54 protein-coding genes and 2 tRNA genes (1 of these 56 running past the window's edge) are annotated in these 48,768 nt (G+C 68.4%); 18 read left to right on the forward strand and 38 right to left on the reverse strand.

Going from position 1 to position 48,768, the window contains the following annotated elements:
* The 5 genes from IEV96_RS04935 to fabF all read left to right on the forward strand — a co-directional run.
* On the forward strand, window positions 1-717 hold the 3' portion of the coding sequence (locus IEV96_RS04935) for an alpha/beta fold hydrolase (RefSeq protein ID WP_188509559.1). Its footprint begins 138 nt before the window's first position; only the last 717 of its 855 coding nucleotides appear in the window; the start codon falls outside the window, past its left edge; the stop codon is at window positions 715-717.
* A gap of 196 nt (window positions 718-913) precedes the next feature.
* Window positions 914-1,837 carry an ACP S-malonyltransferase gene (locus IEV96_RS04940; protein WP_188509560.1) on the forward strand — a complete coding sequence of 308 codons (924 nt, stop codon included), beginning with the start codon at window positions 914-916 and terminating at the stop codon, window positions 1,835-1,837.
* Window positions 1,834-2,838 carry a beta-ketoacyl-ACP synthase III gene (locus IEV96_RS04945; protein WP_188509561.1) on the forward strand — a complete coding sequence of 335 codons (1,005 nt, stop codon included), beginning with the start codon at window positions 1,834-1,836 and terminating at the stop codon, window positions 2,836-2,838. The genes IEV96_RS04940 and IEV96_RS04945 overlap by 4 nt, the downstream gene beginning before the upstream one ends.
* Before the next feature lie 77 nt (window positions 2,839-2,915).
* Window positions 2,916-3,164, forward strand: coding sequence for an acyl carrier protein (locus IEV96_RS04950; RefSeq protein WP_184235880.1), 249 nt, complete (start codon window positions 2,916-2,918; stop codon window positions 3,162-3,164).
* A gap of 98 nt (window positions 3,165-3,262) precedes the next feature.
* On the forward strand, window positions 3,263-4,510 hold the full coding sequence (fabF, locus tag IEV96_RS04955; protein ID WP_188509562.1) for a beta-ketoacyl-ACP synthase II: 1,248 nt from the start codon (window positions 3,263-3,265) through the stop codon (window positions 4,508-4,510).
* A gap of 105 nt (window positions 4,511-4,615) precedes the next feature.
* Here the strand turns inward: fabF and IEV96_RS04960 are convergent, their stop codons facing one another.
* From IEV96_RS04960 to IEV96_RS04975, 4 genes are all read right to left on the reverse strand, one after another.
* Window positions 4,616-5,095, reverse strand: coding sequence for a DUF3145 domain-containing protein (locus IEV96_RS04960; RefSeq protein ID WP_373282436.1), 480 nt, complete (start codon window positions 5,093-5,095; stop codon window positions 4,616-4,618).
* Between the two features lie 169 nt (window positions 5,096-5,264).
* Window positions 5,265-6,935, reverse strand: a complete 1,671-nt coding sequence (locus IEV96_RS04965; protein WP_188509564.1) for a bifunctional 3'-5' exonuclease/DNA polymerase — start codon at window positions 6,933-6,935, stop codon at window positions 5,265-5,267.
* 50 nt (window positions 6,936-6,985) lie between these two features.
* The gene (locus IEV96_RS04970; RefSeq protein ID WP_188509565.1) at window positions 6,986-7,678 is read right to left on the reverse strand and encodes a hypothetical protein; all 693 of its coding nucleotides are present in this window, start codon (window positions 7,676-7,678) and stop codon (window positions 6,986-6,988) included.
* A gap of 120 nt (window positions 7,679-7,798) precedes the next feature.
* Window positions 7,799-8,632, reverse strand: coding sequence for a DUF1684 domain-containing protein (locus IEV96_RS04975; protein WP_188509566.1), 834 nt, complete (start codon window positions 8,630-8,632; stop codon window positions 7,799-7,801).
* Window positions 8,633-8,728: 96 nt separating this feature from the next.
* On the opposite strand from IEV96_RS04975, the gene IEV96_RS04980 reads away from it, so the two are divergent.
* On the forward strand, window positions 8,729-8,905 hold the full coding sequence (locus IEV96_RS04980; protein WP_188511280.1) for a hypothetical protein: 177 nt from the start codon (window positions 8,729-8,731) through the stop codon (window positions 8,903-8,905).
* A 16-nt stretch (window positions 8,906-8,921) separates the two neighbouring features.
* Here IEV96_RS04980 and IEV96_RS04985 read toward each other — a convergent pair whose 3' ends face one another.
* The gene (locus IEV96_RS04985) at window positions 8,922-9,611 is read right to left on the reverse strand and encodes a Pr6Pr family membrane protein (protein ID WP_229733055.1); all 690 of its coding nucleotides are present in this window, start codon (window positions 9,609-9,611) and stop codon (window positions 8,922-8,924) included.
* 173 nt (window positions 9,612-9,784) lie between these two features.
* On the opposite strand from IEV96_RS04985, the gene IEV96_RS04990 reads away from it, so the two are divergent.
* Genes IEV96_RS04990 through IEV96_RS05010 form a run of 5 tightly spaced genes read left to right on the forward strand, consistent with a single transcriptional unit; the run spans window position 9,785 to window position 15,257 of the window.
* Window positions 9,785-10,807 (forward strand): acyl-CoA dehydrogenase family protein, encoded by a 1,023-nt coding sequence (locus IEV96_RS04990; protein WP_229733057.1) that lies wholly within the window; start codon window positions 9,785-9,787, stop codon window positions 10,805-10,807.
* Window positions 10,801-12,156 (forward strand): bifunctional PIG-L family deacetylase/class I SAM-dependent methyltransferase, encoded by a 1,356-nt coding sequence (locus IEV96_RS04995; protein WP_188509568.1) that lies wholly within the window; start codon window positions 10,801-10,803, stop codon window positions 12,154-12,156. The genes IEV96_RS04990 and IEV96_RS04995 overlap by 7 nt, the downstream gene beginning before the upstream one ends.
* 5 nt (window positions 12,157-12,161) lie before the next feature.
* Window positions 12,162-12,875 carry a glycosyltransferase family 2 protein gene (locus IEV96_RS05000; RefSeq protein WP_188511130.1) on the forward strand — a complete coding sequence of 238 codons (714 nt, stop codon included), beginning with the start codon at window positions 12,162-12,164 and terminating at the stop codon, window positions 12,873-12,875.
* Between the two features lie 26 nt (window positions 12,876-12,901).
* Window positions 12,902-13,456 (forward strand): Dps family protein, encoded by a 555-nt coding sequence (locus IEV96_RS05005; RefSeq protein WP_188509569.1) that lies wholly within the window; start codon window positions 12,902-12,904, stop codon window positions 13,454-13,456.
* A 4-nt stretch (window positions 13,457-13,460) separates the two neighbouring features.
* Window positions 13,461-15,257 carry a glycoside hydrolase family 15 protein gene (locus IEV96_RS05010; RefSeq protein WP_188509570.1) on the forward strand — a complete coding sequence of 599 codons (1,797 nt, stop codon included), beginning with the start codon at window positions 13,461-13,463 and terminating at the stop codon, window positions 15,255-15,257.
* Here IEV96_RS05010 and IEV96_RS05015 read toward each other — a convergent pair.
* Complete coding sequence (locus IEV96_RS05015; protein WP_188509571.1) at window positions 15,247-16,128, reverse strand: SMP-30/gluconolactonase/LRE family protein; 882 nt, start codon at window positions 16,126-16,128, stop codon at window positions 15,247-15,249. The two genes, IEV96_RS05010 and IEV96_RS05015, sit on opposite strands and share 11 nt — an antisense overlap.
* 85 nt (window positions 16,129-16,213) lie before the next feature.
* Here IEV96_RS05015 and IEV96_RS05020 point away from each other — a divergent pair, with 85 nt between their 5' ends.
* Complete coding sequence (locus IEV96_RS05020; RefSeq protein ID WP_188509572.1) at window positions 16,214-17,014, forward strand: SDR family NAD(P)-dependent oxidoreductase; 801 nt, start codon at window positions 16,214-16,216, stop codon at window positions 17,012-17,014.
* 53 nt (window positions 17,015-17,067) lie between these two features.
* Here the strand turns inward: IEV96_RS05020 and IEV96_RS05025 are convergent, their stop codons facing one another.
* The 5 genes from IEV96_RS05025 to IEV96_RS05045 form a co-directional block, all read right to left on the reverse strand.
* Window positions 17,068-17,961: an SDR family oxidoreductase gene (locus tag IEV96_RS05025; RefSeq protein ID WP_188509573.1), complete on the reverse strand. Its 894-nt coding sequence runs from the start codon at window positions 17,959-17,961 to the stop codon at window positions 17,068-17,070.
* Window positions 17,962-18,029: 68 nt separating this feature from the next.
* Window positions 18,030-18,764 (reverse strand): response regulator transcription factor, encoded by a 735-nt coding sequence (locus tag IEV96_RS05030; protein WP_229733059.1) that lies wholly within the window; start codon window positions 18,762-18,764, stop codon window positions 18,030-18,032.
* A gap of 181 nt (window positions 18,765-18,945) precedes the next feature.
* Window positions 18,946-19,647, reverse strand: coding sequence for a nicotinamide riboside transporter PnuC (pnuC, locus tag IEV96_RS05035; RefSeq protein ID WP_188509575.1), 702 nt, complete (start codon window positions 19,645-19,647; stop codon window positions 18,946-18,948).
* Between the two features lie 93 nt (window positions 19,648-19,740).
* Window positions 19,741-20,181 (reverse strand): SRPBCC family protein, encoded by a 441-nt coding sequence (locus tag IEV96_RS05040; protein WP_188509576.1) that lies wholly within the window; start codon window positions 20,179-20,181, stop codon window positions 19,741-19,743.
* 12 nt (window positions 20,182-20,193) lie between these two features.
* Complete coding sequence (locus tag IEV96_RS05045; RefSeq protein ID WP_229733061.1) at window positions 20,194-21,621, reverse strand: DUF2252 domain-containing protein; 1,428 nt, start codon at window positions 21,619-21,621, stop codon at window positions 20,194-20,196.
* Between the two features lie 123 nt (window positions 21,622-21,744).
* On the opposite strand from IEV96_RS05045, the gene IEV96_RS05050 reads away from it, so the two are divergent.
* On the forward strand, window positions 21,745-23,358 hold the full coding sequence (locus IEV96_RS05050) for an MFS transporter (protein ID WP_188509577.1): 1,614 nt from the start codon (window positions 21,745-21,747) through the stop codon (window positions 23,356-23,358).
* A 30-nt stretch (window positions 23,359-23,388) separates the two neighbouring features.
* Here the strand turns inward: IEV96_RS05050 and IEV96_RS05055 are convergent, their stop codons facing one another.
* Complete coding sequence (locus IEV96_RS05055) at window positions 23,389-23,634, reverse strand: hypothetical protein (protein ID WP_188509578.1); 246 nt, start codon at window positions 23,632-23,634, stop codon at window positions 23,389-23,391.
* A gap of 242 nt (window positions 23,635-23,876) precedes the next feature.
* Here IEV96_RS05055 and IEV96_RS05060 point away from each other — a divergent pair, with 242 nt between their 5' ends.
* Window positions 23,877-24,587 (forward strand): alpha/beta fold hydrolase, encoded by a 711-nt coding sequence (locus IEV96_RS05060; RefSeq protein ID WP_188509579.1) that lies wholly within the window; start codon window positions 23,877-23,879, stop codon window positions 24,585-24,587.
* A gap of 12 nt (window positions 24,588-24,599) precedes the next feature.
* Here IEV96_RS05060 and IEV96_RS05065 read toward each other — a convergent pair whose 3' ends face one another.
* Window positions 24,600-25,118, reverse strand: a complete 519-nt coding sequence (locus IEV96_RS05065) for a hypothetical protein (RefSeq protein WP_188509580.1) — start codon at window positions 25,116-25,118, stop codon at window positions 24,600-24,602.
* Window positions 25,102-26,025 carry an NAD(P)/FAD-dependent oxidoreductase gene (locus IEV96_RS05070; protein ID WP_188509581.1) on the reverse strand — a complete coding sequence of 308 codons (924 nt, stop codon included), beginning with the start codon at window positions 26,023-26,025 and terminating at the stop codon, window positions 25,102-25,104. Before IEV96_RS05070 ends, IEV96_RS05065 begins: the two co-directional genes overlap by 17 nt.
* Before the next feature lie 114 nt (window positions 26,026-26,139).
* Between IEV96_RS05070 and IEV96_RS05075 the strand changes: the two genes are divergently transcribed.
* Window positions 26,140-26,703, forward strand: coding sequence for a GrpB family protein (locus IEV96_RS05075; protein ID WP_229733062.1), 564 nt, complete (start codon window positions 26,140-26,142; stop codon window positions 26,701-26,703).
* 4 nt (window positions 26,704-26,707) lie between these two features.
* On the opposite strand, the gene IEV96_RS05080 is transcribed toward IEV96_RS05075, so the two are convergent.
* The 5 genes from IEV96_RS05080 to IEV96_RS05100 form a co-directional block, all read right to left on the reverse strand.
* Window positions 26,708-27,085, reverse strand: a complete 378-nt coding sequence (locus tag IEV96_RS05080; RefSeq protein ID WP_229733064.1) for a hypothetical protein — start codon at window positions 27,083-27,085, stop codon at window positions 26,708-26,710.
* A 169-nt stretch (window positions 27,086-27,254) separates the two neighbouring features.
* Entirely contained in the window at window positions 27,255-28,454 is a 1,200-nt protein-coding gene (locus tag IEV96_RS05085) for an MFS transporter (protein WP_229733066.1), read from the reverse strand.
* Window positions 28,455-28,856, reverse strand: coding sequence for a cupin domain-containing protein (locus IEV96_RS05090; RefSeq protein WP_188509583.1), 402 nt, complete (start codon window positions 28,854-28,856; stop codon window positions 28,455-28,457).
* Complete coding sequence (locus IEV96_RS05095) at window positions 28,853-29,197, reverse strand: carboxymuconolactone decarboxylase family protein (protein ID WP_188509584.1); 345 nt, start codon at window positions 29,195-29,197, stop codon at window positions 28,853-28,855. Before IEV96_RS05095 ends, IEV96_RS05090 begins: the two co-directional genes overlap by 4 nt.
* A 15-nt stretch (window positions 29,198-29,212) precedes the next feature.
* Window positions 29,213-30,238, reverse strand: a complete 1,026-nt coding sequence (locus tag IEV96_RS05100; protein WP_188509585.1) for a zinc-dependent alcohol dehydrogenase family protein — start codon at window positions 30,236-30,238, stop codon at window positions 29,213-29,215.
* Window positions 30,239-30,368: 130 nt separating this feature from the next.
* Here IEV96_RS05100 and IEV96_RS05105 point away from each other — a divergent pair, with 130 nt between their 5' ends.
* Window positions 30,369-31,259 (forward strand): helix-turn-helix transcriptional regulator, encoded by an 891-nt coding sequence (locus IEV96_RS05105; protein ID WP_188509586.1) that lies wholly within the window; start codon window positions 30,369-30,371, stop codon window positions 31,257-31,259.
* Here the strand turns inward: IEV96_RS05105 and IEV96_RS05110 are convergent.
* The 5 genes from IEV96_RS05110 to IEV96_RS05130 all read right to left on the reverse strand — a co-directional run bounded on the left by IEV96_RS05110 (window position 31,238) and on the right by IEV96_RS05130 (window position 34,240).
* Window positions 31,238-32,515, reverse strand: a complete 1,278-nt coding sequence (locus IEV96_RS05110) for a vanadium-dependent haloperoxidase (protein WP_188509587.1) — start codon at window positions 32,513-32,515, stop codon at window positions 31,238-31,240. The genes IEV96_RS05105 and IEV96_RS05110 overlap by 22 nt on opposite strands.
* Before the next feature lie 180 nt (window positions 32,516-32,695).
* Window positions 32,696-32,977, reverse strand: coding sequence for a winged helix-turn-helix transcriptional regulator (locus IEV96_RS05115; RefSeq protein ID WP_188509588.1), 282 nt, complete (start codon window positions 32,975-32,977; stop codon window positions 32,696-32,698).
* Complete coding sequence (locus tag IEV96_RS05120) at window positions 32,974-33,378, reverse strand: VOC family protein (protein ID WP_188509589.1); 405 nt, start codon at window positions 33,376-33,378, stop codon at window positions 32,974-32,976. Before IEV96_RS05120 ends, IEV96_RS05115 begins: the two co-directional genes overlap by 4 nt.
* Before the next feature lie 78 nt (window positions 33,379-33,456).
* Window positions 33,457-33,813, reverse strand: coding sequence for a hypothetical protein (locus IEV96_RS05125; RefSeq protein WP_188509590.1), 357 nt, complete (start codon window positions 33,811-33,813; stop codon window positions 33,457-33,459).
* 353 nt (window positions 33,814-34,166) lie between these two features.
* Window positions 34,167-34,240: transfer RNA gene (locus IEV96_RS05130), tRNA-Ile, on the reverse strand.
* A gap of 158 nt (window positions 34,241-34,398) precedes the next feature.
* Between IEV96_RS05130 and IEV96_RS05135 the strand changes: the two genes are divergently transcribed.
* Window positions 34,399-35,193 carry a LysM peptidoglycan-binding domain-containing protein gene (locus tag IEV96_RS05135; protein WP_188509591.1) on the forward strand — a complete coding sequence of 265 codons (795 nt, stop codon included), beginning with the start codon at window positions 34,399-34,401 and terminating at the stop codon, window positions 35,191-35,193.
* 87 nt (window positions 35,194-35,280) lie between these two features.
* Here IEV96_RS05135 and IEV96_RS05140 read toward each other — a convergent pair whose 3' ends face one another.
* Both IEV96_RS05140 and IEV96_RS05145 read right to left on the reverse strand, forming a co-directional pair.
* On the reverse strand, window positions 35,281-36,513 hold the full coding sequence (locus IEV96_RS05140; protein WP_229733068.1) for a glycosyltransferase: 1,233 nt from the start codon (window positions 36,511-36,513) through the stop codon (window positions 35,281-35,283).
* The gene (locus IEV96_RS05145; protein WP_188509592.1) at window positions 36,506-37,462 is read right to left on the reverse strand and encodes a DMT family transporter; all 957 of its coding nucleotides are present in this window, start codon (window positions 37,460-37,462) and stop codon (window positions 36,506-36,508) included. Before IEV96_RS05145 ends, IEV96_RS05140 begins: the two co-directional genes overlap by 8 nt.
* Window positions 37,463-37,502: 40 nt before the next feature.
* Between IEV96_RS05145 and def the strand changes: the two genes are divergently transcribed.
* On the forward strand, window positions 37,503-38,069 hold the full coding sequence (gene def / locus IEV96_RS05150; RefSeq protein ID WP_188509593.1) for a peptide deformylase: 567 nt from the start codon (window positions 37,503-37,505) through the stop codon (window positions 38,067-38,069).
* Window positions 38,070-38,082: 13 nt separating this feature from the next.
* Here def and IEV96_RS05155 read toward each other — a convergent pair whose 3' ends face one another.
* From IEV96_RS05155 to IEV96_RS05210, 12 genes are all read right to left on the reverse strand, one after another.
* The gene (locus IEV96_RS05155; RefSeq protein WP_188509594.1) at window positions 38,083-38,469 is read right to left on the reverse strand and encodes a response regulator; all 387 of its coding nucleotides are present in this window, start codon (window positions 38,467-38,469) and stop codon (window positions 38,083-38,085) included.
* Window positions 38,466-39,380: a sensor histidine kinase gene (locus IEV96_RS05160; RefSeq protein WP_229733070.1), complete on the reverse strand. Its 915-nt coding sequence runs from the start codon at window positions 39,378-39,380 to the stop codon at window positions 38,466-38,468. Before IEV96_RS05160 ends, IEV96_RS05155 begins: the two co-directional genes overlap by 4 nt.
* A gap of 52 nt (window positions 39,381-39,432) precedes the next feature.
* Window positions 39,433-39,771, reverse strand: coding sequence for an SHOCT domain-containing protein (locus IEV96_RS05165; RefSeq protein WP_188509595.1), 339 nt, complete (start codon window positions 39,769-39,771; stop codon window positions 39,433-39,435).
* 129 nt (window positions 39,772-39,900) lie between these two features.
* Window positions 39,901-40,563, reverse strand: a complete 663-nt coding sequence (locus IEV96_RS05170) for a response regulator transcription factor (RefSeq protein WP_188509596.1) — start codon at window positions 40,561-40,563, stop codon at window positions 39,901-39,903.
* Complete coding sequence (locus tag IEV96_RS05175) at window positions 40,560-41,840, reverse strand: sensor histidine kinase (protein WP_188509597.1); 1,281 nt, start codon at window positions 41,838-41,840, stop codon at window positions 40,560-40,562. Before IEV96_RS05175 ends, IEV96_RS05170 begins: the two co-directional genes overlap by 4 nt.
* A gap of 131 nt (window positions 41,841-41,971) precedes the next feature.
* Window positions 41,972-42,044: transfer RNA gene (locus IEV96_RS05180), tRNA-Asn, on the reverse strand.
* A 67-nt stretch (window positions 42,045-42,111) separates the two neighbouring features.
* Entirely contained in the window at window positions 42,112-43,086 is a 975-nt protein-coding gene (locus IEV96_RS05185; RefSeq protein ID WP_188509598.1) for a lactonase family protein, read from the reverse strand.
* Window positions 43,086-44,078, reverse strand: coding sequence for a D-isomer specific 2-hydroxyacid dehydrogenase family protein (locus IEV96_RS05190; RefSeq protein ID WP_188509599.1), 993 nt, complete (start codon window positions 44,076-44,078; stop codon window positions 43,086-43,088). The genes IEV96_RS05185 and IEV96_RS05190 overlap by 1 nt, the downstream gene beginning before the upstream one ends.
* A complete protein-coding gene (locus tag IEV96_RS05195) occupies window positions 44,075-44,923 on the reverse strand; it encodes an ATP-binding cassette domain-containing protein (RefSeq protein WP_308419466.1) in 849 nt (282 codons plus the stop codon). The genes IEV96_RS05190 and IEV96_RS05195 overlap by 4 nt, the downstream gene beginning before the upstream one ends.
* A 3-nt stretch (window positions 44,924-44,926) precedes the next feature.
* A complete protein-coding gene (locus tag IEV96_RS05200) occupies window positions 44,927-46,600 on the reverse strand; it encodes an ABC transporter ATP-binding protein (RefSeq protein ID WP_188509600.1) in 1,674 nt (557 codons plus the stop codon).
* Window positions 46,597-47,625 carry an ABC transporter permease gene (locus tag IEV96_RS05205; RefSeq protein WP_188509601.1) on the reverse strand — a complete coding sequence of 343 codons (1,029 nt, stop codon included), beginning with the start codon at window positions 47,623-47,625 and terminating at the stop codon, window positions 46,597-46,599. Before IEV96_RS05205 ends, IEV96_RS05200 begins: the two co-directional genes overlap by 4 nt.
* A complete protein-coding gene (locus IEV96_RS05210) occupies window positions 47,625-48,698 on the reverse strand; it encodes an ABC transporter permease (RefSeq protein WP_229733361.1) in 1,074 nt (357 codons plus the stop codon). The genes IEV96_RS05205 and IEV96_RS05210 overlap by 1 nt, the downstream gene beginning before the upstream one ends.
* Window positions 48,699-48,768: the final 70 nt, after the last annotated feature.

The following is a 48,768-nucleotide window of genomic DNA, read 5'->3' on the forward strand; positions in this document are numbered from 1 at the left end:
CTGCTCGCGCGCTGGGCCGAGCTCGGGTACCGGGTCTACGGGCTCGAGCTGCGCGGCATGCCGCAGAGTTCCACCGCCGACGTGCGCGCCAACGACTTCGGCTACCACCACGCCCTCGCGCTCGACATCCCGGCCGCGGTCGCGGCGGCGGGCCTCGACACGCCGTTCGTGCTCGCGGGCCACAGCCTCGGCGGGCAGCTCGCGCTGCTCTACGCAGCCGCGCATCCCCGGGACGTGCGCGCGGTGGTCACCCTCGCCAGCGGGTCGAGCCACCACGGCGCCTTCGCCGCAGTGGCGCCGCGCCTGAAACGCCGCGCCCAGATCGCGACGGTGCGCACGATCTCCCGCACGCTCGGCTGGTTTCCCGGCCACCGGCTCGGCTTCGGCGGACGCCAGCCGCGCACCATGATGGCCGACTGGGGTTTCGAGGGACGCCACGGCCGGTTCGTGCTCGCCGGCAGCGACGCCGACCACGAAGCAGAACTGCGCGCGCTCGCGCTGCCCGTGCTGATGCTCTCGCTCGACGGCGACCCGATCGTGCCGCGCGTCTCGAGCGACCACCTCGGCGCGCGCGTGCCGGCGGCCGATATCACGGCGACGCACGTGGCCCGCGCCGAGAACGAGGGCCAGCCGTTCGACCACTTCCGCTGGGCGCGGCGCACCCCCGACGCGGTGCTCGGCCCGGTCACGCGTTGGCTGGGCGAAACCCTCCGCTAGAGCCGTTCGACAGGACGAAACCACCACGCGAGGCGTTCAACAGGATGAGACGGGTGACACGAGCCGCGCCATCCTGTTTTCCGTCTCCTGAATTTCCGAATGGCCGCGCGGATTGTGGACACTCGCCAAGGGTCGGCGCGAATGTCAGGAGGGTCGGTACAGCGGGCCGGGGCCGGCTGCTGGCAGACTAGAGCGCGTGATTGTTGTCGTTGCGCCCGGACAGGGCTCCCAAACTCCCGGCTTCCTCGACCCCTGGCTCGCTGAGCCGCGCTTCCGCGACCAGCTCGCCGGCCTCTCCGACGCGGCGGGCATCGACCTCGCCGCGCACGGCACCACGAGCGACGCCGACACGATCCGCGACACCGCGGTCGCCCAGCCGCTCATCGTCGCCGCGGGCCTGCTCACGCTGAGCGCCCTCTTCGCCGACGGACGCCGCGCCAAGGTCGCCGGAGTCGCCGGACACTCGGTCGGAGAGGTGACGGCCGCGGCTGCCGCCGGCATCCTGAGCGAGACGGATGCCCTAGCTTTCGTTCGCGAGCGCGGTACGGCCATGGCCGCCGCGGCTTCGCAGACCCCGACCGGCATGTCTGCCGTATTGGGCGGCGACGAAACCGAACTGCTCGCCCGGCTCGACCAGCTCGGACTCGAGCCCGCCAACTTCAACGGCGGCGGACAGATCGTCGTGGCCGGGGCGCTCGACGCACTCGACGCCCTCAAGGACAACCCCGTCGCCGGCAGCCGCGTCATCGCGCTGCAGGTCGCCGGTGCCTTCCACACCCGCTACATGCAGCCCGCCGTTGCGCACCTCGCCGAGTTCGCCGCCACTCTCGCGCCGCGCGACCCCACCCTGCCGATCTGGTCGAACCAGAGCGGCCAGACCGTGGCATCCGGTGCCGAGTTCCTGAGCCTCCTCGTCGGCCAGGTGTCCTCGCCCGTGCGCTGGGACAAGACGATGGCCGCCTTCGCCGAGGCCGGCGTCACGGGCATCATCGAGCTCGCGCCGGCCGGCGCGCTCACGGGACTCGCCAAGCGCGGGCTCAAGGGCGTTCCGAGCGTGGCGGTCAAGACCCCCGACGACCTCACAGCAGCATTCGACCTGATTGACGGTAACGCAGCATGAGCACCCCCACCCTGAAGCAGTCCACCGGCGCGCAGTTCACGCGCATCTACAGCTACGGCGCCGCGCGCGGCGACCTCATCGTTCCGAACGAGGAACTCATCGGCCCGATCGACTCGAGCGACGAGTGGATCCAGCAGCGCACCGGAATCGTGACCCGCACCCGCGCCTCCCACGACCTCAGCGCCACCGACCTCGCCACGACGGCCGCCCTCGAGGCCATCGAGAAGTCGGGCGTCGCGCCCGAGCTCATCGACCTCGTGATCATCGCCACGATCAGCAACGTGCGCCAGACCCCGTCCATGGCCGCGGTCGTCGCCGACCGCGTGGGCGCCAACCCGGCCGCCGCCTACGACACCAACGCCGCGTGCGCGGGCTTCAGCTACGCCGTGACGCAGGCGGACGCCCTCATCCGTTCGGGCGCCGGACACTACGCCCTCGTCGTCGGCGCCGAGAAGCTCTCCGACGTCGTCGACCCCACCGACCGGTCGATCTCGTTCCTGCTCGGCGACGGCGCGGGCGCCGTGGTCATCGGCCCGAGCGACACCCCTGGAATCGCGGCTCCCGTCTGGGGATCCGACGGCTCGAAGGCCGACGCCGTGGGCATGAACTCGACGCTCACCCAGTTCCGCGACGGCGAGTCCGAGTGGCCGACGCTGCGCCAGGAGGGCCAGACGGTCTTCCGCTGGGCGGTGTGGGACATGGCCAAGGTCGCCAAGCAAGCCCTCGAGGCCGCGGGCATCACCTCCGCCGACCTCGCCGCCTTCATCCCGCACCAGGCCAACATGCGCATCATCGACGAGTTCGCGAAGCAGCTCGGCCTGCCCGAGCACGTCGTCATCGGCCGCGACATCGCGACCACCGGAAACACCTCGGCCGCCTCGATTCCGCTGGCGACCCACCGGCTGTTGGCGGAGCATCCGGAGCTTTCCGGCGGCCTCGCGCTGCAGATCGGATTCGGCGCCGGCCTCGTATTCGGCGCCCAAGTCATCGTGCTCCCCTAGTGCGGCGCGCCTTCAGCCACGAAACCCTGCTCTAAACTGACTCTCGGTCAAACGACACACCCTTTAGGAGAAAAACCATGGCATTGTCCACCGAAGAAGTTCTCGCCGGCCTCGCCGAGCTCGTCAACGACGAAACCGGTATCGCTACCGACTCGGTCGAACTGGACAAGTCGTTTACCGACGACCTGGACATCGACTCGATTTCGATGATGACGATCGTCGTCAACGCCGAAGAGAAGTTCGACGTCAAGATCCCCGACGAAGAGGTCAAGAACCTCAAGACCGTCGGCGACGCCGTCAGCTTCATCACCGCAGCACAGGGCTAACCGCCTCCCATCCGCGGCTGGCCGGCCGCACCGCGTCCGGCCACGCCCGCGAATGAGCTCGTGAACCCTGGGCTCGTGAACAACATAAGGATGTCGTTGTGACCAAAAAAATCGTCGTCACCGGAATCGGTGCCACCTCCCCCCTCGGCGGAACAGCCCCCGAGTCGTGGGCCGCCCTGCTCGCCGGTGAATCCGGCATCAGCACGATCGAGCACGAGTGGGTCGCCAAGCACGAACTGCCCGTGACCTTCGCCGGCCAGGCCAAGGTCCGCCCCGAAGAAGTTCTCGAGCGCCAGGAAGTCAAGCGCCTCGACCCCTCCAGCCAGTTCGCCCTCATTTCCGCGCGTGAGGCGTGGAAAGACGCGGGGTTGGATGACGCGGACATCGACCCCGACCGCGTGGGAGTCGACTACTCCACCGGTATCGGCGGACTGTGGACACTCCTCGACGCGTGGGACACGCTCAAGGAGAAGGGCCCGCGCCGGGTTCTGCCGATGACCATCCCGATGCTCATGCCGAACGCCGCCTCGGCCGCGATCAGCATGAACCTCGCGGCCCGCGCCTACGCCCGCACCGACGTGTCGGCCTGCGCCTCGAGCACCGAGGCCATCGCCAACGCCTACGACCACCTGCAGAAGGGCTACGCAGACGTGGTGATCGCCGGCGGCACCGAGGCCGTCGTGCACCCGCTGCCGATCGCCGCGTTCGCCGCGATGCAGGCGCTCTCGAAGCGCAACGACGACCCGGCCACGGCTTCCCGCCCCTACGACACCAACCGCGACGGTTTCGTGCTCGGCGAGGGTGCCGGCAGCATCATCCTCGAGACCGAGGAGCACGCTCTCGCCCGCGGCGCCCGCATCTACGCGGAACTCGCCGGCGGCGGCGTGACGAGCGACTCGTACCACATCACCGCTCCCGACCCCGAGGGTGCCGGTGCGGCCCGTGCCGTCTACGCCGCCCTCGAGCAGGCCGGTGCCGGCGTCGACGACGTCATGCACATCAACGCGCACGCCACGTCCACGCCGGTCGGCGACATCGCCGAATACAAGGCGCTGCTGGCCGTGTTCGGCGAGCGGGTGCACGACATCCCCGTCTCGGCGACCAAGGCGGCCACGGGCCACCTGCTCGGCGGCACCGGTGCGCTCGAGGCGATCTTCACCATCCTCGCGCTGCACAACCGCCTCGCTCCCCCGACGATCAACCTCACCGAGCAGGATCCCGCCATCCTGCTCGATGTCGTCACAAGCCCCCGGAAGCTGCCTGCCGGCCCGCTGCTCGCGATCAGCAACTCGTTCGGCTTCGGCGGCCACAACTCGGTCGTCGCGTTCCGCAGCTACGACAACTGACCCGACCGCAGGTCGGGTAGGGTCGCCCCGCGACCGTATCGGAACCCCCGCAACGGGGTTTCGGTACGGGCCGCAGGCGGCCCTGCTCACCCGGCGGTTCGTTAGTTAACCGACCTTGTGCAGCCAGACGACCTGGCTGTCGGAACTCGCGTGCCGGAAGGCCTCCAACTCGTCGTCCCAGGCCTGGCCGAGGGCGAGCCGCAGCTCGCGGTGCAGTTCGAGCGCGTTGGAGCCCGCGATCTCCATCGCGTAGCGCAGGCGGTCCTCGGGGATCACGACGTTGCCCACCGTGTCGGTCTGGGCGAAGAAGATCCCGAGATCGGGGGTGTGCATCCAGCGTCCGCCGTCGCCGCCCGCCGAGGCATCCTCGGTCACTTCGAAGCGCAGGTGCTCCCAGCCGCGCAGGGCGGAGGCGATCTTGGCGCCGGTACCGACCGGGCCCTCCCAGTAGAACTCGGTGCGCTGTGCACCCTTCAGAACAGGCTGGTCGGCCCAGGAGAAGTTGACGGCGCGTTCGAGCGCGCGCCCCGCTGCCCACTCGATGTGAGGGCAGAGAGCACGAGGAGCGGAATGCACAAATAGCACTCCGCGAGCGTGTGGTGCAGTCACGATCTTCTCCGTTCTGTTAGGTGCGACTTCCCCATCGACCTGACTTACGGATGCGCGTGACCACGCGTGTGAAATTGTGGAGGTACTCGTGCATTATGACCTACCAACCTGCCAAACAACAAGCGTGTAACTATTCGCCCTGGCGCTACTTGGCCTGCCCGTAGTTGTCGACGACCGCGGTGGTGATCGGGAAGTCGACCGGGAGGCCTCCGAAGATCAGACGCCCCGCTTCGGATGCCGCGGCGCGCAGTTCGTCGACGACACTGTCTGCCAGCTCGGCGGGGGTGTGCACGATCACTTCGTCGTGCAGGAAGAACACGAGGTGCGGGCGGTCGGCGAACTGCCCGGTGCCGAGCGACCACAGCCGGCCGCGGAGACCCGCCATCCAGCACAGCGCCCACTCGGCGGCCGTGCCCTGCACGATGAAGTTGCGGGTGAACCGGCCCCAGCTGCGCGACTGCGTGCGGGCCGCGCGCTGCAGTGCGTCGGAGGCTCCCTGCACGGACGCCCCCTCCTGGAGTTCTCGCCACGCCTCGCCGGGCGGGGGTGAGCTGCGTCCGAGTCGCGTCGTCACTGTTCCTCCGCGCTCCCCGGTTCGCGCCGCGCCCTCGACCATGGCGATGGCCTGGGGGAAGGCCCGGGTGAGCGCGGGCATCAGGCGACCTCCGTCGCCCGCGGTGGCGCCGTACATCGCGCCCAGCATCGCGACTTTCGCCTCGGCGCGCGTCTTGACCGCCCCGCTCGCGACGATGCCCTCGTAGAGGTCGCCGCGGCCCGCCTCTGCCATCGCGCGGTCGGCACTCAGGGCGGAGAGCACCCGTGGCTCGAGCTGTGCCGCGTCGGCGACGACGAGTTTCCAGCCGGGGTCGGCCACGACCGCGCCGCGCACCTGTTTGGGTAGCTGCAGCGCTCCCCCGCCGCTCGCGCCCCAGCGGCCCGTCGCGGTGCCGCCCGGCACGTAGTCGGGACGGAACCGACCGTCGGCGACCCAGGTATCGAGCCAGTTCCAGCCGTTCGCCGTCTGAAGCCGGGAGAGCTTCTTATACTCCAGAAGCGGGGCGACGACGGGGTGGTTCACCTCTTTGAGCTCCCATGAGCGGGTCGAGGCTACCTGCAGCCCGCCTCGCCTCAGCGCCTTGAGCAGTTCGGCGGGCGAATCGGGGTTGACGTCGTGCGTGCCGAGTATGGCCCGCATCCGTTCGAGAAGTTCTTCGAGTCGCGCGGGCCGCTCCGATCCGCGCGGCCGGTCGCCGAGCAGTTCGGCGAGCAGGCCCTCGTGCACGTCGGCCCGCACGGGCAGGCCCGCCGCTTTGATCTCGCAGGCGATGAGCGCGCCGGCGCTCTCCGCGGCGAGCAGAAGCCCGATGCGGCCGGGCTCTGCCGCACCCGCGACGGCCTCGCGCTGTAGTGCGAATTCGGCGACCGGGTCGGTCGGCGCGTCGGTGGCGGGCTCGACGTCGAAGTCGAAAAGCGCGCCGCTCGCCGGGGCCTTCTCGGCGAGCGGCGTCGCGTTGTCCCACGGGCCGAGCGGCGCGTTGGCGAGCGCCGACGCCGCGGTGAGCGTCGATGCCCGGAGGATCTGGTGCGACAGCCTCAGGTCGACGCAACGCTCGACCCGGACTCCGGCGGCGAGCAGCGCGGGATACCAGCGGGTGGAATCGTCCCAGACCCAACGAGGGCGTTCGCGCTCCACCCGGCCGACCCACGCGGGCAGTTCGGTCTCGGCTACGCCCTCGGGCTCTCCCAGCACGCTACCGGCATCGTCGAGTCGCAGAGCCGTGACGCCACGGTTGGAGCGGGTGAGGACGACGTACACCCGTCAATTCTGCCGGGTGCGGCCGACACCGGCAGACCCAGCAGACCTCGTCAGCACTGGTTCTGCAGGAGCACGGGTGCGTCGAGCCGGTCGATCATGCCGTCGATCGATCGTGCCGAGGCGCCCCAGAAGTCGTACGATCCGAATTCCGGGTGGTCCCACGGCACATAGGTTCCCGATCCGATTTCGTAGGCCACCGACTGGATGAGTCCGAGATCGGTGGTAACCGGCTCCCCCACCTGCTCGGCAGGCAGCCCCGCGGCCACGTCGCCGACCGGGTCACCGACACTGGCTCCGCCGGGCGTCTCGACGGACAGGCCGGCCACCGTCGCGGCCGTGCTCTCGACCTCGAACAATTGACCTCGGGGCACCGAGTTCACGGGTATGCCATAGCGCAGTGCGAAGCCGTCCCACGAGACGACGTTCGCCTCGGGAACACAGTTGAGGTCTGACGGACGCACGGAGAGTTCGGGCTCCGATCCGAATGCGTCAGTCAGAATCGCGATTGCAGCCTGCGGGTCGGAGGAATAGAGCGCTGTGGCCACGGTCTCGTCGGACTCGTCGACGACGGTGAAACCCGTTGCGCTGATGTACACGGCTGCCGCCGCCGGTTCGGCGGACGCGGAGGGTGTCGGTGAGGCAGACGGTTCCGGGTCGGGAACGTCGACGGGTGCGCATCCCACGAGTGCGAATCCGGCGACAGCCACGAGGAGGACCGCCCGGATTCTCTGATTAATCGTCATGCCATCAGTGTAGGGGACCAGTCGTGCTAGCGGGCGAGAGACCTCCCGCAGCAGTTGTCGCGGACCGCGTGCGTCCGTGTCTGCTTCCGGCTGGGCGGCCACCACTGCCACCCGGAGCGGCTAAACGGCGTGCAGCAGCGAACCGTCTTTCTGCAGCACGTTCTTCTCGCCGGCCTCGATCGGCACGGCGAAACGGTTCTGCTTCGGCGGCATGGGGCAATTGAAGTTGTAGCTGAAGGCGCAGGGCGGCAGCACGGCGAGGTTGAAGTCGAGGGTGATCGTCCCGTCGGGGCGGGGTGCCACGAAGAGGAATCGTCCGACGCTGTAGGTGCTGTCGCCGTTCGTGGCGTCGGCGAACACGAGCTGCAGCGCCCGGCCCGACTTGAAGGCGGCCAGGTCGTAGTCGACGCCGTCCTTGGTGAAGGTGATCTCGCCCGGAACGACCTCGTCACGGGTGTTGCCGTCGTCCTTGAGGTGCTCGAAGCCGACGGTCTTGCCGCCGGGGATCTCGGTGAATTTCGCCGTCACGACCCACTCGGGGTTGTAGGGGAACGCGTCGATCGAACCGAACTTCTGAATGTCTTCGGAGTTCGCATCCCAGACGCGCAGGGCGTAGTTGCCCGCCTCACTGGCGATCACGAAGCCGGTCTTGCCCGCTCCGAAGTCGATGTCGCTTGGGGCATCCGAGTCTTTGCCGCGCACGACGGCCTCACCCTCGACGAGAACGCCGTCGACCGTGATGTTGTCGGTGGCGACCGCCGTGACCAGCAGGCCCGACTCGCCGGCGGGCAGCGGCGCCCAGGTCCCGGGAACGCCGTAGATGGTCTGCTCCGAATCGACCCACTGGGTGTTGACGAGGGCGAGGCTACCCTTGGGCTGCACCACACTCAGTTCACGACGCTTGTGGTAAGTCGCGAGCAGGGATTCCGGTGTGGGCGTAGTCGTGTCGGTCATTGGTCCATCCTTGTCGAGGTCTCAGACATAACCCAAAACGACACGACTTTATTGCAAGCCCCGGGACGCGCCGACGGGTCGTGTTAGCGTCGCCCCATGACCGACATGACTGACGACGAAAAACGTCGCGACCAGCTGCTGCGCCTCTCCGGATCGACCGAGGAAGACGCGGCCCCCCGCATCACCGTCGAGGAGACCGAAGACGGCGTGAAACGCATCGACATCGCCGAGACCGCCGCCGTGCGCCCGGGCGATCCCGAGAACAAGGAGTAGCTCTGGCGACGGCCGGTCAGCGCAGGAGGCGCGATCCGTCGGTGGCACCGCGGCGCGAGACCCAGAGCACGCCGGCGGCGATGAGCGCTATCGCGGCCGCGATCGCCACGACGTAGATCGCGACGGAGAGGTAGCCCCCGTCGGACGTCACCGGGTTGAGGAAGGGATACGGGTACCAGTACTCGTTCCCGTAGATCACGTCGGTGACGAACGGCCCGCGCACGAGCGTGTAGACGACCCAGACGATCGGGTAGACGAGCACGAGCCAGATCTTCCGGGCGGCCAGCCGCGAGCGGCCAGGGGCGAGGATCCAGTCGATCAGCAGGTACAGCGGGGCGGCCACGTGCAGAATCTCGTTCGACCAGCCCACCGTCGAGCCCTGCGGCAGCTCGATGCCGCGCAGCAGCAGGTTGTACACGATTCCCGTGACGATCATGTAGCTCGTGACGCAGGCCCGGGCGAGCGTGAAGCCCTGACCGTCGGGTCCCTGCCGGACTATCAGCAGCACCGCTCCGATCGCCAGCACGACCGCCGAGGCGACGTTCGACTCGATGGTGAAGAAACTGAAGAAGTTGACGACCTGCGTGGTGGGGTCGGTGACACCGCTCTCGCGCCAGAAGCCGAGGCTGGCGCTCAACTGCGCGACGATGGCGACGGTGATCGCGACCACCACGGCGATCCTCAGGATGACGAACAGCGTTCTCACGGGCAGCCTCCCATTCGGCGTAGCGATATGGGCATCATCCTGACACGTCCCGACCGGGACGTCCCGGTCGGGTAATCGGGATAGCACGTCGTGTCGCGCTGGTCGAGGCCTTGGTGCCGCCCACCGCCGAACGTAGCCTGATCACTGTCATGCCGCACCTCCTTGTGAACCACGTGTCTTTCGGGCGTTCCCCCCGATCCGCCGGGCCGCTGACGACTCTCGCGGCGCAACTCTCGCCCTCGACGGTGGACGAGGCTCTGGATGCGGCCCCCCGCCTCGGCGCGCGGGCGCACTCCTCGGGAGCGGGCTCGACGACCGACCTCTGGGAGGCTTTCGCCACCCTGGCGGCACACGACCTCGGCGCGGCACGCGCCATCGAACCGCACCTCGACGCTCTCGCCATCCTCGAGCAGGCCGACGGAGTCGGGACCGCGGATGACACGGCGGCGGCACCCCGCACGTGGGGCGTCTTCGCCGCGGAGGGCGGCGACGATCCGCTCGTCGCGACGCGCGGCGACGACGGCTGGCGGCTGAGCGGCACGAAGCCGTGGTGCTCCCTCGCCGACCGGCTCGACCAAGCGCTGGTGAGCGCCCACGTCGACGGCGGCGCCCGCCGACTCTTCGCCGTAGATCTGGGCTCCCCCGGTGTGAACGTACTCGAGGACGCCTGGCACGCGCGCGGTCTCACCGAGATCCCGAGCGGTCCCGTGCGCTTCGACGCCGTCGCCGGCATCCCCGTGGGCGACGCCGGCTGGTACCTCTCCCGGCCGGGTTTCGCCTGGGGCGGCATCGGGGTCGCCGCCTGCTGGTTCGGCGGCGCGGTCGGCATCGCCCGCACCGTCTTCGCCGCGGCCCGCGACGACAAACCGTTCGCGGTCATGCACCTGGGGGCGATCGACGAGCTGCTCGAAGGCGCCCGGCGCGCGCTCGCCGAGGCCGCCGAACTCGTCGACGGACACGAGGAGACGGTCGACCCCGGCCTGCTCGCCGCCCGCGTGCGCTCCACGGTCGCCCGCGCCTGTGACGAAATCGTCGAACGCGCCGGTCGCGCGCTCGGGCCCGCACCGCTCGCCCTCGACGCCGAGCACGCCAAACGCGTCGCCGACCTGCAGCTCTACGTGCGCCAGCACCACGCGGAACGCGACCAGCACGCGCTCGGTAGCGCCCTGCTGCGACTGGAGGTCGCGCCGTGGTGACCTTCGACTCCTCCGTGCCGGGGACACCCGCCGCACTCTGGCTGGGTGACAACCGGGTAGCGGGCCTGCCGCCCTTCGACTTCGACACGGTCGAGCACGTCGTCGTGGTGGCGGCGCATCCCGACGACGAGACCCTCGGCGCCGGTGGCCTGATCGCCGAGTGCGGCCTGCGCGGCATCCCGGTTGCCGTCGTCGTCGTCACCGACGGGGCCGCATCGCACCCCGACTCCCCGACCATCACGCCGGACGAGCTGCGTCGACTGCGCGCCGCCGAGACCCGACTTGCCGTGCACCGGCTCTCCCCCGAGGCCACTGTGCACCTGCTCGGCTTCCCCGACGGCGCGGTCGATACCCATCGCGACGCCATCGCGACCGCGATCGGCGACCTGCTGCCGGGCACGCCGACGCTCGTGGTAGCCCCCTGGCGCGGGGACGAACACATCGACCACCGGGTCGTCGGCGAGATCTGCGCCGGTCTCGCCACAGCGGGTTCACGGTCACTGCTCGAATACCCCGTCTGGCTCTGGCACTGGGCGGCGCCCGACGACGCCGAGGTGCCGTGGGACCGGTTCGTCGCGCTCGCCCCGCGCGCCGAGGCGCTCGCGCACAAGAAGAACGCGATTTCCGCCTACGCCTCTCAGGCCGAGCCGCTCAGCGACCAGCCCGGCGACGAGGCAATGCTGCTCGAGTCGTTCCTCGACAACTTCCGCGGGAAGCACGAGCTCTTCGTGCGCGACGAACCCTCCCCGCTCGGCGCCGCCTACTTCGACGCGCTCTACGAGCGACACGAGGACCCTTGGGGCTTCACCGACCGCTGGTACGAGCAGCGCAAGCGCGCGGTGACCCTCGCCAGCCTGCCCGAGCAGCACTACGGCTCGGCGCTCGAGGTGGGCTGCTCGATCGGTGTGCTCACGAGCGAGCTCGCCGGGCGCTGCACCGAGCTCCTCGCGGTCGACGTCTCCCGGGCCGCCGTCGAGAGCGCCCGCGCGCGGGTCGCCGACGAGCCGGGCGTCCGGGTCGAACTCGCAGACGTCGCATCCGCCTTCCCTGCCGGCCCCTTCGACCTCGTGCTGATCAGCGAGGTCGGCTACTACTTCCCGGCCGACGTGCTCGAGCGCGTACTCGCCGACGCCGCCGCGCAACTCACCGACGGCGGCACGATCGCGCTCTGCCACTGGCGGCACGCCGTCGAGGATTACGCGCTCGGCGGAGACGAGGTGCACGCGATCGCGGCGCGGGTATTCTCGGGCACTATGACACGACTCGCCCGCCACGAGGAAGCCGACTTCGTGCTCGACGTGTACTCCACCGACGCCCGCTCCGTCGCCGCCCGCACGGGTCTGCTGTGACCGCGATGATCACGCGCATCGAGGCGATCACCGTCGTCATCCCGGCGCGTGACGAGAGCGAGCTGATCGGCCGCTGCCTCGAGTCGGTGCTCACCGCGAAGACGGCGGCCGAGTCGCGATGGCATGCGCCCCGCCTTTCGATTGTCGTGGTCGCCGACAGGTGCACGGATGACACAGCGAACGTCGCCCGCGGGTTCGACGGTGTCTCCGTCATCGAGATCGACGCGGCCAACGTGGGCCTGGCCAGGGCCACCGGCGTGATGCTCGCGCTCGAATCATCCGGCCTCCTCCCCCAGCACGTCTGGATCGCGAGCACCGACGCCGACTCCGCCGTGCCGCGTGACTGGCTCACCGAGCAGACGCGCCTCGCGCGCTCCGGCGCCGACGTCGTGCTCGGAACCGTACGCCCCGACCTCGACGACCTCAGCGACGCGCAGGCGCTCGCCTGGGCGACGGCCCACGGCCGCGGCGCCTCGGTCGGCGAGGTGCACGGCGCCAACCTCGGCGTGCGCGCCGACGTCTACCTCGCGGCCGGCGGCTTCGCCGGACTCGCCGAACACGAGGACGTCGACTTCGTCGAGCGGTGTGCCGCGCTCGACGCCGACATCGTCGCCACGGGCGCGTGCGAAGTGACCACGTCCGGCCGTCAGGTCGGGCGTACACCCGGCGGGTTCGCCCGCTACCTGCGTGACGACCTGTTGACCAACCCCGCGCTGTAGCGCACCGAAGAGAAAAGGAAGACACCATGACCACCATCGAACGCAACGTCCAGGCCCCCGCAGACGGCGGCGCCAAGCCCACCCGTCGCCAGAACGCCGAGAAGGGCTTCACCGCCTCGAAGGAACTCATCGAGAACCTGCAGGCGGTGCACGTCGACCTGATCGAGCTGCACCTGCAGGGCAAGCAGGCGCACTGGAACGTCGTCGGCAAGAACTTCCGCGACCTCCACCTGCAGCTCGACGAGATCGTCGAAGAGGTGCGCGAGTTCAGCGACACCGTCGCCGAGCGTCTGCGCGCGCTGCATGCGGTGCCGGACGGCCGCAGCGACACGGTCGCCGCCACCACCACCCTGCCCGAGTACCCGAACGGCGAGATCGACACCGCGACGACGGTCGACCTGATCACCCAGCGCCTCGAGGCGACGGTCGGCACGATGCGCGAGCGCCACGATGACATCGACGACGCCGACCCCACGAGCGCCGACATCCTGCACGCCATCATGGAACGCCTCGAGCAGTTCGCCTGGATGGTCTCGGCCGAGAACCGCAAGCCCGCCACCACCCCCTCGAAGAAGGCCTGACCACTTGGCCCGCCGCACGACCGTCCCGCCCGCGAGCAGGTCTGACGGATACGTAGACCTGCGTTCGTACGGGGCGATCGGCGACGGGCGAACCGTCGCGCTGATCGCCGAGGACGGATCCGTCGACTGGTTGCCCATCCCCAACCTCGACTCCGTCCCGGTGTTCGCGCGACTGCTCGACGCCGACGGGGGCGGCGCGATCGCGCTGTCCCCCGTCGACGAGTTCACGGTGACCAGGCGTTACGTCCCGACCACCAACGTGCTCGAGACCACCTTCACCACCGGGAACGGCGTCGCCCGCGTCACCGACGCGCTCGTTACCGGCGTTGCCGGCCGTCTGCCCTGGGTGGAACTCGCCCGTCGCATCGAGGGAGTCTCCGGCGAGGTGAAGTTCCGCTGGAAGGTGGCGCCCGGCTCGATGCTGGGGTCGGCGTCGCCCTGGATCGACAAGACCACGCACGGCGCAGTCATACGCATCGACGGCGTGACGATCGCGGTGCGCGGCATCGACAACGGCGCCCGCCGCAGCGGAAACCAGGCGATCGCCGGGATGTTCACCACGAGCGCGGGGTCGCTGCACCAGGTCACCGTGGTCGGCACCTCGAACGAGCCCCTGCACCTGCCCGACCCGAACAACGTCGACCGCGGCATCGACCGCACGATCGACAACTGGCTGGCCTGGTCGAAGGAGTTCAGCTACGACGGGCCGTGGGCGGAGGCCGTGCAGCGCAGCGCGCTTGCCCTCAAGCTGCTCATCTTCAGCCCGACCGGCGCGATCGCTGCCGCCGCGACGACCTCGCTCCCCGAGTCACTGTCGGGCGGCAAGAACTGGGACTACCGGTACGCCTGGGTGCGCGACCTCGCCTACACGGTGACCGCCCTCACGCGTTTCGGCCTGCGCGAGGAGACCCACGGCTCCGTGTCGTGGCTGCTGCGCACCATCCGCGACAACGGCCCCGATCTCCACGTCTTCTACGACCTCGACGGCGGACTGCCCGGCCCCGTCGAGTCACACGACGTCGCGGGATGGCGCGGCAGCCAACCCGTCGTGAGCGGCAACCCCGCGGGCGGCCAGCTGCAACTGGGTGTCTACGGCGACCTGTTCGACGTGATGCGGCGCTACGTCGAGGCGGGCAACGTCCTCGACGCCGAGACCGGGCGGCTCCTGGCCGGCGTCGCGGACAAGACCTGCGACTTCTGGCACCGCCAAGACCACGGCATGTGGGAGCTGCCCGACAAGCAGCACTACACGTCGTCGAAGATGGGCTGCTGGAGCGCCCTCGACAACGCGGTCCGGCTGTGCGAACTCGGGCAGATCCCGGGAAGCGGGGCACGCTGGGCCGCCGAACGCGACGCCATCAAGGAGTGGGTCGAGGAGAACTGCTGGTCGGAGGAGCGCCAGGCGTACGTCTTCTTCGCCGGCAGCGACGACCTCGACGCCTCGGTGCTGCTGCACGCCCCGAGCGGCTTCGAACGTGGTCCGCGCATGGAGTCGACCATCGACGCCCTGCGCGAAGAACTCGGCCGCGGCGCCCTGATGTACCGGTACAGCGGCGTGCAGTCGGAGGAAGCGACCTTCGTCTCCTGCGCCTTCTGGACGGCGTCGGCGCTGGCCTGCGTCGGCCGGCACGACGAGGCCATCGCGCTCATGGACGAGCTGGTCGGGCTCGCGAACGACGTGGGCCTCTACTCCGAGATGATCGACCCCGACTCGCTCGACTTCCTCGGCAACTTCCCGCAGGGACTCAGCCATCTCGCACTCGTCAACACCGCGATCACCATCGAGGAACTCACCCGGTAACGAACACCCTCCCCGGCCGGCCCGTCGTGCCGGTCTCGAGGGCGAAGACCGCGCCGGAGAGCGGCTGCTCGCGCAGCTGCTCTTCGGTGAGGTTCTCGCGGGCGCTCGCCACGTAGAGCGACGAGCCGGCGAAGGCCACCGAGGTGAGGTTCGGCGCGTCGAAACCGTGGCGTTCGCGCTCGACTCCCTGCGGGTCGTACCGCACGACGACCCCGTCTCCGTAGATCGAGCTCCAGAGCCAGCCGTCGGCGTCGATGGCGAGCCCGTCGTTCATGTCGCCGTGGTGGAACACCTCCACGTCGGCGATCTCGCCGTCTGCCGTATAGCCGCCGGTATAGATCGTGCCGACGGCCGTGTCGGTGAAATAGACCCGGCTGCCGTCGAGCGACCATTCGAGCCCGTTCGACGTGCCGAGGCCGCCCGCGATCACCCGCACGTCGCCCGCAGGGCTGATCGAGTAGAACGCGCCGTCGGGCTCGCCGCGGGTCATGTCCATCGAGCCGGTGACCCAGTTGCCGAACGGGTCGACCTTTCCCTCGTTGAGTCGAAGACCCGGATGCGCGTGGTCGATGCGCGCGAGTTCGCGCACGATCGCGCCGCGGTCGTCGGCGAGCACGACCCGGTCGCCGAGCGACGCGACGTAGCCCGGCGCGCCCCCGACCTCGGCCCGATGGAACGAGGCGAGCGGCGCGGGAAGGGCGAGCACGGTGTCGTCGGCGCCACCCGGATCGCCCGCGAGCACACTGCGGTGCAGCAGACCCGCGCTGATGTCACACCAGAGCATCGCCGGTGCGGGCGCCGTGTCATCCAGAACCAGGCTTTCACCAAGGATCGCGCGGGCATCACGGAAGACGGTCGGTGTGGAATCCATCGCCCCAGACCATCACGCGGGTGGCGAAGGGGCAAGGCCTTGTCAAGGCCCGCCGCCGAGCCGGACGCGTACCTACGGTGGAACGATGGATCTCAAAATCGCAGGTAAAAAGGCACTCGTCTCCGGCGCGGACTCCGGCATCGGCTGGGAGACCGCGCGCATCCTCCTCGACGAGGGGGTGACCGTCGTCATCACCGACAAGGAACAGGGCAAGCTCGACGAGGCGGCCGCCAAGTTCGGCGCCGCCGAAGGCACGCTGTTCGCGTTCGCGGCCGACATCACGAGCGTCGAGTCGATCGCGGCCCTCGAGGCCAAGGTGAGCGACGCGGTCGGCGACATCGACATCCTCGTGCAGTCCGCGGGCATCACCGGCGCGCAGGGACTGTTCCACGAGATCGACGACGAGGGCTGGACCTCGACCATCGAGGTCGACCTGATGGGCCCGGTGCGGCTGGTCAGCGCGTTCCTGCCCGCGCTGCGCAAGGGCGGCTGGGGCCGGCTCGTGTTCGTCGCCAGCGAGGACGCCGTTCAGCCCTACGACGACGAGCTGCCCTACTGCGCGGCGAAGGCGGGCATCCTGGCGCTCGCCAAGGGACTGTCGCGCAGCTACGCGCTCGAGGGACTCCTGGTCAACGCGGTCTCCCCCGCGTTCATCCACACGCCGATGACCGACGCGATGATGGAGAAGCGGGCCGACGAGAAGAACACGACCGTGGATGACGCGATCGAGACGTTCCTCGACGAGGAGCGCCCCTACATGGAGCTGAAACGCCGCGGCGAGCCGGAAGAGGTCGCGAACGTCATCGCGTTCCTGTGCAGCGACCTCGCGAGCTTCGTCAACGGCTCGAACTACCGCGTCGACTCGGGGTCGGTCGCGACCATCTAACGACAACGGTCCCTGAGCCGACAGGCTCAGGGACCGTTGTGTGCGTTCAGCCGTTAGTGCAGCGGCTCTCCGCCGCTCACCACGATGGTCTCGCCACTCGTGTAGCTGGCCTCCTGCGAGGCGAGGTACACGTAGGTGGACGCGATCTCGGCGGGCTGGCCGGGGCGGCCGTACGGGGTCTCCTCGCCGAAGACCTCGATCTTCTCGTTCGGCACCGAGCTGGGCTGCAGCGGTGTCCAGAACGGGCCGGGTGCGACGCCGTTGACACGGATGCCGTGCTCGGCGAGCTGCTGCGCCATGCCGCGCACGAAGTTGGCGATGCCCGCCTTGGTCACGGCGTATTCGACGAGCTCGGGCGAGGGGTGGAAGCCCTGTACCGACGAGGTCGTGATGATCGACGCACCGGGCGCGAAGTGCTTCTTGGCCGCCTTGGTCATCCAGAACATGTTGTGCAGGTTGAGGCGCACGAGGTGGTCGAACGTCTCGGTGTCGAAATCGTCGATGCTGTCGACGGTGGGCATCTCGCCCGCGACCATCACGAGGATGTCGAGTCCGCCGAGTTCCTCGGCCGCCTTGTTGACGACGTCGATGCTGGTCTGCTCCTCGGACAGGTCGCCGGGCAGCTGCACGGCCTTCTGGCCGGCCTTCTCCACCCACGACGCGGTGCTATCACCCTCGGGCTCCTCGACGGGAAGGTAGCTCAGCGCCACGTCGGCACCCTCGCGGGCGAAGGCGATGGCGACCGCGCGGCCGATGCCGCTGTCGGCACCCGTGACGAGCGCCTTACGGCCGGCGAGACGGCCGTGGCCGATGTAGCTCTCCTCGCCGTGGTCGGGCTTCGGGTCCATGGCGGGAGCCGTGCCGGGGTTGGCCTGCTGCTGCTTGGGGAACGGCGGACCCGGGTAGAGATCGATGGGATTCTTCGGAGTGTAGATGTCCTTAGTCATGGTTCCGGTTTACCAGCCGGGGTCGCTTGCCGTTCGGGGTGGCTTTTCGCTCAGACCTGGGCTAGCGGCTACGCGTCGGCGAGCGGCGCGGCAATCCACGCCGCCCCGTCGGAGAGGTGGACGAGTGGGGCGGCATCCGAATTGATCGTCACTCGCAGGCTCTCGACGGCGCGCGTCGCGGCCGAATCGATGACCGTGTGCCCCGACAGTCCGAGCATTCGGATGATTCCGGTGCCGTCGATCGGATCGCCCGCGCGCTCGATGAGCGCCTTGAGGATGCGCACCTCGAGCGAGGAGAGCAACACCGGCTCGCCGGCACGCCAGACCTGGCCGCTCGCGTCGTCGACGACCAGGTCGGCGAACACGATGCTCGTGTCGGCGAGACCGGCGCGACGGAAGACGGCACGCAGCCGCGTGCTGACCTCCTCGAGGCCGAACGGCTTGGTCATGTAGTCGTCGCCGCCCGCTCCGAACGCGGCGAGCCTGTCCTCGAGCGAGGTTCGGCCGGTGAGGAAGATCACCGGAGTGGTGATGCCGCTCTCGCGCAGCCGGGTGACGACGGCGACGCCGCTGACGTCGGGCAGCATCATGTCGAGCAGGATCGCGTCGGGGCGGAAGCGAGTGGCCACCGCGACCGCCTCGTTACCGTTGGCGAGGGTCTCCACCTCCCAGCCCTCGAAGGTGAGTGAGAGCGTGAGCAGGTCGGTGAGCGGAGCCTCCTCGTCGATGACGAGCACCCGGTTCTTGCGCCGGGCGGGCCGCGCCGGTCGGTCGATGACGCCCGTGTCCGAACCGACGGTCACCAGGTCACGCTCACGCTGGTCGTCGGGGGAAGATCCACGGCGTCCGGCGAGATCGGTGTTGTGGCAACGGGAGTGACGTCGACAGCAGTGTTCACGGTGAACCTCTTTTTCGGGGAGTGGGCGTGGCTCTAGCCTCGCCCTCCTGCCCCCGGAAGTCATCGTCCGTCCAGGGGATATGCGGCTACATCGAACGATGTACAAAGCCGAGAGTTTGCTGGCCGTCCGGCGAGGCGGCCACGAGCGCCGCACGCTTGCGGGCGCGGGCCCAGACGAAAAATCCGGCCAGGGTGAAAGCGCCGTAGAAGACGTACATGAGCGCCGAGGCGTAGTACCCGGCGCTGATCAGCAGCGGCACGCCCACGATGTCCACGGCCACCCAGATCAGCCAGAATTCCACCCAGCCCTTGGCCATCCCGTAGGTGGCGAGCAGCGACCCGGTGAAAATCCAGGCGTCGGCCCAGACCGGTTCGAACGATCCGAGAGCCGTGAAGACCGGCGTGAGAATGGCGGTACCTGCGACGAGCCCGATCACGAGCAGCAGACGCGACCGCCCGCCTGCCCAGCGCGGTTCGACGGCCGCACCGCCGGCATCCGCACTGTGCTTCCAGCGGTACCAGCCGTAGACCGACACGACGATGAACATCACCTGGCGGGCGGCCTGGCCGAGCAGGTTCACGGGGTTAGGGGTGTCGAAGACGGCGCCTAGGAACACGGTGAACAGCAGGGCGTTGCCGACGATGCCGACCGGCCAGGCCCAGATCTTGCGGCGCATGCCGCCGAGCGCGCTGAGCAGGCCGAAGAGGTTGCCGACGATCTCGCGCCAGAGCACGGTCTGGTCGCCGATCACGAGCTGGGCGTCGAACAGCCAGGTTATGACCGGCATGGGGGTGTCTCCTCGGTGGTGCTGTCGTTCGCACCTCCCAGCACAACGCTGTTGCGGCCGGTGCCATTCCTCACGGAATCGGTCGAAACGAGCCTAGGCGCTCTCCGCGACCTCTTTGAGCCTCCCGAGGGCTTTCGGCCACGCGTCCATCATCATGGGCGCCCAGTCGTCGGGCACCTCGAGCTCGACTGTCACCGTTGTCGGGCCGCCGGTGCCGCTGAACGCGTAGCTCTCTCGCATGCCGACCACGGGGCTTTCTCGATTCTCGCCGCCCGCGTCCACCTCGGCGACGTATCGCATGGCGACCAGCTCCCCCGGACGGCTGGTCTCGACGATGGCTGCGAGGCCTCCGGTCGTGCCGTCGTCGTTCGGGCCGAGGAAGCGGATCTCGTCGCCCTCGTTCCACCCGCCCTCGTAGGTCGAGCCGTCGTGGAACGCGGACGCCCACTCCCGATAGGTGTCGAGGTCGAGCATGACGTTCCAGACGTGCTGCACGGGCGCGTCGATATCGGCGTCGAAGATCAGTTTTCGCATGTCGCATCTTCCTCAGTGATCGGTGTCCGCGTGGATACGTCCGGATGCCACGGCCTCGCGGAACGCGTCGAAGTCGAGGTCGTTCTGATCCGCGTAGCGTTCCGAGAACCGCGCGATCGCCCGATCGAACGTATCGGACCCGCCCAGATAGCCCGCGATCGCCATCCGGTCGCCGGACCGCGCGTGGGCCCGGGCTAGCGTCTCGCCGCACAGACGCGCGTACAGGAGGGCGACCGGGTACTGCATCACGTCGACGTCGACGGACCCCTTCCAGTCGGTGAGCTGGCGAATGTAGAAGTCCCTGGAGACACCGTCAAAGCCCTCGACCCGTTCCCAGCCGAGAAAGATGTCGCTCGCCGACTGCATGATGCGTTGACCGCGCACCACGCGTTCGCCGTGATGCTCGTATTCGCTCGGGGGGAGATACTTCTCGAGAACCGAGTGTTCGGCCTGCTTGGCCTGCAGCAACAACGGGTCGAGGTTGTCGCGCCCGCGAAGGAGGACCACCCACGACCGGGTGCCGACACTGCCCACGCCGACGACCTTGCGCGCCATGTCGACGAACTCGAAGTCGCGCAGCGGATGATTCGGCTGCAGCACAGTGGAACGGTACCCGAGCAGGATCTCGCGCACGGTTTCTTCGTCGTCTGACCGTGTGCGACCGGCCGGGCCGAGATCGGCGAGCGGCACGATAAGCGGGGGCTGCGGCCGGATGCGAAGTTCGCCATCGACGACGTACACGAGCTTGCGGAAGGCGCGGGCGCTGTCCCGGAGACGCGCTTTCGCGACGCCGACCCCCAAACGGTCAACCTGGTCTTTCTTCAACCGGTTCTCGGTGTGCGCCCGGCGCAGCAGCTCGAAGAGCTGATCGGCGTCCACCCGGTCGTACCACGCGGCCAGCACGCGCGACGTGGCGCTTCCGCGCATGCGCTCACGGTAGCCACGGGCGACGGTCTGCGCGAGTTGCCGGCGCTCCGGACGAGAGAATCCGCGATGGCGTCCCGCGACGTCGAAGCTTGCGGCGAGGCGCTTGACGTCCCACTCCCACGGACCGGGAAGTGTCTCGTCGAAGTCGTTGATGTCGAAAATATGGGCGCGCTCCGGACTGGCGAACAGCCCGAAGTTGGACAAGTGGGCATCACCGCAGAGCTGCACCGTCAACCCGGAGTCTGGTGTCCCGTCGAGGTCCCCCGCCATGATCGCAGCGGCACCGCGATAGAACGCGAACGGGGATGCGAGCATTCGGCCGTGCCGGATCGGGACCAGCTCGGGTACACGCGTTGTCGCCTGGTCTTCGAGAATGGCGACGGGGTCGAGGCGGTCCGCCGCGGGCGCCCAGTGCGCGTGCTCCGCGCGAGGCGCGCTCTTGCGCGCGGTGCGGCCGAGGGCCGCCCGCTCCGCCATCGGGGCCCGAAGGTCCGCTTTGCCGTGGCTGCTCACGACACCGAATCTAGTTACCCGTCCACGGCCCTGACCCCACCTGATCCAGATGAGGCGCTGCGGCTCACAGGGGGCGGAAACTTCGGGTCTGGCAGGTACTCAGGGGTCGAGGTTGGTGGTCTCGTGAAAAAAAGGTCCGTCGTGATAGTTCTGGGTGCCGCCCAGTTCGTTATGGTGCTCGACGGTACCGTCATGAACGTGTCGATAGCCACGGTGGTCGACGATCTCGATACGACAGTGGCGGCGATGCAGGCCGCGATCACGTTCTACACACTCACCATGGCGGCGCTGATGCTGTTAGGCGCCAAGCTCGGCGATATCCTCGGCCGGCGCCGCGCTTTCGTCATCGGTTCGTGCGTCTACGCGCTCGGATCGTTGATCACCGCGGTCAGCCCGAACGTGGCCTTCCTCTTCCTCGGCTGGTCGGTGATCGAGGGACTGGGCGCGGTTCTCGTCATTCCGGCCATCGCCGCGCTGGTCGCCGACAACTACGCGGGCAGCGACCGGATCACCGCCTTCGCCGTGATCGGAGCCGTGTCGGGGGCTGCCGTCGCCGCGGGCCCCCTCATCGGCGGCTTCGTCACGACCTACTTCAGCTGGCGATACGTCTTCGTGGCGGAGGTGGTGATCATGGCAGCCGTCGTAGTCGCCGCGCGATTGGTCGATGACAGGACTCCGAGGCAGACCGTGCGTATCGATGTGGTCGGAGTTCTCCTCTCGTCCGTCGGCCTGGTTCTCGTGGTGTTCGGCATGCTGCAGAGCAAGACCTGGGGATGGGTCTCGCCCGCCGCTTCGCCTGAGATCGCCGGTGTCGAGATCGCGCCACTCGGTGTCTCACTTACCTCGTGGTTCATGGTCGTGGGCGGGGCGCTCATCTACGCCTTCTTCCGGCGGCAGGCGTGGCTCGTAGCGCAGCGGCGTTCCCCGCTCGTGCACGTGGAGATGTTCTCGATCACCCAACTACGCAGCGGCCTGGGCGTACTGGGCGCCCAGTATGCCGTCACCGCTGGTCTCTTCTTCATGGTGCCGGTCTACTTGCAGATGACACTCGGATTGGACCCGCTGCAAACCGGGATCAGGATCTTCCCGCTGTCCATTTCGCTCATCCTGTTTTCTGTCGTCGGCACCAGACTCTCGCGCAGCTGGTCGCCGCGACGCATCGTGCGCGCGGGGCAGCTGGTGCTCGTCTTCAGCGCGATACTTCTTCTCGGGTCTGTGACGCCGGACCTCCGGGGAGGGCTCTTCGCCGTCGGCATGTTCCTGGCCGGCGCTGCGCTGGGCCTGCTCGCGTCGCAGATCGGAAACGTGAACATGTCTGCGGTGACGGAAAAGGAGACGAGCGAGGTGGGAGGGCTGCAGGGCGTATTCCAGAACCTCGGCTCGTCGCTCGGCACGGCGTTGATCGGGTCGATACTGGTCGGATCGTTGACAAGTACGTTCGCCGCGGGCATCGCGAGCAGCGAGCTGCCGACTGCGGCCCAAGGGTTAATCACGGAGGCGACCGCCAACGGGGTCGACATCGTGCCCGCCGACACTGTCGACGCGATCGGGCAGGACGCGGGGCTGTCCGCCGACGAGGCATCCGAACTGTCGTCTATCTACCGCGAATCGCAACTCTCGTCGCTTCGGGTCGCATTCTTCGGGCTCATTCTGATCTCCGCGCTCTCGTTGGCGCTCTCGCGAGGCATCCCGACGAAAGTCGCCACCGCATCCGGGCGCCAGACGGAAAATCCGTGACTGCGGCCATCCGTCCAGCGCGTCTACCAGCTACAGCAGATTGACGAACGCGTCGGGTGCCGCAGCCAAGTCGTCGCAGTACGACACCGCGAAGGGACGCGTGATCGAAGTCACCGCGTAGAGCCCACCGACCACGCGGACGAAGCCCAGCAGGGCCGTCGCGTCGCCCTGCGGGACACGGGCGTCGACAACGCGCCAGCGGTTGTCGCCGACGTCGACGAGCACGATGTCGTCGAGGGCGGGAGAGGTGGAGGCGGCGGAGAGTGAAATCGTCATGGTGGCTCCAGTCGTCGTGAATAGGGTCACCGGGGACTGGGGCGATAACGCGAATCTACCTCGACAGCCGCTCGTGGTCAACGGTGACTCTGTCCGCCGACGGTGTGCGTTACATCGGCCGTCCAGGACGTGGAGCATCACGTGGCACCGGGGGTTGATCGGCGGCGCAATGTGCAATATATTGCACATTGCTGACCGGAACCGTCCGGTCAATCCGGCATGGAGACGCAGAGGAAGGCATCATGAGCATTACCGAACAGGACATCAGGAACGTGGTACTCGTACACGGGGCGTTTGCCGACGGTTCGGGGTGGCGGGGTGTGCACGACACCCTCACGAGCCGCGGATACCGCGTGACGATCGTGCAAAACCCGCTCACCTCGCTCGAAGCCGATGTCGCGGCCACGACGAGGGTCCTGGACATGCAGGACGGGCCCACGATCCTCGTCGGTCATTCCTGGGGCGGCACGGTCATCACCGAGGCGGGAACCCACGACAATGTCGCGGGACTCGTCTATGTCGCGGCGCTCGCGCCGGACGAGGGCGAGACCACCGCCCAGCAGTACGAAGGGTTCGCTCCGACGCCCGAGTTCGTCATCGACGTCGGAGACGACGGCTTCGGCTTTCTCAACCACGACAGGTTCGCGGGCGGGTTCGCAGCCGACGCGACGGACGCGGACGCGGCCTTCCTGCGCGACTCCCAGGTCCCGATCGACATGTCGGTGTTCGGCACGGCCGTCACCCGTGCGGCGTGGCGCACCAAGCCGAGCTGGGCGGTCATCGGGACGGAGGACAAGGCGTTCGACCAGGCGATGCTGCGACACATGGCGGAGCGTATGGGCGCCAGAATCACGAGCGTCTCCGCCAGTCACGCCCTGTACCTGACCCAGGCGGGAGCGGTGGCCGACGTTATCGTCGAGGCCGCGGAGAACGCGCTCGTGGCCACGCGCTGAGCGACCTCGGGGTCAGACCGGACCGGCTCGCCGCTGTGCGTCGCGCCGGTCCGGCAGGGTCGGCGCCGGACGCGTCGCGACGTGTGCGGTCACAATCGCCGCGAGGAGACTTCCGAGCGACGGCGCGGCCACGGCGACGAGGAACAGCCAGAACGTGCCGAGACTTTCGGCTTCGGTGAGCCCGCGTGCGGCGGCCCAGAGTCCGGAACCGAGCAGGGCAAGGAAGACGGAGAACAGCACTCCGACGACGGATACGCCGACCAGCACGGCGGCGAAAACGGAGTTCTGCGGATGGCGCAGGACGCGTCGGACCGCCGCCACGTAGAGCACCGTCAGCAGAGCGACACCTCCGGCATACCGGAACGCGTCACCAGACGCGATAGGACCGGCGCCCCAGGCGAGTACCGCGACGAGAGCCTGCTCGCCGGCGAAGCCGGTGACCACGATCGCGGCCGCGATCCCGATCACGATCACCGCGCTGCCGAGGGGCCCGGTCCTGCTTACCGCTGCTCGATCACGCGGCGGAAGCACGCGCGATCTCCTCTTCGAGGAGCGAGATGTTGACCTGCGTCGCGGCGAGCGTGCCGGCGCCCAGGGCGATGGGTACCAGCGCTTTCGCGTCAGCGACATTTCCAATGGCCCACACGCCCGCGACACTCGTCTGCCCGCTCGGATCTGTGCCGACGAACGGTCCCGCCGGGGTGTCGGTGGTGGAGCAGCCGAGCTCGCGGAGCAGCGCGTCCGACGGCCGTGGCCGCGCCCCCACGAATACGCGCGCCACCCGATGCCGCCCGGACGCGGTGCTGACCCGCACGTCGCCGAGAGTGCCGCTCACCTCGAGCGCGGGCGGCGCCAGGGCGATACCCCGTGCCGCGAGGCCCTCGAGCTCGACCTCGGGGATCCCCGCCTCCCGGGCGCCGAACACCGTCAGGTCGGAGCTCCACTGGCGCAACAGGTGCGCCTGGTTCCGGCTCATCGGAGAGGTGGCGATCACCCCGAGCGGTTCGTCCCGCACCTCCCAGCCGTCGCAATAGGGGCAGACGACGGCGGCGGTGCCCCACAGCTGTTCGACGCCGGGGATGTCTGGCAGAACGTCGACCAGACCGGTGGCCACTATGACCCTGCGCGCGCGCAGGTCTTGCGGGCCGCGGACGATGAAGCCCTCGTCGGCGGGTTCGATGACCGTGGCCGCACCCGCGACGAAAGTGACGCCGTACTTGAGCGCTTCGGCCCGACCCGTTTCGATCAACGCGAGCGGCGACATCCCGTCTCTACTGAGCAGGCCGTGCATGTGTGGGGCGAATCTGTTGCGCGGATGCGCCTCGTCGATCACCACCACCGATCGGCGCGCGCGACCGAGCATAACCGCCGCGCTGAGACCGGCCGCCCCTCCCCCGATGATGACGACGTCGTGCTGCGTGTTCGGGTTCGCTGTCATGAAATCTCCTTTTCATCGCGTTTGCAATATGCAGTATATTGCCCGTGCCTCGAAATGGCAGGGGCCTGCAGGAGCTCGAACCGTCCCGGCATCGGACGCCGGGATAATGGTCGCGTGGACACATCACCGATACCTCGACGACCGGACGTCGAACAGGTCGACCTCGTCGGCGGAGTCGAGGTTCGCCACCTCGAAGTGGTCGACTACGACCACCGGTGGCCGGCTGTCTTCGCCGAGCACGAGGCGCGTCTTCTCCAGGCTCTCCGAGCGGAGGACGTGGACATCGAGCACATCGGGTCGACGTCGGTGCCAGGGCTCGACGCGAAGCCGATCGTCGACATCGTTGTCGCGGTCGACGACATCACCGCGGAGGAGGACTATCTCGTGCCGCTTCTGGCCGCGGGATATGTGCTGCGCGTCCGCGAACCGGGTCATCGCCTGGTGCGCACACCGGCCCGCGACGTGCACGTGCACATCTACGCGAAGGGCGACGAAGCTGTGATGAAGTACGTGCTCTTCCGCGACCGACTGCGCACTGACGCCGACGATCGGGCGTTGTACGCGGACACCAAGCGCGCATTGATCAGGCAGGGGTTCGACGATATGAACGCGTACGCCGACGCCAAGACCGAGGTGATCGCCGCGATCATGGCGCGGGCGCGGGCCGCACGGTCGTAGCGATTCAGCCGGCGGCCTTTGTCACGAGCGCGCCGAGCATGTCAGCGTCGGCGGCGGTCATGCCGTTGTGCACGGCGAACGCCGTTGCCCAGACTTCTCCGTCGTCCAACGTCGCCGCGGTGTCGAACTCAAAGGTCGAGTACCGCACCTTGAACTTCGACTTCGGCTTGAAGAAACAGACGACCTTGCCGTCGCGCGCCCACGCAGGGAATCCGTAGTAGGTCTTCGGGTCCAGGTGCGGCGCCGCGGCGACGACGATCGCACGGATTCGCTCGGCGAGCTCGCGCTCGTCGTCGGGAAGCTTGGCGATAGCCTGCTCGTTGGCCGCCGCGTCATTCTCCCTGCCGGTGGCCGCCTTCAGTTCCTTCGCCCTCTCGCGCATCGCTCGCTTCTCTTCAGGGCTGAATGTGTCTGGACTCTTCGTATCTACCATTCGCCCATCGTAGGGACGATCGACCGTGGGCGGCTTCTTCGATCCTGCTCGAGGGTTCGTACCAGCCGATCTGCAGCGGTTGTGCGTCACTGCGCCGCGGTACGCCCGTCGGGTCGGGCTACAGGTGCACGGGGAAGGCGTTGCGGCGCCCGTAGAAGGTCAGAGCGAGCGCGGCGAGGCCAGACCCGATCATCACGACCGTGAGCACCAGGCCGTCGAAGGTGCCGACGAGCGCGGCGCCGAGGATACCGGCAGTGAAGATGGCGAGGTTGAAGGCGACCGGAAGGAACGAGTTCGCGACGTCCGAGTCGGCGCCGCCGGTGGTGGTGAGCGCCGCTTGAAGCTGAGCGGATGCTCCCCCGAACGTGATTCCCCACAGAACCGTCGCGACGACTATCGCCGGGGTCGACGAGTGGCCGACGAGGAGAATGGCGCCTGCCGCGATGAACACGATGACGCTTCCATGCAGCAGCGGTCGTGGGAACCGGTCGAGGAGCGCGCCGGTGACGACGATCCCGCCGATCGAGGCGACGCCGAAAACGAACAGCTGCAGGTCGACGCTCAGGCTGCTGCTCGTGGCCCGAAGATAGGGCGAGATGTAGGTGTAGATGGTGTTGTGCGCGAGCATCCAGGTGAAGATGACGGCGAGGATGACCAGGATGCCGGGTATGCGCAGCACGCGGACGATCGGCAGCCGGGACGTGTCGGCCTGCCCCTCGGCGTCCGGAGCGACGAGGGCGATCACGGCGCCCGCGACGAGCGCCACCGCCGTGAGTCCGAAGAAGGCCCACCGCCAGTCGAACGTCATTCCCAACCACGATCCCAAGGGGGTGCCGAGGGCGAAGCCGACGGGAGCTCCGGCCGAGACGATGGCCAGCGACAGGCCCGCCCGGGATGGCGGGCTGATCTTGCGGCCGTAGGCGGCCAGCATCCCCCAGATGATGCCCGAGAACGCGCCCGCCACGAATCGTGACGCCAGCGAGAGGGTGACGTCGGAGGAGATGGCGGTGATCGTGTTCGCGAGGATGAGCCCGAGGATGGCCGCGAGGATGAGTGGCTTGCGCCGCATGCCCCTGGTGAGGGTGATGGCGGGGATCGTCACGATCACCGTGCCGAGCGCGTAGGCGCTCACGTACAGGCCGACCGTGCCCTCGGTGGTCCCCATCCCTGTGGCAATGACCGGCAGCAGACCGGCCGGCATGGTCTCCATCGCGACCAGGACGAATCCGATAACGGCGAGTGCTCCGAGAGTGGCGGTGGGAAGCCGGGTGCGCGATGGCGCCGTCCGCTGGGTCGGGGTCTGCGTCGACGCGTCCACCTAGCGGCCGTCGTACTGGTCGTCGGTGATGTGTTCTGCCCACGTGGTGGTCTTCGCGGGATCTTCACCGTTCTGCAGCATCGCGATGTGCTCCATAAAGACGCCGGGTGCCGCGGCGTGCCAGTGCTCCTCGCCAGGGGGCGTGTAGAGGGTCTGCCCCGGGTGGACCTCGATGATGGTCCCGTCGCGGCTGCCAAAACGGGCGATGCCCTGCGTCACCCGCAGATACTGGCCGTGCTCGTGGGAATGCCACGCGGTGAGGGCACCGGGCGCGAAACGCACGGTGGCGACGACCATGCTCTGCCCCGCCTCGTGCGGGAGGGCGATCGGGTCGAGCCACACGTCGCCGGCGAACTGGGAGGGCGGGTTCTTCGAGGTGGGGGTGGCGGGTTCGATGTTCACGGTGTTCGTCGGTTCTCGTCGGTGAAGTGGGTCTTGGCGACGCCCATTGCCGCCATGCCGTTGGGCCAGCCGGCGTAGAGCGTCACGTGTGTGATGGCCTCGATCAGCTCGGTGCGGGTGACACCGTTCTCGACGGCGCGACCGAGGTGGAACTCGAGCTGTGCGGTGTGGCCGCCGGCCGCGAGCACGGCGACCGTGATCAGGCTGCGATCCCGCGCGGAGAGTTCGGGACGATTCCAGACGTCGGCGAAAAGCACGTCGTCGGTGAGGTCGGCCAGCTTCGGAGCGAAATCGCCGAACAGGTTCCGGCCGCCTCCGATTTGTTCGGGTTGATCAGTCATGAGTAGCTGCTTTCGTCAGAAGGTGAGGAGGACCTTGGTGGCGCGACGCTCGTCCATGGCTTTGTAGCCTTCGGCGGCGTCTTCGACCGGGAGGGTCAGGTCGAAGACCTTTCCGGGGTCGATCTTCCGGTCCCAGATCAGGTCGATGAGTTCGGGCAGGTAGTGACGCACCGGTGCGGGGCCGCCGTGGAGATGCACGCTGGTGAAGAACAGGTTCAGCCCGTCGAGTTCGACGCCGTGCGAGACGCCGACATAGCCGACGTAGCCGCCGGGCCGGGTGGTGTTGATCGCCTGCCACATGGACTCCTGGGTGCCGACGGCCTCGACCGTTCCGTGGGCGCCGTAGCCGCCGGTGAGCTCCTTGACCTTCGCGGCTCCCTCGTCGCCGCGTCCCTCGACGATGTCGGTCGCTCCGAACGCGCGGGCCAGGGCCTGGCGTTCCGGGTGGCGGCTGAACATGATGATCCGCTCCGAGCCGAGCTGCTTCGCCGCGAGCACGGCTGAGAGCCCGACAGCTCCGTCGCCGACCACGGCAATGATTTTGCCCGGTCCCGCTTCTGCCGCGACGGCGCCGTACCAGCCGGTTCCGAGAACATCCGAGGCGGCCATCAACGACGGGATCAGCTCGGGGTCCGGTTGTCCGGGCGTGGCAACGAGAGTGCCGTCGGCGAGCGGGATACGGGCGAATTCGGCCTGAGTGCCGATCTCGCCCATCATCACGTTGTGGACGCAGCGTGACTGGTAGCCGGCCGCGCAGATCTCGCAGGTGTTGTCGGATGCCACGAAGGAACCGACCACGAAGTCGCCGACCTTCACGTTCTCGACGTCCGAGCCGATCTGCTCGACCACCCCGATGTACTCGTGGCCCATAGCCTGCGGCGTGGACGACAGTGGCTCGGCACCACGGTACGGCCACAGGTCGGAACCGCAGATACAGGTCGCCGTGACACGGATGACGGCATCCGTAGTCTCGACGATTCGCGGCATATCCCGCTCTTCGACCCGCACATCGCCGGGTCCGTACATCATCACTGCACGCATATCGCGCTCCTCGCATCTCAAGTGGTCGTAGACCCACTCAAGCCGCCGAGACCGCCGACGGGGAGTCCCTGCTGAGAGGTGTACCGGGAGAGCACCCCATCACCGGGCATTAAGACGTAACGTCGGTGATATGGACAATCAATCCGAGGTGCGCGAGTTCCTCATGTCGCGACGGGCCAAAGTCACCCCCGAACTCGCGGGTCTGCCGGCAGGCGCCAACCGGCGGGTGCCCGGGCTGCGACGCAACGAGGTCGCCGTCATCGCCGGGGTAAGCGTCGAGTACTACTCCAAGCTCGAACGCGGTCAGATCGCCGGCGCATCGTCTTCCGTGCTGGACGCAATCGCCCGTGCGCTTCAACTCGACGACACCGAACGGACCCACCTCTTCGACCTCGCGCGAGCCGCCGACGGGATTCCGCTATCGGGTCGCCCGCGCCGCCGCTCGGGGAAGAACGCCGTGAACCGGCCGAGTCTGCAGTGGATGCTCGCGACCATCACCGGCGGCATCGCGGTCGTCGTGAACCTGCACCAGGACATCCTCGCGACCAACGACCTCGGACGCGCGTTCTACTCCCCCATCATCGGCGACGGCGGACTGACGCCGAACCTCGCGCGGTTCCAGTTTCTCGACCCCGCCTCCCGCGAGTTCTACCCGGACTGGGACCTGTTCGCCGGCATGTGTGTCGCGATCATGCGGGCACGGGCGGGGCACGACCCGAACAACAAAGCCCTTCAGGACCTCGTCGGCGAGCTGTCGACGCGCAGTGAGACGTTCCGCCAGCTGTGGGCGGCGCACGACGTGCGCACCCACGGAACCGGCACCAAGCGGTTCAACCACCCGGTCGTCGGCGAACTGCTTCTGTCCTACGAAGAACTCGCCATCACGGCCGAGCCGGGCCTCACGCTGATGGTCTACACCGCGGAACCCGGCTCCCCCAGCGCGGAGCGATTACAGCTGCTCGCCAATCTGGCGACCTCAGACGGTATCCGGACCGCACCTCAGTCGACAGGCTGGAAGTAGTTCCCGATCACCCAGTCCGACACCCGGTGTCCGAGCTCGTTGCCGTCGGTCATCGCCGAACGGAAGTGCAGCCCGAGCCAGATCCTGGCGTTCATGGTGTCTTCATCCAACCGGGCAGCACTGTCGTAGTGCCGGGTGACAGCGCCTCCGACCAGGTTCAGGTCGAGGGTCTCCGCGCCGAACAGGTAGCTCAACGTGTTCGACGCCGCCCCGACGTTGCAGGCATGGCCGCTGAGATAGTCCGGGTACGGCGGTGTCGCGGGCGCTAGCGGGATCCAGTTAGGTTCCGCATTGGTCGCCGGGTTGCCGTCTGTGTCGGCCAGCTGGATCGCGGTGATCGGGCGCCAGAAGCCGTACTCGTACTTCGCGTTCCAGCAGGCGATCAGGGTGTCGGCCATCGACGTGTCCATCAGTGCGAACGCGCGAGCACTCTCCACAATGTCGTACCCACGCCGGGTCACCTCGTCACGCAGGCCGGCTTGGAATTGGCTCACGATATTGGAGTTGAAGAACAGCGCCGTCTCGGTCTGCTCTGAGGTGCGGGACGATCCTTCGCGCTCGCCGTAGTCGCGCACTTCCGCAAACTCCTGCGCGTACTCGGCGCCTGTCAGCTCCGGCGGTCCGGGAAGGGGAAAGTCGGCCGGTGAACCGTAGGTGAGCGGCTTCACGAAGCCCAGCCACGGCACCGCGAACTCGGCCTCCCCGGGAAGCGTCGGTCGCCACACCCCGGGGGCTGGTTGCTCTGTGAAGGTCTTGGTGGCCCCGATGCCGTCGCCCTGCCGTTCGGCGATCAGCGCCGCCGCGGCACGGAGTCCGACCCGCACACCCTGCTCGGTCCCGGTGCCTTTGCGCGCGCCGTCGAGGGTGGTGAGGTAGTCGGCGAGCAGCTTGTCGGCCGAGTTCGGGAAGTAGCGGACGAGCACCATGAAGGCGGCGGTCGCCGCAGCGACCTCCGACGACGCGTGCCGGTGGGCGCGGCGCTGATCGAGGTACGGCTCGTACCTGCCCTCGATCGCAACGACGGCGTCGTACATCGCGATGGACACGAATCCGAAATAGAGAGTGGATGCCGGCACCGGCGTCTGGTTTTCGGCGTAGATGGTGCGCTCGGCGATCTCGTTCCATTTTGTGATCACGGAAGGGTCGGCGTCTGAGCGGCGGTCGGCGAGGGCCGCGCTACTTGCAACGGTGGGGGCCAGAACACCGACGGTCGCCACAACGGCGACCCCGAGCATCCTGAACCTGTTCTTCGACATGATGAGCCTCCAACAGGGTGAGTGGTTAGATGGCTTGCGCTGCATGGGTGCGCTCGGTCGTGGCCGGGGCAGGCTTCAGAACAAGCACTGCTGGCTGCGATTGTCCTCCTCGCGAGAGGCACCCTGCAAGACGTCGCGTTGACGTGAGAGGAAACGACGATTCGAGAATCCGAGGCACCCCTAGGCGTGCTCTGCGCCCCAGTGTCCGAGCGCGACGATGGCCTCGCGCAGAGCGAGCCCGCGATCGGTCAGCGCATAGGCGCGGGTGTTGTGCCGGAGGGGCAGACGGTGCAGGACGCCAGCCGCTTCGAGCTCGCGCAAGCGGGTCGCGAGCATGTTCGTCCCCATTCCGAGGTCGCGCTGCAGGTCGCCGTATCGCTGTGGACCGTCGAGCAGCCGCTCCACGATGAGCAGGGCCCACCGGGCTCCGACGATGTCGAGGGCTGCGGCGAGGTCGCTCACGCGATCGGATCGGTGTCCGGCTTCATCCAGAACGGCGAGTAGTGGTAGCCGTCGGGGTCATCGAACTGGCGCTGGTACATGAAGGGGTAGTCGTCGATGTCACCGATACGCCCGCCGGCAGCGCCGGCGCGCTCGACGAGTTCATCAACCGCTTCACGGCTTCCGAGGTCGAACGAGACCGTCACCTTCGAGGGGGTGTCGGGGCCGCCGATCAATTCCTCGGTGGCGCCGACGCTCGCGTACATCTCACGGCTGCCGAGCATGACGTACTGCTCGGGACCGATCGCGAAGCACGACACGTTGTGATCTGACATCTCGGCGTTGAGAGTCCAGCCGAGGGCGGTATAGAAGGCGGTCGTGCGCTCGACGCTTTCGACCGGGCAGGTGATGAAGAGGCTCATGGAGCCAACACTTCCAAAATGAAAGTACGGTGTCAAGACCCGGCTGCTTGTGACGGCGGTGCCAAGCGGCAGCCGCCCCTACTTCGGCTGCGGCAGCCCGCGCGACCGCGCTAACCAGGCCCACCCAAGCACCACTGTGGTGACCATCCCCGGGATGCCAGCCACTGTCCAGAGCCCGGTGTTGATTAGGAGCAGCAAGGCCCAGACGCAGATAGTCACCGCGAGCGCCAGAGCGCGCGCGACAATTAGGACCACGATCGCGACGACGATCAGAACGGCACTTGTGATGTGTGCGACGAGGAGCCCGCCGTCGAAGGTCGGCGACTGGCCCGGTCCTAACCAGAACGTCAGGGTGGCCGCCCATAGGTAGAAGCTCTGGGCAACTACCGCACTCACCATCGCACCGATGGCGATCAGTCGTGACGATAGGTTCACAGGGTTCTCGCTTACCTCCATGCCAAGGTCCCCCGATTCCCTTCGCCTTTGTGTCCTGAATCTGTCCCGATCCGTCCGGTGCCGAGCTGTAGAGGTCAGCGTGGATACCGCAGATGGAACCGTACCGTCGGGGCTTCCTGCCCGCAGTCGAGAAGATTAGCCGGCCCACCGTACGCCTCCACGGCCTGCGGCACACCGCAGCCAGCTTGTTCGCAGCGTGAGGGATGCCGTCAGCCAGTGTTCATGGCAACATTCTGCCCGCTTGGTCACAGGTCACGGACAACGGACTTCGCGCGGAATGCTTTGCGTCTCGCTAAATCGAGTGGATGCCTCCGCATCGCAATGTTATTTTGTAGGGCGGACGGGACTTGAACCCGTGACCGACGGATTATGAGTCCGCTGCTCTAACCAGCTGAGCTACCACCCCGCGCGGGCTCCGGCCACCGGAGCGAGCACAGGCGACCCGGAGGCCGCCGCGCATCCACGATACAGCGTCGGCCCCGGCGCGTCCGTACAGCGCACCCGTGTCGAACTGTGGCAGGCTGAGCGGCGTTGATGTTTGCTCAGCGAACGAAAGGGCTGCCCGTGAACGCGCGACACCTTCTCGCTCCCCTCGTCGCTGTTGCTCTGCTCGCGGGCTGCACGGTAGTCACCCCCGAGCCGAGCGAGACCGACGCCGCTCTCGTCACGGGGAAGACGAACACGCCCACGCCCGCGCCGATCCATCTCGAAGAGGGCACAGTCGTCGCGACCGGCGAGCTCGTCTCCGTCGACGACCTCACCACGGGCGATGTGAGCATCGTGGCTGCACCCGCCGGCGAGTTCCGGCTCCAGATCGACAACTTCGTCACGCCTCCCGGCACCGACCTCATCCCCAATCTGTCGGCCGAACCATTCACCGAAGCCGCTTACTGCGACGGCGGTTTTATGATGTTCGTACTGGACCACATCGCACCGGCGCCCTCTGCCAGCGTCGTTCTACACGTGGGCGGTGGCATGCGAGTCGGCGACATCACATTCGGCAACCCCGATTTTTTCGACACGCTCGTCATCACCCTGAACGACGCCAATGCGCCGCGTACGGGCTGCTTCTACTCCGTCGTCGCCACCGCTCCGTTGGTGTGGACGATGCCCGATCTGCGCCCCGACATCAGGGTCGTCGACAGCGGGCCGACGGGCGGCGCGACCGGACCGGTCACCGAGAACAGCAACGGTCTCGCAACCTACGAGGTCGTCGCCGGGGACATCTTGGATGAGATCGCCGCGCGGTTCGGGATCTCGGTGCTCGATCTCTTTTACCTCAACCCCGCGCGCGGCAGAGGTCAGCAGCGCCTCGCGATCGCGGGTGAGATCCTGAACCTCGACAAGGCCGGGCGCTAGGGGCGCCCGGGTTTCGATACGCGCCCTAGAGGGCGCTACTCAACCAGCTCGATACGCGCCCCAGAGGGCGCTACTCAACCGGTGGGGTTACGGGGCCGGCTTCGTCTCCGGGATCTCGATGTCGAGCTGCGGGATGGGCTGGCCGCGGTAGATCGCCTCGAACGTCGTGATCGTGCGCTGGATGTCGTGTGAGGCGACGATGCGCAGGCTCTCGCGCTTGAGCTTCTGCAACTCGTCTTCGGGCATGGTCAGCACCTGGGTGAGCTTGGCCGCGAACTCCTCGACGTTGCCCGGCTCGAACAAGTAGCCGTTCTCGCCGTCGTGCACGAGGTGCGGGAGCGCCATGGCGTTCGCGGCGACCACGGGCAGGCCCGATGCCATGGCCTCCATCGTCGCGATGCTCTGCAGCTCGGCGATCGAGGGCATCGCGAACACGGTCGCGCGGGTGAGCGCGTTGCGCAGGTAGTCCTCTTCGGCGTAGCCGGTGAACGTCACCCGATCGCGCACGCCCAGCTGGGTGGCGAGGGCCTTGAGGCTGTTCTCCTGCTCGCCGCCGCCCACGAGCTCGAGTTTTGCGTCGAGTGACGGGTCGAGGATCGCGAAGGCGCGCAGCAGCTTGTCGAGCTGCTTCTCGTTCGTGATGCGTCCGACGAAGAGGATGCGGTTCTCGGTGCGCGGCGAGAAGTCGGGCGTGTAATGGTGCGCGTCGACGCCGCAGGAGATCGCGATCACGCCGCGGAGCTTGGTGTAGTGCTCGAGGAAGTCGGCGGCCTTGCGGGTCGGGGTCGTGACGACCTCGGCGCGCCCGAACGAGCGGGAGGCCGCGGCCCACGCCGCGCGCACGGCCGGGGCCTGCAGGAATTCGGGCAGGAGCGTGTGCTCGAGCATGTTCTCGGGCATGAAGTGGTTGGTGCCGATGATGCGGATGCCGCGCTTCTTGGCCTGGTTGGAGAGGCCACGGCCGATGATGATGTGCGACTGGAAGTGCACGACATCGGGTTTGACCTCGTCGAGCACGCGCGCGGAGTTCTTCTCGATCTGCCACGGCAGGGCGAAGCGCAGCCACGGGTGCGGGTACCAGCGCCAGCTCTTGAGGCGGTGCACCGTCATCGGCTGGCCCTCGAGCACCTCCGTCCACGTGCCGTGCTTGCGGCTCGCGGCGGGGGCGACGATGTGCACGTCGTGGCCGCGCTCTACGAGTCCTGCCGCGAGCCGGGCGGCGAAGGCGGCCGCTCCGTTTATCTCAGGGGCGAAGGTGTCGGCTCCGATGAGAACGCGCAACGGGCGCTCGCTCGCGGTCGAGTTAGGGAAATCAGGCAACGTCGGGGGTTTCCTCTGGTGAAGGCACGTGAACACGGGAGAGCAGGAACACGCCGTAGATGGCGATTCCTCCCGCGATCAAGAAGGCGAACATCGTCCACAGCGGTGCGCCGGCGGTTTCGTTGAGGACAACGATACCGATCGTGACCGCGACGATGGGGTCGATAACCGTAAGCCCGGCGACAACGAGGTCGGGCGAGCCGTGCGAGTGGGCGGACTGCACGAAGTAGGAGCCGAGAACGGATGCCGCGAGCAGAGCGACAACGCAGATGATGGTGAGCCACTCGAACTCGCCCGTTTGAAAACTCTCGAGCGAGATGGTCTTGATGCGGTCGATGACCGTCTTGGCGAGGGTGGCGACGAAGCCGAACAGCACACCGGCGCCCAGGATGTAGAAGACGGCCTTGAACTTCTTGCGCATAAACGCGAAAAACAGGGCGAAGATCACGAGCGTCACGCCGAGCAGGATCAGCACCGTGATGAGTTGGGTCTGCGTGATCGGCTTGGAATGCGCGTTGAACGCCGCGATCGTCACGAAGAGCGCCACCCCGACCACGCAGAACAGGATCGCGTTGATCGCCTTGCGGGTGAGTTTGACCTTGCTCATACGCGAGTTGACGATCGCCGTGACGACCAGGGCGACGGCACCGAGCGGCTGGACGACGATGAGCGGCGAGAAGCCGAGGCTGGTGAGCTGCAGCACGATGGCAAGGCCGAGCATGACCGTGCCGATGGCCCACGACGGGCGTCCGAGCAGCGCCTTCAGCTGCGTGACGCTGAGGCCGGTTTTCGCGGAGCCGAGGTTCCGCTCGACCTTCGCTACCCCGCGGTGCTGAAATTGGGTGCCCAAGGCGAGAAACACTGCCCCGACGAGCGCGATCGGAATACCGATCGCCTCGTGGGGAGTCAGTGAAATCTGGTCGGTCAGGTCGCTGAGTTCTGGCGGCACCCGTCGAATCTACCCGCTGTTGCCCAGATATTCTTGACGAATGGCCGTACTCCCCATTCGAATCACTGGCGACCCCGTTCTCCACTCCCCCGCAGAGCTCGTCACCGAGTTCGACGACACGCTGCGCACCCTCGTGGCCGACATGTACGAAACCATGGAGCTCGCTCCGGGTGTCGGACTCGCGGCACCGCAGGTCGGCGTCGGCCTGCGCGTCTTCGTCTTCAACTGGATCGACGACGACGACGTGCTGTGGCGCGGCGAAGCGATCAACCCCGAGTTGTGGATCAGCCCGCCGCCGGTCGGCGCGGCCGACGAAGACGAGGAGTCGGAGGGCTGCCTGTCGATCCCTGGCGAGCGCTACCCGCTGCGCCGCGCCGAACTCGCCGTGCTGAGGGCCGTGGACCTCGAGGGAACGCCCTTCGAGATCAAGGCGGAGGGCTGGCTCGCCCGCATCTTCCAGCACGAGTACGACCACCTCGACGGCATCCTCTACGCCGACCGCCTCGAGACCAAGCACGCGAAGGCGGCCGCGAAGGCGATCCGGCGCGAGGGCTGGGGCGTCGACGGACTCGAGTGGCTGCCGGGCGTCGACAACCTCGACGAGTAGGGTCGCGCGGCGGCTACGGGTTCGCCGCGGCCGCCCGCACGAGCGACAGCAGCACCTCGGGCTCGACGTCTTTGTAAACCATCGCGTACACGCCGGCGTCCGCCGCGCTCGGCACGTGTTCGTCGAGTTCGAGGGCCGTGATCAGGATGATCCGGGGTGCGGGCCCGAGTTCGAGCACCCGCGCGTCGCCCGTGATGCGCTGGCTCGCGACGAGACCGTTGACCCGTGGCATCCGGAGGTCCATCAGCACGACGTCCGTTCTCGTGCGCCGCACCTGGGCGAGCGCCTGCGCACCGTCGCCGGCCTCGCCGACCACCTCGATGTCCGGCTGCGAACCGAGCACCATGCGCAGTCCCGCGCGTTGCAGCGGCTGGTCGTCGGCGATGAGGACCGTGATCACGGCTTGTCCAGATTTACCCCGTGCACGCCGTTGTGGTACCTGATCGACGGGAAGCTGGCGGCGATCGAGAACCCGACGCCCGCGTTCAGCGTCGCGGTGAAGACGCCGCCGAAGAGTTCGGTGCGTTCGCGCATCTCGGTGATTCCTGCGCCGCCGATGAACCCGGTGAGCGCAGACAGGTCGTCGTCGATCTCCCCCGGCCGGTGCTGCGAGGCGTCGTTGGGGTTCAGGCCCGAGCGGCGCAGCTCGTTGCGCACGCCGTCGTCGTCGACCCGCAGCTGGAAGCCCTCGTCTGTCCAGGTGAAGACCACCGTCACCTCGGTCCCCTCGCCGCCGTGCTTGAGCGCGTTGTCGAGGGACTCCTGCAGGATGCGGTAGACCGCGAGTTCGGCGCCGGGGTTGAGGTCGTAGCGCTCGCCCGTCTCCTCGAACGTGATGCGCAGCCCGGCCTCGGTCATGAGTTTGATCAGTCCGCGTGTGCTCTTCAGCGCCGGGTGCACGTCGACGTCGACCTCGGCCTCGCGCACGACGGTCATCACCCTGCGCAGGTCGGCGAGCGTGGAACGGGCGACGTCGGCGATGACCGCCGCGGCGCGGACGGCGGCCGTCGGGTCGGATTCTCCGGCGTACCTGGCACCGTCGGCCTGGCCGATGATCACCGACATGTCGTGCACGGACACCTCGTGCAGCTCGCGGATGATGCGCAGCCGGCCGTTCTGCTCGGCGAGCGAGAGTTCGGCCTCGTTGCGTTCCCGTTCGAGACGGATGCGCCTCGCGCTCTCCCGCGCCCGCAGCCGGCGGGCGCGCAGCCAGAGCGCGAGCAGAACCACGGCGACGACGAGGAGGACCGCGCCGGCGATGGCCAGCGCGATGATGAGAACCATCGAGTTCTCGTCGATCCAGGTGTTCACGCGGTGTCTCCCTCTTGACCGGAATCGGCCAAGAGAGAGACTAGCGCGTGGGCTACTTGCGGGTCGGGTCGCCGTAGTCGCTGTTGGCGCGCAACACCTCGAGTCGGGCGCGGTACTCCTGCTCGTCGATGTCGCCCTGGGCGAAGCGTTCGGCGAGGGTGGATTCGGCAGCGCGACCGGGCTGGGCCCAGCGCGGTCCGAAGCCGGGGCCGAACCCCGGCCCGTAGCCGTTGCCCCAGGCCGCGCGCCGCGAGCGGCGCACGATGGCGAAGACGAGGGCGAAGAACGCGATCCAGAACAGCGGGATCAGCAGGAAGAACCAGCCGGCTCCCCCGGCCCACGGCCCGCCCGCGTGGGCGGCGATCGATGCAGCGGTGAGTGTTGATAACACGGTCTATCCATTCGTCGGGGGTTCCGTCGGAACCACTGACACCAGCCTCGCGACCGGCGTGCCACGGCGAATCTGCCCGGCGGCGGCACCTGCGCTACTCCGCGGGGAGCACCGCGGGGGAAGCGGCTACTACGCCCGGCCCGGAACGACGAGTCCAGTCTCATACGCCACGACGACGAGCTGCACGCGGTCGCGTGCGGCCAGCTTCGACATGATGCGCGAGACGTGGGTCTTGGCGGTGAGCGGGCTCAGGAACAGCGAGCGGCCGATCTCCTCGTTGGTGAGCCCGAGGCCGACGAGACCGAGCACCTCGCGCTCGCGGTCGGTGAGCACGTCGAGCCGGGCCGTGTTCGGCGCCTCCCGCAGGTCGCCGGCGATGCGTTCGAGCAGCCGCTTGGTGACGCCGGGGCTGAGCAGCGCGTCACCACCGGCGACGACGCGCACGGCGCGGATGAGTTCGACCGGCTCGGTGTCCTTCACCAGGAACCCGCTGGCCCCCGCGCGGATGGCTTGCCCCACGTACTCGTCCAGCTCGAACGTGGTGACGATGACGATGTGCGTGCCGGCGAGGGCGGGGTCTGCGGCGATCTGCTCCGTCGCCCAGAGGCCGTCACCGTCGGGCATCCGGATGTCCATCAGGACCACGTCGGGTCGTTGCGCGCCGACCAGCGCGACCGCTTCGACGCCCGTGCCGGCCTCGCCGACCACCTCGATGTCGTCTTCCGACTCGAGCAGGCTGCGGAAGCCGCCGCGGATCAGTTGCTGGTCGTCGGCTATCGCTACGCGGATCACTGGGGCACGTCTTTCTCGGAGTCGGAGGCTTTCTTCGGGATGGTGGCGACGACGCGGAAACCGCCCCCGGGCAGCGGTCCGGCGTCGAGGGTGCCACCGAGCAGTTCGGCGCGTTCGTGCATGCCGAGTAGGCCGCGGCCGCCCGAGGTGTCGGAGTGGGCCGAGACTCCCGCGCCGTCGTCGGTGACGCTGACCCGGTACTCGCCGTCGACCTCCTCGAGCAGCACCCCCGCGGTGGTCGCCCGCGCGTGACGCACGACGTTCGTGAGCGACTCCTGCACGATGCGGTAGACGGCGAGCTGCACGGCCTGCGGGACCGCACCGAGCCGGTTGTCGAGCGAGACGTCGACGCCCTGCGACGTGACGGATGCGGCGAGCCCCGCCAAGCGCGCGAGGTCGGGCTCGGGCACGAGCGGGGCGCTCGGGTCGGTGCCCGACTCGGCCCGCAGCACGCCGAGCACCGAACGCACCTCGTCGAGGGCAGTTTTGCTCGTGTCCTTGATGCTCGCGAGGGCCGCGGCGGCCTTCTCCGGCTGCTTCTCCATGAGGTGCAGGCCGACGCTCGCCTGCACGTTGATCTGGCTCAGCGAGTGCGCCAGCACGTCGTGCAGCTCTCGGGCGATGCGCACGCGCTCGGCCTGCACCTCGCTCTGCCGCCGCGTGGCGATCGTCGCCCGGAACCGGTCGAGGCGCTCGCGACGGTTGCGCACGCCCTCCGCCGCGCCGACGATGAGCAGGATGCCGATCGTGATGCCGACGATGCGCCACGGCTGCCAGTCGAGCCCGAAGAGGGACGACAGCGTGATCGTGCCGAGCCAGGCGACGGCGATCGAGATCCACGCCCAGAGCCGCGCGCCACGCACGATCGCCGCGCCGATCGCGAAGGCGAACGAGATGTAGGGCGGCCCGTCGGTTCCGCTGGCGAGCAGCAGGTCGGCGCCCGCCGCTGCCGCGACGATCGCGACCACCGGGCCGGGAAACCGGCGTGCGCCGATGAGCGCCACCGGGCCGACGAGCGCGAGGGCGAGCGGCGCCAGCAACTCGGTCGGCGAGGCGCCGGCGAATTCCAGCCGGTGCTGCACGCGCCACTGAACGAACACGGCGGGCACCTGCACGAAGAACGAGATGATGACCGGCAGCCAGAGCCGCACCCAGCGCGGCGACCGTCCGGTGAAGCGGCCCGCGGCGAGTTCGGGATCCCACGGGCCGTGCCAGCCGGGTTCGCCGAACGGGGAGTTTCTGCGCTTCCGGGAACGGAAGCCTCCCGAGGCCTGCATATGGCGAGTGTATTCGCGTGGCCGACCCGTGGCATCCGGCTGTCGGAGCGAACCGCCTACTCCCACGGGAGTAGGCGGTGAGGTTAAAAAAGAAAAGCCATGGAGGGTGGAGCCCCACATGACTTTTCTAGCTCCTCGACTTGGACTCGAACCAAGAACCTACGCATTAACAGTGCGTTGCTCTGCCAATTGAGCTATCGAGGATTGGCTGAAACAGCTTGGTAACTTTATCAAAGGTTTTAACGCGTCATGAACACAATTTGGCCCTCGGTCACACTTTGAGCAGAAAAATCGGCGAAGGTACGCGGATCGGGGCCGAAATCAGCCGCGGAATTCCGTTCTCGGCGATGCGGAAACTGGCGACCGTGTTCGATCTTTCGTGCGCCACGTGCATCACGTCGCCGTCGATGTGGTGGTGGCGGGGCCAGTCGCCCTCGGCGTCGATGTAGCCGGAGGCGCGCAGGCGGGCGCCGTCGACCTCGACGATCGAGATGCGGTTGCTGCCGCGCAGCCCGGCGTACACGAACCGGCCGTCGGCGCTGGTCGACAGCGCGGCGGCGTGGTCGCCCGGCTCGGCCCCTGCGAGGTCGACGGTGGCGACGACGTCGAGCCGGTCGTCGAGCGCCGTGAGGGTGAGGCCAAGTTCGCCGAGGACGAGGACGAGACCGGACGGATGCCGCAGGAAATCGCGCGGTCCCGTTCCCGCCGGAAGACGCAGCGAGCCCGTGCGGGTCAGCCGGCCGCCGCTCAGGTCGTGGGTGTGGACCTCGTCGGTGCCGAGGTCGGCGGAGAGGATCGTCGTCGCATCGAGGGCGAAGGTCGCGTGCGCGTGCGACGAGTCCTGGGCGGGGTGCGGGCCGGTGGCGGTATCGGTGGCGCCGTCGACGGTCTGCGCGAGCGCGAGCGGCTCGGCGTCGAGCACTCCGATGCGTCCGTCGACGTAGCAGGCCGCGATCACGGTGTCGCCGTAGCGGGCCACGTGGCAGGGCGCGGTGCCGCCGGACTCGGCCGTGGCCAGCCGGTCGAGCGCGAAGCCCTCTCCCCTCCGGTACGACTCGATGCGACCCGTCGCCTCGCTCGCGGCGTAGACGAGGTCGCCGTGCGCGGCGAGGAACGACGGTGAGTCGGCTGTCGCGGCGAGGCCCAGGTATTCGAGCGACCCGTCGGGGAGTGTGCCGAGGGCGGCGATGCCCTCCGCGCTGCCGCCCATGTCGGCGGTGTAGGCGCCGACGAAGAAGGTGGACATCAGTAGCCCGCCGCGACGTCGACGATCCCGACGAAGCGGCCGGTGTCGTGCAGCGCCTCGACGTTGGCCCTGATGCGGCCCGCCAGCAACGGATCGACCATGTCCTGCGTGTCGGCGGAGTGCGACGTGACGATGCAGCGGGGCTCGCTCCAGAGCGGATGCCCGTCGGGGAGCGGTTCGGGGTCGGTGACGTCGAGGCCGGCCGCGTCGATCTCGCCGGCGGCAAGGGCCGCGACGAGCGCGTCGGTGTCGATGAGCGCTCCCCTCGCGATGTTCACGATGGCCGAGCTGCGCTTCATGGCCGTGAATTCGCGCGCGCCGAACATCCGGGCGGTGTCGGTCGTGCTGGCCGCGGCGACGATCACGACGTCGGCGTCGGGCAGCACCTCGAGCAGGTCGCCGGCCGCGACCGTGCGCTGCGCGCCCTCGACCGGGGTGGCGGACCGGCGCACGATCGTGACGTTAGCGCGGAACGGCGCGAGCAGCCGCATGACCTCGACGGCGATGCCGCCAGCCCCGACGATGACCACGTTGCGGCCGTAGAGCGAGAGACCGACCTCCTCCTTCGCCCAGCCCGTGGCGTGCGCCTTCTGCGGCAGTTGGCGTAACAGGGCGAGGGTGAGCGCGAGGGCGTGTTCGGCGACGGGCTCGGAGTAGGCGCCCTTCGCACTCGTCCAGAGCGGGAAGGTCGAGCCGGCGTAGCTCGCGAGCAGGTCTGCGAACGCGTCGACGCCGGCCCACGGCAGCTGCACCCACTCGATCTTCGGGTGGGCGTCGAGGACGGCCTTGAGTTCGTCCGGGCGCGACGCGGTGAGCCAGACGACGCCGCGGGTGTCGTCGGAGAGGTCGCCGACGGTGCCGCCGCCCGCCTGGATCGCGTCGGCGAACAGCTGCCGGTGCTCGGGGAGGATCGCGATCGGCCCCGGCGTCGGCCGACGGTCGTCGTCGATGACGTCTGCGTTGCCTGCCGCGGGGTCGATGTGGGCCGTCATGCGGAGAGATTCCTCGTGGTCGCGATGATGCCGAGGTCGCGCGCCTTCGCGAGGCCTTCGACGTAGGGGTGGCGGGCGGTGTCGAGCACGTGGTCGATCTGTCCCTTGCCGACCACCGTGCCGCGGTGCATCACGAGCACCTGGTCGGTGACTCGCCGCACCTCGCCGGGGTCGGTCGTCACGACGAGGGCCGAGAACTGCCGTTCCGCCTGCAGTTCGCGGATGACGTCGAGGATCGCACCGCGCACCGTGGGGTCGATGCCCGAGGTCGGGTCGTCGGCCACGAACAGCGCGGGTTCCAGGATGAGCGCCTGCGCCATCGCGACGCGTTGCGCCTGTCCGCGGCTCAGCTCGTGCGGGTACCGGCCCAGGATGCCGAGCGGGAGACGCACCGAGTCCACCATCGTCGCCACGGCCTCGCCGGCGTCGCGCTGGTTGAAGCGTCGGTCGCGGGCGTAGATGGGGGCGGCGACATTCTCGGCGACCGTCAGGCGCGCGGAGAGGCGGGAACCGGCATCCTGAGCCAGATAGCCGACCCGCAGGGTCAGCAGATCCCGCTTGCGGTCGGAGATGCCCTTCATCGAATAGCCCAGCACGCGCAGCGCGCCGCCGTGGATGATCGGCGACCGGGGTTCACCGGTCTCCGCCGCTCCGGCGACGGCGGCCGCCAGGGTGCTCTTACCCGACCCGGTCTCGCCGACCACGGCCAGGATTTCGCCCTGCGCCAGGGTAAGGCTGACGCCGTTCACGACGAGGTCCTCCGACGCGGGCCGCCGAGACGGATAGCGCATCGACAGGTCGCTCGCGAAGATCGCGGGCGGGACGGGCACTGCGCTCTTGGTCATGGCCTAGTCGGCCGCCTTGAGCACGCGCAGAGCCTCGCGTCGGTGGGCCTGCTCCGCGGGGTCGGGAACGGGCAGCGACGCGAGCAGTCGCTGGGTGTACGGATGCTGCGGAGCCCCGAGCACCTGGCTGCCGGGCCCCTCCTCCACGAGTTCGCCGTGATAGAGCACGGCGATACGGTCCGCGAGCATGTCGACGACCGCGAGGTCGTGGCTGATGAAGAGTGCGGCGAACCCGAACTCCTTCTGCAGCTCGGCGAAGAGCTCGAGCACGCGCGCCTGCACCGACACGTCGAGCGCGCTCGTCGGTTCGTCGGCGATCAGCAGGCTCGGCTCGAGGGCGAGCGAACGGGCGAGGCTGGCGCGCTGGCGCTGGCCGCCACTCAGCTCGTGCGGGAAGCGGTCGCCGAAGTTCTTCGGCAGCTGCACCGCCTCGAGCAGCTCGTCGACGCGCTTGCGTGCGGCCGCCGCGTCGCCCGCACGCTTGTGCACGACGAGCGGTTCAGCGACGGCCTGGGCGATAGTGAGCAGCGGGTTGAAGCTCGACGCGGGGTCCTGGAAGACGAACCCGATGTCGCTGCGCACCGGCTTGAAGGTGCGCTCGCGGATGCCGAGCATCTCGTGCCCGAGCACCTCGAGCGAGCCGCCGGTGATCTTCGTGAGGCCGCCGATTGCGCGGCCGATGGTGGTCTTGCCGGAACCGCTCTCGCCGACCAGGCCGAGCACCTCGCCGGGAGAGATCGAGAAGCTCACGCCGTTGACGGCGCGGAAGCCGCTCAGGCCGAGCCGACCCGGGTACTCGATCACGAGGTCTTTCGCCACGACGACGGGTTCGGCGAGCGGGGCCGCTCGGTCGTCGGCCCGCGCCTGCGCGCGGGCGGCGCCGGAGCCGAGGCGGGGAACCGAGGCGAGCAGCTTCTGGGTGTACGGGTTCTGCGGGCGGGCGAACAGCTCTACCGCCGACGCCTCCTCGACGACGTCGCCCTGGTACATGACCACAACACGGTCGGCGAGGTCGGCGACGACGCCCATGTTGTGGGTGATGAGCAGGATCGCGGTGCCGAACTCGTCGCGCACGCGGCGCAGCAGGTCGAGGATCTCGGCCTGAACGGTCACGTCGAGTGCGGTCGTCGGTTCGTCGGCGACGATGAGTCCCGGCTCGAGCACGAGCGCCATGGCGATGACGACGCGCTGCTTTTGCCCGCCCGAGAACTGGTGCGGGTAGTAGTCGACGCGCGACTTCGGGTCGGGGATGCCGACCTTGCCGAGGATCTCGATGGCCTTCGCGCGGGCCTGCTTCTTGGTGTACTTGCCGTGGGCACGCAGGCCCTCGGCAATCTGCCAGCCGACCGTGTAGACCGGGTTGAGCGCGGTCGAGGGCTCCTGGAACACCATGGCGACGTCGGTTCCGCGCACCGCGCGCAGCTTCTGACCGGAGAGCTCGATCACGTTGTTCGCACCGAGCAGCACCGCGCCGCGTGACACGGCGGTGTCGGGCAGCAGGCCGAGGATGGTCTTGGCGGTCACGGTCTTGCCGCTGCCGCTCTCGCCGACGATGGCGACGACCTCGCCGGGCGCGACCGAGAGGCTCACGTCGCGCACGGCGGTCATGTCGCCCGCGTCGGTCGCGAAGGTGACCCGCAGGTCGGCGATGTCGAGGACGTTCTTCGTTGCACTCATGCGCGACCCTCCAGGCCGTCGATGTTGGGCACGTCGGCGAGACTGCCACCGGGAACGGCGCTCGTCTCGGCGGTGAGCGCCGGGCCGGTGCCGGCGCGGCGCTTGGTGCGCAGTCGCGGGTCGGCCAGGTCGTTGAGGCTCTCGCCCACGAGGGTGATGCCGAGGACGACGAGCACGATCGCAGCGCCCGGGAAGACCGAGGTCCACCAGATGCCGCTCGTGACGTCGGAGATCGACTTGTTCAGGTCGTAGCCCCACTCGGCGGCCGACGTCGGCTCGATGCCGAAGCCGAGGAAGCCTAAGCCCGCGAGGGTCAGGATGGCCTCCGACGCGTTAAGCGTGAAGATGAGCGGGAGCGTGCGGGTGGCGTTGCGGAACACGTGCCGGAACATGATGCGCCCCGTGCTCGAGCCGATGACCTTTGCGGACTCCACGTAGGCCTCGGCCTTGATCCGCAGCGTCTCCGCACGGATGACACGCAGGTACTGCGGGATGAACACCACCGTGATCGACAGTGCCGCCGCGAAGATTCCGCCCCAGAAGCTGGACTGGCCTCCGCTGATCGCGATGGCGGCGATGATCGCCAGCAGCAGTGACGGGAACGCGTACACGGCGTCGGCGATCACGACGAGCACGCGGTCGAGCCAGCCGCCGATGTAGCCGGAGATCAGGCCGAGGAAGACACCGACGAAGATCGACAGGATCACGGCCACCACGATCACCAGGAACGCGGTCTGCGTTCCCCAGATCACGCGGGAGAGCACGTCGAAGCCGCCGACGGTGGTGCCGAGCAGGTGCTTCGAGTTCGGCGCCTGCTGCGCGCCGAACGAGCCGTCCTCGTCGCGCAGCTGGGCGAACCCGTAGGGCGCGAGCAACGGGGCGAACGCGGCGGTGAGCACGAAGATGCCGGTGATGACGAGGCCGATGACGAGCATGGCGCGTTGCAGGCCGACGCTCTGGCGCAGCTGGTGTACGACCGGCAGTCGGCGGAAGAGGGCACGGGGCCCGGTGGTTGCTGCAGACATCAGAACCTCACTCGCGGGTCGATCAGCGCGGCGACGATGTCGACGATGAAGTTGGTGATGGCGACGATGACCGCGAGCAGCGCGACGATGCCCTGCACGGCCACGAAGTCGCGGGCCGCGAGGTAGCGCGACAGCTGGAAGCCGAGTCCCTGCCATTCGAAGGTGGTCTCGGTGAGCACCGCGCCGCCGAGCAGCAGCGCGATCTGCAGGCCGATCACGGTGATGATCGGGATGAGGGCGGGCTTGAGCGCGTGGTTGGTGGTGAGCCGGAACTCGCCGACACCCCGGGAACGGGCGGCGTCGACGTAGTCCATCGAGAGCGTGCCGATCACGTTGGTGCGGGTCAGGCGCAGGAAGACGCCGGCGGTGAGCAGACCGAGCGCGAGACCCGGCAGCACGGCGTGCGACAGCACGTCGCCGATGACAGCGGGGCTGCCGATGCGGATCGCGTCGAGGATGTAGATGCCGGTGGGGTCGGAGATGTTGCTGAGCCGCAGCTCGTTGCGCACCGAAGCCCGCCCGGCGACGGGGAGCCAGCCGAGCGCGACCGAGAACACCAGCTTGAGCAGGAGGCCGGCGAAGAACACGGGGGTCGCGTAGCAGAGGATGGCGAAGATGCGGAGGGCGGCATCCGGCCACTTGTCGCGAAGCGCGGCGGCGACCATGCCGAGCGGGATTCCGACGATGAACGCGACGATCAATGCGTAGAAGACGAGTTCGAGGGTCGCGGCGCCGTAGGTGGCGAGGACCTCGGTGACCGGGCGGTTGTCGCTGATGGTCCTGCCGAAGTTGCCGGTGAAGATCTGGCCGAGGTACTCGAAGTACTGCACGAACAGGGGCCGGTTGTAGCCGGCGGCCTCGATGCGCTCGGCGAGGTCGGCGGCGGAGAGCCTGCCGCCCTGCGACGCGGTGATCGGGTCGCCGATCGTGCGCATGAGGAAGAACACCATCGAGACGAGGATGAAGATCGTCGGGAAGATCAGGAGGAACCTGACGATGATGAAGCGGGCCAGCTTGTTGCTGGAAAGCCGCGAGAAGAATGGTGGAGTTGCGCGGGGCGGAGCGCCGGCGATCTCAGTGGTAGTCAATTACAGCCTCAGGTAGAAGGGCCATCACAGCGAGTGGGGGGGGGGGGGGGTGTGG

The sequence above is a fragment of the Conyzicola nivalis genome (assembly GCF_014639655.1).
GTDB classification, from domain to species: domain Bacteria; phylum Actinomycetota; class Actinomycetes; order Actinomycetales; family Microbacteriaceae; genus Conyzicola; species Conyzicola nivalis.

Coding starts and splice junctions, on each gene's coding strand:
- IEV96_RS05070 (WP_188509581.1), bottom strand. CDS start 26,025: ATGACAGCGAACCCGAACACGCAGCACGACGTCGTCATCATCGGGGGA.
- IEV96_RS05175 (WP_188509597.1), bottom strand. CDS start 41,840: ATGCAGGCCTCGGGAGGCTTCCGTTCCCGGAAGCGCAGAAACTCCCCG.
- IEV96_RS05200 (WP_188509600.1), bottom strand. CDS start 46,600: ATGAGTGCAACGAAGAACGTCCTCGACATCGCCGACCTGCGGGTCACC.
- IEV96_RS04975 (WP_188509566.1), bottom strand. CDS start 8,632: ATGACCGACACGACTACGCCCACACCGGAATCCCTGCTCGCGACTTAC.
- IEV96_RS05190 (WP_188509599.1), bottom strand. CDS start 44,078: ATGACGGCCCACATCGACCCCGCGGCAGGCAACGCAGACGTCATCGAC.
- IEV96_RS04980 (WP_188511280.1), top strand. CDS start 8,729: ATGACCGACATGACTGACGACGAAAAACGTCGCGACCAGCTGCTGCGC.
- IEV96_RS05000 (WP_188511130.1), top strand. CDS start 12,162: ATGATCACGCGCATCGAGGCGATCACCGTCGTCATCCCGGCGCGTGAC.
- IEV96_RS05110 (WP_188509587.1), bottom strand. CDS start 32,515: ATGTCGAAGAACAGGTTCAGGATGCTCGGGGTCGCCGTTGTGGCGACC.
- IEV96_RS05095 (WP_188509584.1), bottom strand. CDS start 29,197: ATGACTGATCAACCCGAACAAATCGGAGGCGGCCGGAACCTGTTCGGC.
- IEV96_RS04970 (WP_188509565.1), bottom strand. CDS start 7,678: ATGACGATTAATCAGAGAATCCGGGCGGTCCTCCTCGTGGCTGTCGCC.
- IEV96_RS05055 (WP_188509578.1), bottom strand. CDS start 23,634: ATGACGATTTCACTCTCCGCCGCCTCCACCTCTCCCGCCCTCGACGAC.
- IEV96_RS05195 (WP_308419466.1), bottom strand. CDS start 44,923: ATGACCAAGAGCGCAGTGCCCGTCCCGCCCGCGATCTTCGCGAGCGAC.
- IEV96_RS05060 (WP_188509579.1), top strand. CDS start 23,877: ATGAGCATTACCGAACAGGACATCAGGAACGTGGTACTCGTACACGGG.
- IEV96_RS05120 (WP_188509589.1), bottom strand. CDS start 33,378: ATGAGCCTCTTCATCACCTGCCCGGTCGAAAGCGTCGAGCGCACGACC.
- IEV96_RS05205 (WP_188509601.1), bottom strand. CDS start 47,625: ATGTCTGCAGCAACCACCGGGCCCCGTGCCCTCTTCCGCCGACTGCCG.
- IEV96_RS05105 (WP_188509586.1), top strand. CDS start 30,369: ATGGACAATCAATCCGAGGTGCGCGAGTTCCTCATGTCGCGACGGGCC.
- IEV96_RS04945 (WP_188509561.1), top strand. CDS start 1,834: ATGAGCACCCCCACCCTGAAGCAGTCCACCGGCGCGCAGTTCACGCGC.
- IEV96_RS05025 (WP_188509573.1), bottom strand. CDS start 17,961: ATGACTAAGGACATCTACACTCCGAAGAATCCCATCGATCTCTACCCG.
- IEV96_RS05005 (WP_188509569.1), top strand. CDS start 12,902: ATGACCACCATCGAACGCAACGTCCAGGCCCCCGCAGACGGCGGCGCC.
- IEV96_RS05100 (WP_188509585.1), bottom strand. CDS start 30,238: ATGCGTGCAGTGATGATGTACGGACCCGGCGATGTGCGGGTCGAAGAG.
- def (WP_188509593.1), top strand. CDS start 37,503: ATGGCCGTACTCCCCATTCGAATCACTGGCGACCCCGTTCTCCACTCC.
- IEV96_RS05185 (WP_188509598.1), bottom strand. CDS start 43,086: ATGTCCACCTTCTTCGTCGGCGCCTACACCGCCGACATGGGCGGCAGC.
- IEV96_RS05015 (WP_188509571.1), bottom strand. CDS start 16,128: ATGGATTCCACACCGACCGTCTTCCGTGATGCCCGCGCGATCCTTGGT.
- IEV96_RS05020 (WP_188509572.1), top strand. CDS start 16,214: ATGGATCTCAAAATCGCAGGTAAAAAGGCACTCGTCTCCGGCGCGGAC.
- IEV96_RS05040 (WP_188509576.1), bottom strand. CDS start 20,181: ATGCGAAAACTGATCTTCGACGCCGATATCGACGCGCCCGTGCAGCAC.
- pnuC (WP_188509575.1), bottom strand. CDS start 19,647: ATGCCGGTCATAACCTGGCTGTTCGACGCCCAGCTCGTGATCGGCGAC.
- IEV96_RS04950 (WP_184235880.1), top strand. CDS start 2,916: ATGGCATTGTCCACCGAAGAAGTTCTCGCCGGCCTCGCCGAGCTCGTC.
- IEV96_RS05080 (WP_229733064.1), bottom strand. CDS start 27,085: ATGCGCGAGAGGGCGAAGGAACTGAAGGCGGCCACCGGCAGGGAGAAT.